51 protein-coding genes, 1 tRNA gene and 2 pseudogenes (1 of these 54 running past the window's edge) are annotated in these 56,942 nt (G+C 70.1%); 26 read left to right on the top strand and 28 right to left on the bottom strand.

Annotation, left to right across the window (positions count from 1 at the left end; translation table 11 throughout):
- The first annotated feature begins 712 nt into the window (after window positions 1-712).
- From FH610_RS02905 to FH610_RS02880, 5 genes are all read left to right on the top strand, one after another.
- On the top strand, window positions 713-1,312 hold the full coding sequence (locus tag FH610_RS02905) for a TetR/AcrR family transcriptional regulator (RefSeq protein WP_139572600.1): 600 nt from the start codon (window positions 713-715) through the stop codon (window positions 1,310-1,312).
- A complete protein-coding gene (locus tag FH610_RS02900) occupies window positions 1,312-1,884 on the top strand; it encodes a carboxymuconolactone decarboxylase family protein (protein WP_139572599.1) in 573 nt (190 codons plus the stop codon). The genes FH610_RS02905 and FH610_RS02900 overlap by 1 nt, the downstream gene beginning before the upstream one ends.
- 231 nt (window positions 1,885-2,115) lie before the next feature.
- The gene (locus tag FH610_RS02890) at window positions 2,116-2,736 is read left to right on the top strand and encodes a dihydrofolate reductase family protein (protein ID WP_139572598.1); all 621 of its coding nucleotides are present in this window, start codon (window positions 2,116-2,118) and stop codon (window positions 2,734-2,736) included.
- A gap of 54 nt (window positions 2,737-2,790) precedes the next feature.
- On the top strand, window positions 2,791-3,114 hold the full coding sequence (locus FH610_RS02885) for a YciI family protein (RefSeq protein ID WP_139572597.1): 324 nt from the start codon (window positions 2,791-2,793) through the stop codon (window positions 3,112-3,114).
- Window positions 3,111-4,352: an RNA polymerase sigma factor gene (locus FH610_RS02880; protein ID WP_139572596.1), complete on the top strand. Its 1,242-nt coding sequence runs from the start codon at window positions 3,111-3,113 to the stop codon at window positions 4,350-4,352. The genes FH610_RS02885 and FH610_RS02880 overlap by 4 nt, the downstream gene beginning before the upstream one ends.
- A gap of 497 nt (window positions 4,353-4,849) precedes the next feature.
- Here the strand turns inward: FH610_RS02880 and FH610_RS02870 are convergent, their stop codons facing one another.
- Entirely contained in the window at window positions 4,850-5,476 is a 627-nt protein-coding gene (locus FH610_RS02870) for a TetR/AcrR family transcriptional regulator (protein ID WP_139572595.1), read from the bottom strand.
- Between the two features lie 958 nt (window positions 5,477-6,434).
- Between FH610_RS02870 and FH610_RS02865 the strand changes: the two genes are divergently transcribed.
- Both FH610_RS02865 and FH610_RS02860 read left to right on the top strand, forming a co-directional pair.
- A tRNA-OTHER gene (locus tag FH610_RS02865) sits at window positions 6,435-6,499 on the top strand.
- A 388-nt stretch (window positions 6,500-6,887) separates the two neighbouring features.
- Window positions 6,888-8,471: a TROVE domain-containing protein gene (locus tag FH610_RS02860; RefSeq protein WP_139572594.1), complete on the top strand. Its 1,584-nt coding sequence runs from the start codon at window positions 6,888-6,890 to the stop codon at window positions 8,469-8,471.
- A gap of 70 nt (window positions 8,472-8,541) precedes the next feature.
- On the opposite strand, the gene FH610_RS02855 is transcribed toward FH610_RS02860, so the two are convergent.
- Complete coding sequence (locus tag FH610_RS02855) at window positions 8,542-8,787, bottom strand: hypothetical protein (protein WP_139572593.1); 246 nt, start codon at window positions 8,785-8,787, stop codon at window positions 8,542-8,544.
- Between the two features lie 92 nt (window positions 8,788-8,879).
- On the opposite strand from FH610_RS02855, the gene FH610_RS02850 reads away from it, so the two are divergent.
- Window positions 8,880-9,683 (top strand): hypothetical protein, encoded by an 804-nt coding sequence (locus tag FH610_RS02850; protein WP_205825490.1) that lies wholly within the window; start codon window positions 8,880-8,882, stop codon window positions 9,681-9,683.
- A 104-nt stretch (window positions 9,684-9,787) separates the two neighbouring features.
- Here the strand turns inward: FH610_RS02850 and FH610_RS02845 are convergent, their stop codons facing one another.
- Window positions 9,788-11,197 (bottom strand): S28 family serine protease, encoded by a 1,410-nt coding sequence (locus tag FH610_RS02845; RefSeq protein WP_139572592.1) that lies wholly within the window; start codon window positions 11,195-11,197, stop codon window positions 9,788-9,790.
- Window positions 11,198-11,387: 190 nt separating this feature from the next.
- Here FH610_RS02845 and FH610_RS02840 point away from each other — a divergent pair, with 190 nt between their 5' ends.
- Complete coding sequence (locus tag FH610_RS02840) at window positions 11,388-11,729, top strand: DUF5713 family protein (RefSeq protein ID WP_139572784.1); 342 nt, start codon at window positions 11,388-11,390, stop codon at window positions 11,727-11,729.
- Between the two features lie 166 nt (window positions 11,730-11,895).
- Window positions 11,896-12,153, top strand: coding sequence for a hypothetical protein (locus tag FH610_RS02835; RefSeq protein ID WP_139572591.1), 258 nt, complete (start codon window positions 11,896-11,898; stop codon window positions 12,151-12,153).
- Window positions 12,154-12,253: 100 nt separating this feature from the next.
- On the opposite strand, the gene FH610_RS02830 is transcribed toward FH610_RS02835, so the two are convergent.
- Both FH610_RS02830 and FH610_RS02825 read right to left on the bottom strand, forming a co-directional pair.
- Complete coding sequence (locus FH610_RS02830) at window positions 12,254-13,675, bottom strand: MFS transporter (RefSeq protein ID WP_205825489.1); 1,422 nt, start codon at window positions 13,673-13,675, stop codon at window positions 12,254-12,256.
- Window positions 13,676-13,828: 153 nt separating this feature from the next.
- Window positions 13,829-14,197, bottom strand: a complete 369-nt coding sequence (locus FH610_RS02825; protein ID WP_139572590.1) for a nuclear transport factor 2 family protein — start codon at window positions 14,195-14,197, stop codon at window positions 13,829-13,831.
- A gap of 131 nt (window positions 14,198-14,328) precedes the next feature.
- Here FH610_RS02825 and FH610_RS02820 point away from each other — a divergent pair, with 131 nt between their 5' ends.
- Window positions 14,329-17,019: an AAA family ATPase gene (locus tag FH610_RS02820; RefSeq protein WP_205825488.1), complete on the top strand. Its 2,691-nt coding sequence runs from the start codon at window positions 14,329-14,331 to the stop codon at window positions 17,017-17,019.
- 86 nt (window positions 17,020-17,105) lie between these two features.
- On the opposite strand, the gene FH610_RS02815 is transcribed toward FH610_RS02820, so the two are convergent.
- From FH610_RS02815 to FH610_RS43510, 4 genes are read right to left on the bottom strand one after another with little or no spacing between them, the layout of a single operon-like run.
- On the bottom strand, window positions 17,106-18,281 hold the full coding sequence (locus FH610_RS02815) for an ABC transporter permease (RefSeq protein ID WP_139572782.1): 1,176 nt from the start codon (window positions 18,279-18,281) through the stop codon (window positions 17,106-17,108).
- Window positions 18,282-18,319: 38 nt separating this feature from the next.
- Complete coding sequence (locus FH610_RS02810; protein WP_139572588.1) at window positions 18,320-19,015, bottom strand: ABC transporter ATP-binding protein; 696 nt, start codon at window positions 19,013-19,015, stop codon at window positions 18,320-18,322.
- Entirely contained in the window at window positions 19,012-20,124 is a 1,113-nt protein-coding gene (locus FH610_RS02805) for a peptidoglycan-binding protein (RefSeq protein ID WP_205825487.1), read from the bottom strand. Before FH610_RS02805 ends, FH610_RS02810 begins: the two co-directional genes overlap by 4 nt.
- Window positions 20,121-20,651 (bottom strand): hypothetical protein, encoded by a 531-nt coding sequence (locus FH610_RS43510; protein WP_205825486.1) that lies wholly within the window; start codon window positions 20,649-20,651, stop codon window positions 20,121-20,123. The genes FH610_RS02805 and FH610_RS43510 overlap by 4 nt, the downstream gene beginning before the upstream one ends.
- A gap of 121 nt (window positions 20,652-20,772) precedes the next feature.
- Here FH610_RS43510 and FH610_RS02800 point away from each other — a divergent pair, with 121 nt between their 5' ends.
- Both FH610_RS02800 and FH610_RS02795 read left to right on the top strand, forming a co-directional pair.
- Complete coding sequence (locus FH610_RS02800; RefSeq protein WP_139572587.1) at window positions 20,773-21,423, top strand: response regulator transcription factor; 651 nt, start codon at window positions 20,773-20,775, stop codon at window positions 21,421-21,423.
- Complete coding sequence (locus tag FH610_RS02795) at window positions 21,420-22,646, top strand: sensor histidine kinase (RefSeq protein WP_139572586.1); 1,227 nt, start codon at window positions 21,420-21,422, stop codon at window positions 22,644-22,646. Before FH610_RS02800 ends, FH610_RS02795 begins: the two co-directional genes overlap by 4 nt.
- A gap of 56 nt (window positions 22,647-22,702) precedes the next feature.
- Here FH610_RS02795 and FH610_RS02790 read toward each other — a convergent pair.
- From FH610_RS02790 to FH610_RS02765, 6 genes and pseudogenes are all read right to left on the bottom strand, one after another.
- A pseudogene (locus tag FH610_RS02790) lies at window positions 22,703-23,119 on the bottom strand (IS701 family transposase); the annotation flags it as partial.
- A gap of 840 nt (window positions 23,120-23,959) precedes the next feature.
- Window positions 23,960-25,540: an FAD-dependent monooxygenase gene (locus FH610_RS02785; protein ID WP_240808710.1), complete on the bottom strand. Its 1,581-nt coding sequence runs from the start codon at window positions 25,538-25,540 to the stop codon at window positions 23,960-23,962.
- A gap of 12 nt (window positions 25,541-25,552) precedes the next feature.
- The gene (locus FH610_RS02780) at window positions 25,553-26,446 is read right to left on the bottom strand and encodes an RNA polymerase sigma-70 factor (RefSeq protein ID WP_139572584.1); all 894 of its coding nucleotides are present in this window, start codon (window positions 26,444-26,446) and stop codon (window positions 25,553-25,555) included.
- Complete coding sequence (locus FH610_RS02775) at window positions 26,443-27,612, bottom strand: NAD(P)/FAD-dependent oxidoreductase (RefSeq protein WP_139572583.1); 1,170 nt, start codon at window positions 27,610-27,612, stop codon at window positions 26,443-26,445. Before FH610_RS02775 ends, FH610_RS02780 begins: the two co-directional genes overlap by 4 nt.
- A 76-nt stretch (window positions 27,613-27,688) precedes the next feature.
- Window positions 27,689-27,904 carry a helix-turn-helix domain-containing protein gene (locus FH610_RS02770; RefSeq protein ID WP_139572582.1) on the bottom strand — a complete coding sequence of 72 codons (216 nt, stop codon included), beginning with the start codon at window positions 27,902-27,904 and terminating at the stop codon, window positions 27,689-27,691.
- Window positions 27,905-27,906: 2 nt separating this feature from the next.
- Window positions 27,907-28,672, bottom strand: a pseudogene (locus FH610_RS02765) (IS701 family transposase); the annotation flags it as partial.
- Window positions 28,673-28,860: 188 nt separating this feature from the next.
- On the opposite strand from FH610_RS02765, the gene FH610_RS02760 reads away from it, so the two are divergent.
- Window positions 28,861-29,265 (top strand): type II toxin-antitoxin system PemK/MazF family toxin, encoded by a 405-nt coding sequence (locus FH610_RS02760; protein WP_139572581.1) that lies wholly within the window; start codon window positions 28,861-28,863, stop codon window positions 29,263-29,265.
- A 556-nt stretch (window positions 29,266-29,821) separates the two neighbouring features.
- Here the strand turns inward: FH610_RS02760 and FH610_RS02755 are convergent.
- Together FH610_RS02755 and FH610_RS02750 are read right to left on the bottom strand one after the other, a co-directional pair.
- Window positions 29,822-32,257 (bottom strand): ABC transporter permease, encoded by a 2,436-nt coding sequence (locus tag FH610_RS02755; RefSeq protein WP_139572580.1) that lies wholly within the window; start codon window positions 32,255-32,257, stop codon window positions 29,822-29,824.
- Window positions 32,254-33,021, bottom strand: coding sequence for an ABC transporter ATP-binding protein (locus FH610_RS02750; RefSeq protein ID WP_139572579.1), 768 nt, complete (start codon window positions 33,019-33,021; stop codon window positions 32,254-32,256). Before FH610_RS02750 ends, FH610_RS02755 begins: the two co-directional genes overlap by 4 nt.
- 153 nt (window positions 33,022-33,174) lie before the next feature.
- Between FH610_RS02750 and FH610_RS02745 the strand changes: the two genes are divergently transcribed.
- Together FH610_RS02745 and FH610_RS02740 are read left to right on the top strand one after the other, a co-directional pair.
- Window positions 33,175-33,759 (top strand): TetR/AcrR family transcriptional regulator, encoded by a 585-nt coding sequence (locus FH610_RS02745; protein ID WP_139572578.1) that lies wholly within the window; start codon window positions 33,175-33,177, stop codon window positions 33,757-33,759.
- Between the two features lie 249 nt (window positions 33,760-34,008).
- On the top strand, window positions 34,009-35,205 hold the full coding sequence (locus FH610_RS02740) for a coiled-coil domain-containing protein (RefSeq protein WP_139572577.1): 1,197 nt from the start codon (window positions 34,009-34,011) through the stop codon (window positions 35,203-35,205).
- Window positions 35,206-35,489: 284 nt separating this feature from the next.
- On the opposite strand, the gene FH610_RS02735 is transcribed toward FH610_RS02740, so the two are convergent.
- The 3 genes from FH610_RS02735 to FH610_RS02725 form a co-directional block, all read right to left on the bottom strand.
- Entirely contained in the window at window positions 35,490-36,311 is an 822-nt protein-coding gene (locus FH610_RS02735) for an alpha/beta fold hydrolase (RefSeq protein WP_139572576.1), read from the bottom strand.
- Between the two features lie 19 nt (window positions 36,312-36,330).
- On the bottom strand, window positions 36,331-36,900 hold the full coding sequence (locus tag FH610_RS02730) for a DJ-1/PfpI family protein (protein ID WP_139572575.1): 570 nt from the start codon (window positions 36,898-36,900) through the stop codon (window positions 36,331-36,333).
- 87 nt (window positions 36,901-36,987) lie between these two features.
- Window positions 36,988-37,731 carry a GntR family transcriptional regulator gene (locus FH610_RS02725; RefSeq protein ID WP_139572574.1) on the bottom strand — a complete coding sequence of 248 codons (744 nt, stop codon included), beginning with the start codon at window positions 37,729-37,731 and terminating at the stop codon, window positions 36,988-36,990.
- A gap of 269 nt (window positions 37,732-38,000) precedes the next feature.
- Here FH610_RS02725 and FH610_RS02720 point away from each other — a divergent pair, with 269 nt between their 5' ends.
- From FH610_RS02720 to FH610_RS02695, 7 genes are all read left to right on the top strand, one after another.
- On the top strand, window positions 38,001-39,551 hold the full coding sequence (locus FH610_RS02720) for an ABC transporter substrate-binding protein (protein WP_205825485.1): 1,551 nt from the start codon (window positions 38,001-38,003) through the stop codon (window positions 39,549-39,551).
- An 80-nt stretch (window positions 39,552-39,631) separates the two neighbouring features.
- Window positions 39,632-40,498, top strand: coding sequence for a carbohydrate ABC transporter permease (locus FH610_RS02715; protein ID WP_205825484.1), 867 nt, complete (start codon window positions 39,632-39,634; stop codon window positions 40,496-40,498).
- On the top strand, window positions 40,498-41,406 hold the full coding sequence (locus FH610_RS02710) for a carbohydrate ABC transporter permease (RefSeq protein ID WP_139572572.1): 909 nt from the start codon (window positions 40,498-40,500) through the stop codon (window positions 41,404-41,406). The genes FH610_RS02715 and FH610_RS02710 overlap by 1 nt, the downstream gene beginning before the upstream one ends.
- Window positions 41,406-42,473, top strand: a complete 1,068-nt coding sequence (locus FH610_RS02705; protein ID WP_139572571.1) for an ABC transporter ATP-binding protein — start codon at window positions 41,406-41,408, stop codon at window positions 42,471-42,473. The genes FH610_RS02710 and FH610_RS02705 overlap by 1 nt, the downstream gene beginning before the upstream one ends.
- Window positions 42,473-43,549 (top strand): ABC transporter ATP-binding protein, encoded by a 1,077-nt coding sequence (locus FH610_RS02700; protein ID WP_139572570.1) that lies wholly within the window; start codon window positions 42,473-42,475, stop codon window positions 43,547-43,549. The genes FH610_RS02705 and FH610_RS02700 overlap by 1 nt, the downstream gene beginning before the upstream one ends.
- 49 nt (window positions 43,550-43,598) lie before the next feature.
- Window positions 43,599-43,763 carry a hypothetical protein gene (locus FH610_RS42685; RefSeq protein WP_161627895.1) on the top strand — a complete coding sequence of 55 codons (165 nt, stop codon included), beginning with the start codon at window positions 43,599-43,601 and terminating at the stop codon, window positions 43,761-43,763.
- 76 nt (window positions 43,764-43,839) lie between these two features.
- The gene (locus tag FH610_RS02695) at window positions 43,840-45,300 is read left to right on the top strand and encodes an NAD-dependent succinate-semialdehyde dehydrogenase (protein ID WP_139572569.1); all 1,461 of its coding nucleotides are present in this window, start codon (window positions 43,840-43,842) and stop codon (window positions 45,298-45,300) included.
- On the opposite strand, the gene FH610_RS02690 is transcribed toward FH610_RS02695, so the two are convergent.
- Window positions 45,276-45,557, bottom strand: coding sequence for a hypothetical protein (locus FH610_RS02690; RefSeq protein WP_139572568.1), 282 nt, complete (start codon window positions 45,555-45,557; stop codon window positions 45,276-45,278). The two genes, FH610_RS02695 and FH610_RS02690, sit on opposite strands and share 25 nt — an antisense overlap.
- Between FH610_RS02690 and FH610_RS02685 the strand changes: the two genes are divergently transcribed.
- Entirely contained in the window at window positions 45,556-46,794 is a 1,239-nt protein-coding gene (locus FH610_RS02685) for an iron-containing alcohol dehydrogenase (RefSeq protein WP_139572567.1), read from the top strand. The genes FH610_RS02690 and FH610_RS02685 overlap by 2 nt on opposite strands.
- A gap of 478 nt (window positions 46,795-47,272) precedes the next feature.
- On the opposite strand, the gene FH610_RS02680 is transcribed toward FH610_RS02685, so the two are convergent.
- The 3 genes from FH610_RS02680 to FH610_RS02670 all read right to left on the bottom strand — a co-directional run bounded on the left by FH610_RS02680 (window position 47,273) and on the right by FH610_RS02670 (window position 50,205).
- Entirely contained in the window at window positions 47,273-48,493 is a 1,221-nt protein-coding gene (locus FH610_RS02680; protein WP_139572566.1) for an NAD(P)/FAD-dependent oxidoreductase, read from the bottom strand.
- Between the two features lie 92 nt (window positions 48,494-48,585).
- Window positions 48,586-49,530, bottom strand: coding sequence for an RNA polymerase sigma-70 factor (locus FH610_RS02675; protein WP_139572565.1), 945 nt, complete (start codon window positions 49,528-49,530; stop codon window positions 48,586-48,588).
- Window positions 49,531-49,617: 87 nt separating this feature from the next.
- Entirely contained in the window at window positions 49,618-50,205 is a 588-nt protein-coding gene (locus FH610_RS02670) for a TetR/AcrR family transcriptional regulator (RefSeq protein WP_139572564.1), read from the bottom strand.
- Between the two features lie 76 nt (window positions 50,206-50,281).
- Between FH610_RS02670 and FH610_RS02665 the strand changes: the two genes are divergently transcribed.
- A complete protein-coding gene (locus FH610_RS02665; RefSeq protein ID WP_139572563.1) occupies window positions 50,282-51,268 on the top strand; it encodes an alpha/beta hydrolase in 987 nt (328 codons plus the stop codon).
- Window positions 51,269-51,280: 12 nt separating this feature from the next.
- Here the strand turns inward: FH610_RS02665 and FH610_RS02660 are convergent, their stop codons facing one another.
- On the bottom strand, window positions 51,281-52,471 hold the full coding sequence (locus FH610_RS02660; RefSeq protein WP_139572562.1) for a PAS domain-containing sensor histidine kinase: 1,191 nt from the start codon (window positions 52,469-52,471) through the stop codon (window positions 51,281-51,283).
- Window positions 52,472-52,663: 192 nt separating this feature from the next.
- Window positions 52,664-54,046 carry an MFS transporter gene (locus FH610_RS02655; RefSeq protein ID WP_240808709.1) on the bottom strand — a complete coding sequence of 461 codons (1,383 nt, stop codon included), beginning with the start codon at window positions 54,044-54,046 and terminating at the stop codon, window positions 52,664-52,666.
- 123 nt (window positions 54,047-54,169) lie between these two features.
- Here FH610_RS02655 and FH610_RS02650 point away from each other — a divergent pair, with 123 nt between their 5' ends.
- Window positions 54,170-55,099 (top strand): LysR family transcriptional regulator, encoded by a 930-nt coding sequence (locus FH610_RS02650; RefSeq protein ID WP_139572560.1) that lies wholly within the window; start codon window positions 54,170-54,172, stop codon window positions 55,097-55,099.
- Between the two features lie 240 nt (window positions 55,100-55,339).
- Here the strand turns inward: FH610_RS02650 and FH610_RS42680 are convergent, their stop codons facing one another.
- Complete coding sequence (locus tag FH610_RS42680; RefSeq protein WP_161627894.1) at window positions 55,340-55,480, bottom strand: hypothetical protein; 141 nt, start codon at window positions 55,478-55,480, stop codon at window positions 55,340-55,342.
- Window positions 55,481-55,557: 77 nt separating this feature from the next.
- Window positions 55,558-56,942 carry the 3' portion of an immunoglobulin-like domain-containing protein gene (locus FH610_RS02645; protein ID WP_139572559.1) on the bottom strand. It continues 1,507 nt past the right edge of the window, so 1,385 of the gene's 2,892 nt are visible here — the last part of the coding sequence; its start codon lies beyond the right edge, outside the window; it ends in the stop codon at window positions 55,558-55,560.

Raw genomic sequence — 56,942 nt, 5'->3', positions numbered from 1 at the left:
CTCGGCGGGGAACTGCAGAGAGTCCATGGGTGTTGCCTTTCGGGAGTGCCTTGTTGTCGAGGCGCTCCCGGCGACACCTACGTCAATCGCCGGCCGTGACGGGAAGGGGGAGCACCCACATCGATACAGCGTTCATGGGGCTCACCTCCTCGGGCGGTGTCACGGTCAACCGCAAGCTACCAGCCCGATGCGATCCCGCCCACTCCTTTTCCCGCCCCTGATCACGACTCCAAACGGGCCCGTGCGGTTGCAGGGCGAATCAGGCGTAGCGGCCCGGCTGGTCACAGTCGACGGCCTGATCCTGGCTGCCCCGAGGCGGACCGGATCTGGCGTGTAGCTCTGCGTAACGTTCGATGCTGCGGTCCTGACGGCCCTTCAGCCCCGAGAGCGTTGACGCAGGTCTCGTATTCGCGGCGGGCCTTGCGCTGTGCCGAGATGGCGGGGGAGCCGTCGAGGGGCCGGCAACGGGCGAGAAAGGTGGTCAACGAGGCGCGGACCGCCATCGCGGCGGCACGAGGCACCCGCTGCTTCGTCGAGTTGCGCCGCCGCCCGGAACCCGAGGCCGCCGGCCGGCGAGTGGTGCCGACCCCCGCGCAGCGCGGTGGTGCCGGCGGCGCGGGCCCGTCGATGTCTGAAAGATCCTGCGTGAGGTTGTGCTGGAGTGTCACCGTCCCTATCTTGGAATAGTCGTTCCAAGATAGGAGGTGGCGAGATGCCCGACGTCAAGCACTTCGATCCCGAGGTGACGTTGGATCAGGTGGTGGCCCTGTTCTGGCAGCGCGGGGCCGAGGTCACCGGCATCGCCGACGTCGTCGCGGCGACGGGGCTAAGCCGCTCCAGCCTGTATGCGACCTTCGGCGGCAAGGCGCAACTGCAGGCCGCCGCGCTGGGCCGCTACCTGGAGCGGCAGTCGCGGCCGGTGTTCGAGGCTTTGGCCGCCGACGGTCGCGGCCTGCCGGCCATCGCCGCGTTCTTCGAGCGGCTGGTGGCGGCCCGATGTTCGGGCGTGCACGCTCGCTGGGGCTGCCTGGTCACCAACACCCACGCCACGGCGAACGGTGGCCTGTCGGAGATCCGGGAGGTTCTGGAGCGCCACCACGATGCGCTGCGGGCCGCGATGCGCGCCGCGCTGGAGGCCGCGCGTACGAAGGGCCAGCTCCGGGCCGGTCTGGATGTGGGGGCAGCAGCCGAAGCGCTGACCCTGCAGGCCTATGCGGTCAACCTGCGCTCGCGGGCCGGTGCCGAGGCGGGCGTCCTGCTGGCGGGCGTGCGCGCCGTTCTTGATGGTTTTGCCACTACCGGGGAGAGATGATGAGCGGTTTCCGCACCTACGACGAGAGCGACGCGCCCGAGGGGGCCCGGCCGATGCTGGAGGCGGCCAAGAAGCGGATGGGGTTCGTGACCACGCTGAACGGGGTGATGGCCGAGTCGCCGGAGCTGCTGGCCGGTTACAACGCGCTGGCCGAGCAGTTCGGCAAGTCGTCGCTGCCGGCGGCGGCCAAGCAGGTGGTGCTGATCACGGCCAGCGTGGCCAACGGCTGTGAATACTGCGTGGCCGCGCACTCCACCCTGGCGCTGCGCGCCCGGGTGCCGGCCGAGGTGGTCGAGGCCCTGCGTGCGGGCCGGCCGCTTGCCGACGAGGCGCTGGAGGCGGTGCGCCGCCTGACCCGTGCGATGGTGGTGCAGCGCGGCTGGGTGGACGAGGCCGAGATCGAGGCGTTCCTGGCCGCCGGGCACACCCGTCGCCAGGTGCTGGACATCGTGCTCGGAGTGGGGATGAAGACGCTGTCGAACTACACCAACCACATCGCCTGCACGCCGCTGGATCCGGCCTGGGCCGGCCAGGAGTGGAAGCGGGAGACGAACGCTACGCGGGCGGGGTGAGCCTCGGGCCGACGAACTTCCAGCCCCGCTTGCGCAGATCCTTTGACAGCGCGACCGAGGCCGGGGACGTCGAGCGGGTCCGCGGTTCGGGTAGCTCGCTGCCGTCGGGCGGCGTCCCGGAAAGTTTTTCAAAGAAGTCTCGGGAGGCGGTGTCGGATCGGGGCGGTGGTGTTCGTAGCAGGGGTGAGACCGCCCGCAAGGGGGCGGCGCCACGGCAGAGGAACCGCGATCATGAAGCTGACGACCATGACTCAGGTCACCATCGATGGAGTGATGCAGGGAAACGGCGGCGCGTCGGATGAGGACCGCAGGAACGGATTCGAGCGCGGCGGATGGGCTCTGGGCAAGGGCGACAACGAGACGCACGCGTTCATCAACCAGACCTACCAGCGCGCCGACGCGTTCCTGCTCGGCCGGCGGACCTACGAGCTGTTCGCCGGCTCGTGGGGGTCCTGGACGGTCCAGGATGTCCCGGGCTGGGAGCCTGTCGCGCGAGCGTTGAACACACGGCCCAAGTACGTGGCATCGAGCACACTCGCCGATCCGGCGTGGTCGGGCACCACCGTCCTGTCCGACGACCTTGTGACCGCCGTCGCGGACCTGAAGGCCAAGCCGGGCGGTGAGCTGCAGGTGCACGGCAGTGGCACCCTGACCCGGTGGCTGCTGGAGAACGGTCTGGTCGACGAGATGACTCTGATCGTGATCCCGGTGATCCTCGGCCAGGGCGCGAGACTGTTCCCGGAAACCGGCCCGGATCTCGCGCTCGACCTGGTCGAGTCGCGCGTCGACTCGAAGGGCGTGACGATCCAGGTCTACCGGCCGGCCGGGCGCCCGCAGTATGCAACAGCTTGAAGTGCCCGAACCGCCGAACCACGCTGTCTTGACACCACAGGAGAGGATCTCCAGATGCAGTACCTGGTTTCCGTGATCCACGATCAGGCCGGCCTCGCCACCCCGGACGAGGATGCTGCGATCGACGTGTTCAACGATCGGCTCCAGGCCGAGGGCCACTGGGTTTTCGCCGGCGGCCTCGCCTCGCCCGACACGGCCACCGTCATCGACAACCGGGGTGGGGAGGCGATGTTCGCCGACGGGCCCTTCCTGGAGTCGAAGGAGTACCTCGCCGGCTTCTGGATCATCGAGGCAGCCGACCTCGACGTGGCGCTCAAGCTGGCAGCCGAGGGGTCGAAGGCCTGCAATCGGAAAGTCGAGGTGCGGCCGTTCCTGTGAACAGGATCGACGTCCGTGAGGCGATCACCCAGGCTCACCATGAGGAGTGGGCACGGGTGGTCGCCTCCCTGACCAGGCGCTTCGGTGACCTCGACATCGCCGAGGAGGCGGCGGCCGAGGCGTTCGCAACCGCCGTCGAGCGGTGGCGGGCCGACGGCGTACCCCCCAACCCGGGCGCCTGGCTGACCACCACCGCGAACCGCAAAGCCATCGACCGGATCCGGCGCGAGAACAAACGCGACGACAAGCACAAGGAGGCTCAGATGCTGCACGACAACATCCCGCCCGAGCCTCTCGGCGCCATCGACGACGACCGGCTCCGGCTGATCTTCACCTGCTGTCACCCGGCGCTGGCGATGGAAGCGCGCGTGGCATTGACGCTGCGTATGGTCGCCGGCCTGACCATGCCCGAGATCGCCCGCGCCTTCCTGGTGGCCGAGAGCGCCATGGGGCAGCGCATCACCCGCGCGAAGGCAAAGATCAAAGCGGCTCGCATCCCCTATCGGATGCCGTCCGCCGACGATCTGCCGGCTCGTATCGCCGGCGTCCTGGCCGTCCTGTTCCTCGTCTTCAACGAGGGCTACCTGGCCAGCGGCCCCGACACCGATCCCGTACGACACGAGCTGACCATCGAGGCGATCCGGCTCACCCGCCTGATCCGTGCCCTCCTGCCGGACGACGGTGAGGTCGCCGGCCTGCTGGCGCTGATGCTGCTCATCGAGGCCCGCCGCCCCGCCCGGGTCTCGGCCAGCGGCGAACTGGTCCCCCTAGCGGAGCAGGACCGCGGCGCCTGGGACATGGAACTGATCGCCGAGGGTCATCGGCTGGTGCGCGAGCGCCTGGCCGCTGCCGCTGCCGGGGTGGCTCCGGGTCGCTACCAGATCCTCGCGGCGATCAACGCGGTGCACACCTCCGCCCGCGACATGCGCGACACCGACTGGTCGCAGGTCCTCGCCCTCTACGACCAGCTCGTCCGCCTCGACTCCTCGCCGATCATCGCCCTCAACCGGGCCATCGCGGTCGCCGAGCTCGACGGGCCGGAGGTGGCACTGGCGGCCCTCGACCGTCTTGAGCACAAGTTGGCCGGCTATCACGCCTACCACGCCACCCGCGCCGACCTGCTGCGCCGGCTGGGCCACAGCCGGCAGTCGCGCGCGGCCTACGACCGGGCCATCGACCTGGCAGGCAACACCGCCGAGACCGCCTACCTGACCCGCCGCCGCGACCAACTGCGGTAGCGCCCACGGACGCATCTCGCACGGGAGGCCCGGTGATGTTCTGTAAGGCGGTCCCCTTACGGAACATCTGCCGGCCACGCCAGCAAGCGGCCCTGCGACCAGCAGCGGCCAATGGCCTCGGCGGGCAGAGCCGACCGGTCGAACACCGCCAGGCCGATGGGAGGCACGCTGCAGACCGTCACAGTTCTGGCTCTGCAGGCGCCGCGTCAGCTCGGGCGGCGTGCCGCTGCCCGGCCCTTCGCAGCCGGCTGCGGCTGGCCTCCTCGGCGAGCGGAAAGCCCCGCCGGGCTCATCCGAACGATGTCGACGTCGATCCCCCCGTTCGCGGGCCACTGGTGGCATGCACGGACGGTCGCAACAAAGACTCAGCCTGCTTCGGGCGTGAGTGAGTAGTGGAGGTGCAGGAGATCCCGGCACCAGGACGCGTACACCCTCACCACGTGATCACCCCAGTCCCTGCGAAACAGCTGCACCCGCCGAAGAGAGTCGCACCCTTGTCATGGTTCGTAGGTATCGGGCTTAGCCGTCTGGGCCGGTTTGGATCGCAGACCGTCGACGATGATGGCAGCAACCTGCGCGCCTATCTCGTCAGCTGTCAAGCCTCTCGCAGACGGGTCGCGGGCGAGGCGCAGGCTTGCGGAAAGCGCTCCGAACAACGCGTGACGCAGGACGTCTGACGTGACGTCGGCGCGTATCACGCCCTGCGCCTGGCCGCGGGCGATCAACTCGTCGACGCGGTCGACCAGGGAAGCGGTGTCGTGGGCATGCGCGCTCTGCAGCACGGTCGGGTAATCCGCACCGATCCGCGCCAGCGCGCGGATGAGACGGCCGAGGGTCGACGCCGTGTCTTCGCCGGCCGCACCCGCCTCATCCAGCGCCGTGGCGAACTCGCCGATCGCCTCCTGAGCGATCGCATCGATCAGCGCCTCCCGAGTCGGATAGCGGCGATAGACCGTCGGCCGGGCGAGTTGCGCCTCGTCCGCGATGCGCTGGATGCTCGCCGCCGGGTCGTCGGCCAGCAGACGGGCTGCGGCCAGCAGGATCCGCTTCTGGTTGCGCCGGGCATCGACCCGCAACTCGGAGGACGGTTCGTCGAACTGCCCCGCCATCTTCAATTGATACATCTCCGTCTCAGTTGATACATTCTTGTATCACTTAATGCTGCGTCCTGGTCACGAACGGAGACCTGCCATGTCCACCCTCACCGTCAACCGATCCGATCTCACTGGACAGGAGCTCGCCGACCTCCTGCGCTCTCGTCTGGGCCCGGGATACAACGTACTCCCGGGCCTGCGCACAAGCCGCAAGCCGCTGGCCAAGCCACGACCCGCCACAGCCGACACGGTTCTGGTGGGCCGGGGTTCCAATAGGCTGTTCTGCGCCCACGTCACCATCGCCCACCGCGCAGGGCGGGTCGAGCTCGAGATCACCCCGGGTGGCCTCGGGTGGGAGACTGCGGTGAACAGCCTCCGACTCGTCCGAAAGATCCGTCGGCTCCTCTCTGAGATGTCTGAAACACCCGGGCGGTGACCTGCCAGACCCGAAGAGGCCCGGATCGGCGATGTCCGCGGGCCTCTTCACGCAGCCGCCGCGCACATCGCGCTGTACGAGGACGGCGGTCGGGGCAGCGGCCATCACGACCGCACTGGCCCAGCCGCGCCGAGACATCGCCGCCCGGGCGAACCGGCCCGCCACCAACTGCATCAACTCATCGAACTGCGCCCGCCACCAGCGCTGGTCGCCCCTACTGGCGCCGACACGGACGGGACCGGACCGATTCGACCTGAGTTCCACCTGCGTGACTCCTGTTGCTGGGGGCGTTGGATTGATGACGCGTCGCTCATATGGCCGGTTTCTCAGCGTTCCTGCATGTCCGGCTGGCTCCCATCCTGTGCGATACAAATCCGGACAATGCTTCCCGGGTGCACGGAGTTCGCATGGCAAAAATGGGAAGCGGCGAGGCGCAGGAGATGGCTAGGCTTCCTGGTGTTCCAGGTGCGAAGGCTCCGGCTACTTCTTTGGGTGAAACTACGCCGGTCGCCGTCCCCGACCTCTGGAGCGCACAACTTGATATGCACCTCCCGGTGCGAAGGCAACGGCTACTTCCTCTTCCAAAGGAGCAACGCGGGTTCGAATCCCGCCGCCGACTCGTTCGGCGTCGTCTAGTGGCCTAAGACGCTTACGTACCCCGTCGCCGAATTTGATCTCGGGGGGCACAACTTCATATGCACCTCCCGGTGCGCCGACAGCGGTTACTTCGAGGTTCGATTCCTTTCAGCCCCCGTCTGGGGCTGTCGCCCGATTGGCGGGCAAGCCGCAGTCACCTTGATCTCGGGGGGAACACAACTTCAGAGCGTGCTCGGTGCGCAGGCGAGGCCTACTTCCACTGTTAATGGGGTTGTCACTGGTTCGAGTCCAGTCGGGGGCTTCGGTCTCCGTAGCTCAGTTGGCAGAGCACCACGTGGCTTCACCGACTTGATCTCGGGCACGGTCTCTGGACGCGGGCTCCTCCCATCGCGGAAGGGGCCCGTTTTCATGTCCAAGTTCAACCGTGGCACGACCCAGGCCGCGACCGACAGCCCGGTCACCACCGAGGCGAAGCCGACCGGCCGCACGCACGAGGGCGCGCCCGGCTACATCCGCGACGCCAAGTCCGAGCTGTTCCTCCTCGCCGTCTCGAACATGGTGGGCGAGGACACCTTCTATGAGAAGGCCGGCGATCGCGACGGGCGCTTCCGCGCCCTCGTCCACCAGGTGGCCGTCGAGGACGGGGACTGGATGGCCCGGTTCCTGCCCTGGCTGCGCGGCGAGGCGAACATGCGGTCCGCGCCGGTCGTGGCCGCATTGGAGGCCGTACGGGCCCGCCTGGCGGCTGGACTGCAGGGCGGCAACCGCGAGCTGGTCGCCTCCGTGCTGCAGCGTGCCGACGAGCCGGGGGAGGCACTTGCGTACTGGACGTCGCGGTATGGCCGGGCCGTCCCGAAGCCGGTGAAGCGCGGCATCGCCGACGCCGTTCAGCGGCTCTACACGGAGCGGTCCCTGGCGAAGTACGACAGCGACGCCCGCGGCTTCCGCTTCGGCGACGTCATCGATCTCGTCCACCCCGCCCCGGCCGGCGACAAGCGGCTGTGGCAGGGCGACCTGTTCGCTCACGCGCTCGACCGGCGTCACGGCCGGGACAAGCCGGTCCCGCAGTCGCTGCGCATGCTGCGCGACCGGGCCGAGCTGCTCTCTATCCCGGTTGGGGAGCGACGCTCCGTGCTGGCCGACCCGCGCCGCCTGGCTGCCGCGGGCATCACCTGGGAGGCGCTCGCCGGCTGGCTGCAGAGCCCGATGGACGCCCAGGCCTGGGCGGCGGTCATTCCCTCCATGGGGTACATGGCGCTGCTTCGGAACCTGCGCAACTTCGATGAGGCCGGCATCACTGACGAGCTCGCGGGTCAGATCATCGACAAGCTGACCAACCCGGAGGAGGTCGCGCGGTCGCGGCAGCTGCCGTTCCGCTTCTACTCGGCGTACCGGACGGCGCCGTCGCTGCGGTGGGGCCACGCGCTGGACACGGCGCTGACCCTGGCCACCCGGAACGTGCCCTCATTCCCGGGGCGGACGCTCGTGCTCGTCGACACGTCGGCGTCGATGTCGTCCGGCGCGGTCTCCGCGCGGTCGACGGTCACGCCGGTCCAGGCCGCTGCGCTGTTCGGCGTCACCTTGGCGGCGCGCGGCGACCAGGTGGACCTCGTGGGCTTCGCAGACGGCACGTTCCGGCACGAGATCCGGCCGGGAGCGTCGGTGCTGCGCGAGGTCGAGCGCTTCTGCGGACGGATCGGCGAGGTCGGCCACGGCACGCAAGTCGCCGACGCGCTGTGCAGGTCCTGGAAGGGGCACGACCGGGCGGTGATCCTCTCAGACATGCAGACCATGACGGGCTACTACGCGAGCGGGGTCACGACCGCGGTCCCGGCGCATGTGCCGCTGTACGGGTTCAACCTCGTCGGATACAAGGCGGCGGCGATGCCGACCGGCTCGGGCAACCGCCATGAGTTCGGCGGGTTCTCCGACGCGTGCTTCCGGCTGATCCCGCTGCTGGAGGCGGGCCGTCACGCTGGCTGGCCGTTCTGACAATGAGGCCGCCTCGCCTGCCATGCGGTCAGGCGAGGCGGCCGTGAGGGGAGGACATGACGAACCCGATCTACGGCAACCCGTCGCAGCCGAGCGCGGCGAGCCTGTACGGTTCCTCGCCGACGCCGTCGAGGTCCTCCGCCCGAACGGCAGCGTCGTCCGCATGGACCGCGTGGCCCTGGCCGACGTCGCCATCCGCGCCGAGCGCGTGCTCGGCGAGCTCCGGCGCGAGAACCAGCGCCTCCGCGAGCGCGTCGATGCCCTGGAGACGAAAGCGACGAACTGCGTGACAAGGCCGACGAACGGCCTTGGACACTGGTGGACGACGGTGGGTGGTTACCGCATGCAGAGGGCGCGGGCCCACTTCGAACGCCTGCCGCCGATGCCGGATCGCGCTACCGTGCGCGTATGGAGGACGACGCCGCCCCGCCTCTAGCGAACCGATGGGCTGACGCCGTCGGCGAAGGTGGGCACTTGGCCGACAGGGAGATCTGCCGGTGTTTCGATCAGTACGAGGTACGTCCACCGCACGAGGTGCGCTTCCACGGACAGCGTCAGGACACTGCATCTTCTGGGTGGCAACACCTGCTTGAGCTCGTGGAAGAAGCGGCGGCTGACGGCCGAGAGGTATTCCGACCCCTGCTTGAGCTCAGCCCGGCCGAACGGCGTCAGATCATCACACTGCCACCGACCATTGCCAAGCTCGTTGAGGTTAAGCATCTGGTCCTCTATGGCAGCAACCTGCTGCGGATCCCGCCGGAGATCGGCGCGATGACCAACGTGCAGGAGTTCACCCCCTACACGTCGCATCGCCTGCACTGGTTCCCCTACGAGCTAGCCCGGTGCCGACAGCTGAAGGCCAGCACGGTCAGCACTCGTTCGCTGTACGGTAACGCCAAGATTCGACCGCCGTTTCCTTCGCTGCAGCCGGGCAGAGCATCAACCCGGGATCTCGATCTCATGGGCCTCGACCCCGCGGTGTGGGGGACCGACGTGATTCAGGCATGCAGTGTCTGCGACCGGTCGATCGCCGACGCCGGCCTCTACCAAGTATGGATCTCTCTGCGGGTCGGCACCGACACTCTTCCTCTCTTGGTCAACGCCTGTTCGCTGGACTGCATCGACGCGCTTCCTACTCCTTCAGAGGGCTATGTGCCAACGCCGCATACTGGTGGGGTGGGCATTGTTCAGCCCCCCGCCGACTACGCGTAGCAGGTCGGGGCACATTGGGGGCACATGGCTCCGAGAAGCGCCGGCAAGCGATGGCAGCAGATGGAAGCGGGCCAGGCCCCTGATCCATCCGTGCCCGGAGGCGCTCAGGTGAGCCGGGCCCACCCCCTGAGGGTGTCCGTGGCCTCGGCGAAGTCGCGAGAGGACAGGTGACTGATGCTCGCGCCGTGGTTGGCGCGCGGGGCGACGAACACATGGCAGTCCGTCCCCTTCGGCGTGAACCGCTCGGCACTCCAGGGATCCCGCCCGCCGTAGACGAACATCATCCGGCTCGCCTGCCGGGTCACCCACGCGTCCACGTCCCGCATGGCCCTGCCGTCGAAGCGGGAGCGGAGGGACGCGGGCAGCACCGAGTTCGGCTGGTAGAGCCCCGGATACCGGGTCAGGCCCTTGAGGTGGGCGAAGCTCAGGGACGCCCAGCCGAGCTGGGTGGCCGCCTGGTAGTAGTAGGGCAGGTACGGCTCGATGCCCTGATCGGTGTACTGCTTCCAGGTCTGGATCTTGTCCACCCATCGGAAGATGGCGGCGTCGGAAGCCTTCTCACCGGGGATGCCCTTGCAGTCCTGCTGCCGGAAGTACTGCCAGAACGTCCAGGCGGAGTCGAGCACGCTCATCTCGAAGGAGCGGTCGGCCGTGCCGATGGTGCGGCGGAAGGTGAGGCCCTCGCGCCTGGCCATGGCCGTAAGCCGGGGCACCAGGCTCTTGCGGCGCTTGAGCGCCTCCCGCTGCACCGTACGCAGGGCGGCCCGGCACGAGGGCGTGCCCACGGTCGTGAAGAACCGCTCGTAGACGCGGTCGTCGGCGTGGACCGCGTCGTTGGGCGCGACATAGGCCACGACCCCGTCGAGGTCGCCCGGATAGAACCGGTGGTGGTAGACGGCGGTCATGCCGCCCTTGCTGGCTCCGGTGCCGATCCAGGCGCCGCCATAGACCTGCTTGAGCGCCTCGACGATCGCGTGCTCGTCGCTCGCCTCCTGCCAGATGTCGAGCTTCGCCCAATCCTTCCGCTTAGGAAGCGAGGTGCCGAAGAAACGGTGCTCGACGGAGAGCTGGTTGGCGTCGAGCACATAGGTGGGCTCCTGGAGCCACACCTTCTCCGGCATCAAGTATCCGCTGGTGTAGAGGACCACGGGCCGGTCCACCGACCGGTGCGAGAGAGTGAGCCGCTGCTGGAACGTGCCGCCGCGCGGGTTCCGGTGGTCCACTGGCTGGGTGAAGGTGAGGGTGTAGTCCTTGTAGCCCTTCGCCCGCCCCTTCTTCACCGACACCACCCGGAGACCGGGGACGGCCCTGAGCCGCGCCAGGAGGTCGTCCTTCGCGATCCCGGCCGTGGAGGCCGCGGATTTCGCCAGGACCGTCCCGGCGCCGGTCGCCGGGGCGGCCGCCGCGGGGACCGCGACCAGGAGGGACGACGTCAGCGCCGCCGAGAACAACGCCAGGGGCCCCCGCGTCCGCCGGACCGGACTCTTCAGCCGCGCGTACCGGCGACCCGCCATGCCGTTTCCTCCCATGTCGACGTAGATCCACAACAGTGATCGGAAAGACTCTGTCGTATCGGTATATGTCGACACAACCGCAAAAGGGATCCGGCTCACGGCCGCCCGTGTCGCCCCAGACCGGGCAGAGGTTGTCGGTGGCGTAGTGCAGCATCGGATCACCGAGCTGTCCACGGAATGGGAGATCGCGGTGGCGCCGACGAACCGGCAGGTGGCCGAGCATGCCTTTCTCAAGGGCATGTACGAGGACGAGTACTTTCCCGATCACGTCGTCGACAAAGGGAAAGCCATCCTGTTGCGGCTCTGCGAGCGGATCGAGGCCGAGCGGCCGCCGCACCTGGCGGCGCTGTACGTGCTCACGGAGGCCGCGACGGAGGAGTTCAACGCGCTGGAGGCGGAGTTCGAGGCGGCCGGCAGTGAGATCGAGACTTTCGCACGAGAGGCGATCGCCGAAGACTTCTGGTTCGTGGCGTCGGCATACGGGTTCGCGGAGGCGGACGCGGAGGAGTTGATCGCCGGCCGGGAATGGTGAGCCGAGTCCCATAAGCCGCAGAGGCGGGGCCGGGGGTACGTCGTGACCGCTCCGCGATGGTCCCCGCCTACCAGACCACTTTCGCTCTGATGAGGGCCGGATGATGGAGTGGCATATGTGACGATATTTAGCTATTCGCGGGAATTCTCCTGAAAGGCTCCACCACTTGCGCGAATGCCTTGGTGAACTCGACGAACTGGAGCGCAGCATCAAGCAGGGCATCGACAGCATGTGCGGCAAGCTGTATCGGGCCATCGACTGGCAGCTGAAAGGCGGGCGAGGCGGGGTTCGCCCGCGAACAGGACGCGGTAGACCCGCGTGTCGTGGAACCCCCGGCATCGGGGCCGACGAGGCGTGCCTCGGCAAGTCGGTGTGCCCGGCCCGCTACGACTACTCGGGCTCCTTCGCCAAGGTCGAGGAATAACGGCGACGCGGCGTCGTCTACCTGCATGCCGTGATCCGCCCCTTCCCTGGGCGGATCACGGCTCGTCGACCTTCTCGGACTTCGCGGGCTCGGCCCCGGGTCAGCGGGCGGGGCGGGGCAGCGCCTGGACCAGCGCGGCGACGGCGGCGGCCAGACCGACCAGGAGCGCCAGGCCGAGAGCGAAGGCGTGCGGGTAGTGGGCGGGGGCGGGAGCGCCAAGGGCGCCGTAGAAGACAATCCCGACCAGCGCCACCCCGATCGCGCCGCCCGCCTGCTGGGCCGTGCTCAGGACGCCCGAGGCCGCGGCGGCGTGCCGGGGATCGGTTCCCGCCAGGACGATCGCGGGCAGCGGGGCCATGATCAAGCCCATTCCCGCACCGGCGACGAGCAGGCCCGGGATGATCCACGCGACGGGACGCCCGGTGCCCAGGGCCGAGGCCGTCTCGGCCAGGGCCGCGTACCCGAGGGCGACGACCAGGGCTCCCAGGGTGACGACCTGGCGGCCGAGCCGGGCCGCGACCCGGCCGGACATGGCCGAGGAGACGAAGTAGCCGAGGCCCAGAGGAAGGAAGATCAGGCCGGAGCCGAGAGCGTCAAGGCCGCGACCTTCCTGGAGGTAGAGCGCCAGGACCAGGAAGAACGAGCCCGTCGTCATCGAATAGATCAGGCTGACGACCACGCCCGCGGAGAACGAGCGGTGCCGGAACAACGCCGGGTCGATCAGGGGCGCGGCCGTCCTGCGCTGGTGCAGGGCGAAGGCGGCCAGGAGGGCGACGGCGGCGGCCAGGCAGAGCCACGTCCAGGCCGGCCAGCCCTGCTGCTGGCCCTGGACGAGCGGGTACACGATGGCCACCAGGCCCAGGCAGACCAGCGCGGCCCCGGTCAGGTCCAGACGGGCCCCGGTGGCCCGTGATTCGGGGATCAGCCGCCGGGTCAGCAGCAGTGTGACCGCGCCCACCGGGACGTTGATCAGGAAGATAGTGCGCCAGCCGAGGCCGGCGATGTCGGCCCTGATGAGCGCGCCGCCGATGAGCTGCCCGAACACGCCGCCGAAGCCGAGGGCCATGCCGTAGGCGTTGAACGCCTTGGTGCGGTGCTCTCCGGTGTAGAGGGTGTTGATGAGGGCGAGGACCTGCGGCATCAGCAGAGCCGCCCCGGCGCCCTGGGCGATCCGGGCGCCGATGAGGAACCCGGCGGTCGGGGCCTCGCCGCAGGCCGCCGAGGCCAGGGTGAAGACGGCCAGGCCGATCGAGAAGAGCCGCCGGCGCCCGTACAGGTCACCCAACCGTCCGCCGAGGACGAGCCCGGAGGCCAGGGCGACGCCGAATCCGGCGACGATGAACTGGATCGCCGACGGGCCGGCGTTCAGCTCGCGCTGTGTCGCGGGGATCGCGACGTTGACGATGAAGAAGTCGAGGGTGGTGATGAAGACACCGGTGAGGAGCACCAGCAGGCTTCCCCACCCGGCGCTGCCGCCGGTCGCCGCAACCCGCGTGGACCGCGGTGACGTGATGGTCGTCAATGTTCTCCTCCTGCTCGCGCCGTTCCACGCTCAGCTTCGCGGTGGGTACGGCATCACGGCGATTACGCCTGAGGTCATGAAGCCCGTGCGGATGCAGGCGGGGACTGCCCGAGGCGTGCGGCCCGCGCGGGTGGCGCGGGCCGCGCTCCGGGGTCAGATCCCGGCCGGCACCTTGTCGAGGAACCCGTACACCTTTCCGATGCGTCCGTCGGCGGTGAGGACCGCGACGTCGAAGCCCACGACGAGGGCCTCGTGGCCGGCCGGCCCGAGTTCCCACCCGAAGCGGGCGATGTCGTGGTGGGCGTCCACCGGGCCGACCAGGGTGAAGGTGAGGCCCGGGAACTGGCCCTGCACGGCGGCGATGGTGGCGTCGATCTCCGCGCGGCCCTCGGCGACCGCGATCGGGTCGGTGTAGGCGCCGTCTTCGGCCCAGATCTCGTCGATCGCCGCGCGGCGGGCGGCCGGGTCGGTCTCGTTCCATGTGGCGATGTAGCGGGCGACGAGGTCGTTGACGTCGGACATGAGTTCCTCCGTTGTTCGTGCTTCGTGTCGATGCAGGTCACGAAGGTACGGAGAATCACCGGACGAGGAATCCGTCGTGCTTAGGCAACCGTGATCGCTGTGACCGGATTCGTATAGGTAACTTGTCCTCCATGCTGCACGGACGGGAACCGGAGATATCGGCCATCGATCGGCTTCTCGCCGAGGTTCGCGCGGGAAGCAGCGGCGCACTGGTCGTGCGCGGTGAACCGGGCATCGGCAAGACGGCGCTGCTGGAGTACGCGGCGGCGCACGGCGGCGACCTCCAGATCATGCGGAGCGTCGGCGTGCGGTCCGAGAGCGATCTGGCGTTCGCCGGGCTCCACCTGCTGATCCGTCCCGTCCTCGACCGGATCGCGGCGCTGCCCGAACCGCAGCGGCAGGCCCTCGAGGGAGCCTTCGGCCTGGCCGACGCGCGGGGCGCCGACCGCCTGCTCGTCGGCCTCGGCGTGCTCTCCCTCCTGGCCGAGGCCGCCGAGGACGGGCCGGTCCTCTGCCTGGTGGACGACGCGCACTGGCTGGACCGCTCCTCGCTGGACGCGCTGACCTTCGCCGCGCGGCGGCTCGGCGCCGAGAGCGTCGCGCTGATCATGGCCACCCGCGGCGACCACATGCCCGGCCTGCCGGAGATCAGGTTGCGGGGGCTGAGCGCGGCCGCCGCGGCGGCCGTACTGGAGGACGCGGTGCTGACCCCGGCCCTGCGTTACCGCGTGCTCGCCGAGGCGCAGGGCAACCCGCTGGCGCTGATCGAGCTGCCCGCCGCGCTGAGCGGCGACGCCTCGCCGTCGCGGCCCGGCGGCCTTCCACTGACCAGCAGGCTGCGGGCGGCGTTCGCCGGACAGGTCGACCACCTGCCCGAGGCGACCCAGACCCTGCTGCTGGTCGCGGCCATGACCGACCGGCTCGGCGAGGTGCTGGCGGCGGGAGAGCGGTTCGGCTTCGGCGCCGACGCCCTGCTGCCGGCCGAGAAGGCCGGGCTCGTGGCGGTCGACGAGCGGGCGGTCACCTTCCGCCATCCGCTGATCCGGGAGGCGGTCTACCAGCGCGCGCCGGTGGGCCTCCGCCTCGCCGTCCACGCCGCGCTCGCCGACGTCCTGTCCGGTGACCACAACGCCGACCGCCGGGCATGGCACCGGGCTGCGGCGGCCGTCGGGCCGGATGAGGAGACCGCGGCGGAGCTGGAGCGCACCGCTCTGCGTGCCGCCGACCGCCGCGGCTACGCGGCCGCGGCGGCCGCGTACGAACGCGCCGCGGCGCTCACCGACGACGCCGGCGCCCGGGGAAGACGGCTCGCCTTGGCCGCCGAGGCCGCCACCGAGGCCGGCGAGCTCGACCGGGCGGGGGCGCTGGCCGGGGAGGCGGCCGAGCACCTCACCGACCCGCTGCTGAAGGCGAGGCTCCTCCACGTCCGGTCCACCGCCGACTTCTGGCGCGGGCGGTACGGCGAGGCCCACCGGCTGGTGCTGTCGGCCGCCGACCTCGTCCGCGAGATCGCCCCGGCTCAGGCCGTGCGCATGCTGACGCAGGCATTCCACACCGGGTGGTACGTCGGCGAACCCGAACTCAAGGACGTGGCGCGGCTGAGCCGCATCCCGATCCCGACCGGTGATCCGATGGGCGCCGTCGCCCGGGTGCAGGCCGGGGCGTTCGCCCGGCTGGTCGACGGGACCGCCGCGGGCCTGCCCCCGCTCGGCGATGCCGTCGCCGACGCGCGGGCCCTGCTGACGAGCAATCATCCTCGCGAGCAGGTGCTGCTGGCGGGGGCCCCGCTTGTCATCGGGGCGGACGTCCACACCCTGGAGATCACCACGCGCCTGGCGGAGGAGTGCCGGGCGCGGGGACGCATCGGCATCCTGCCGACGGTGCTGTTCTTCCTGGCGGAGGCGGAGCTCTTCCACGAGGGGCGCCACCACGACGCGCTGACCACGGTGTCCTCGGCGCTGCGCATCGCCGAGGACACCGGCCAGCACCAGTGGGTCATCCAGCTGAAGAGTGTCCTGGCCTATCTGGCCGCCCTCGCCGGTGACGAGGAGGGGTGCCGCCGGCTCTGCGACGAGGCGGTAGGCGGAGCGGTCGTCCCGATGCAGGGGGCGCTGTGGGTCGACTGGGCGCGTGGCGTGCTCGACCTCGGGTGCGGGCGGGTCGAGGCCGCCCTGACCCGGCTGGAGGCCCTCGCCCAGGGACCGGGCTGGTACCACATCTCCGCCATGCGTTGCGTGCCCGACCTGGTCGAGGCCGCCGTGCGTCACGGCAAGCCCGCGCGCGCCCGGCCCGCCTTCGCCCGCTACGAGCGCTGGGCGCTGCTCTCCGAGCAGCCCCTGCCCCAGGCGCTGGCGGACCGGTGCCGCGCACTCCTGGGCGCGGAGGACGAGGTCGAGGACCGTTACCTGGCCGCGCTGAGCCACCGCGGCCAGCCGTTCGAGCACGCCCGCACGTCTTTGCTGTACGGCGAGTGGCTGCGCCGGTCCCGTCGGAAGGCGGCGGCGGGCGGCCACCTGCGTGAGGCGCTGGAGACGTTCGAGAGGCTGGGCGCGCGCCCCTGGGCCGACCGTGCCACGGCGGAGCTGGAGGCGACCGGCACGAGGGCCCCGAAGCTCCGCGCCAGGGGGATCCTGGCCGACCTCACGCCGCAGGAACTGCAGATCGTACGCCTGGCGGCCCAAGGCCTGTCGAACAAGGACATCGCCGCCCAGCTGATCCTCAGCCCACGCACCGTCGGCTACCACCTGTACAAGGCCTACCCCAAGCTCGGTGTCGCCTCCCGCGCCGAGCTCGCCGCCCTCGACCTGAGCGATCCCGCCTGAGCCGACATGTCTCACCGGACGGGGCCGTCGCCTCATCGGCGGGGAGCCACCTGTGCGTGCGCCAGAGAGATCGTCGAATTCCCCGGTCAGGGGGTGGCCAGTGCTTCGGTCGGGGACAGCCGGGCCGCGCGGATCGCGGGGTACAGCCCGGCGACGCCGCCGATGAGCGTGGTGGCGGCGAGCGCCCCCGCTGTCGCCCAGACCGGCACGACTGTCGGCCAGCTCTGGTGGGCGGTGTACGCCGCGGTGACCGTGATGCCCAGCAGCACCCCGCCGACTCCGCCGAGCACCGACAGCAGCAGCGACTCAGCCAGGAACTGCACCCGGATCTGCCCCCGGGTCGCGCCGAGCGAGCGGCGCAGACCGATCTCGGCCCGGCGCTCCAGCACCGAGATCACCATCGTGTTGGCCACCCCGATACCGCCCACCAGCAGCGCCACCGCGCCCAGGCCCAGCAACAGCCCTTTCAGGGCGGTGTCGGCCGCCTGCCGCGCGGCCAGCGCGTCCGAGGGACGGGACACCGCGACGTCACCCGGTGACTCCGGGTCGGCGGTGGCGGCGAGCACGGCGTGAACCGCCTCGACCTGGCTGTCCCGCGATCTGGTGTAGACGGTCGTCGCACGCCCGTCGAAGCGGAACAGGTCCGCCGCGACGTTCCAGCCGATCAGGACGGCCGTGTCGAGCTCGGGCGCGAGCGCGACCTCGTCGAGCACGCCGATCACGGTGAACCGTTCGCCGCCGACCAGGATCGTCACATCAGGGCTGGGCCGGCCGATGCCGAGCCGCTCCGCCGCCGACACGCCGAGCACCGCGGCCGGATACCGGCCGGTGGCGCCGTTCAGCCAGGCGCCCGCGCGCAGGGCCGCGCCGACGGTCCGCGGAAGGCTCGTCCGGGCGGCCATCACGGCCAGCCCGTTGGTCTCCACCTTGGGGATCCTGTCCGAGCGATACACCCTGGCGTTGCGGATCGCCCCGGTCGCCGAGACGGCGGTGACGGGGCCGATTCGCGAGATCATCGCCTCGGCCTCGGCGGGCAGCTTCGCGTCCCCGCCTTCCACGGTCTGCCCGGGGGAGACCGTGAGCAGGTTCGTGCCGAGCGCGGCGAGCTGACGGTCGAGTTGTTCGCGGGAGGAGGACGAGATGCCCACCACCGCCACCATCGCGGCGATGCCGATCGCGACGCCCAGCGCGGACAGCAGCGCCCGAGCGGGCCGGGTGCGCAGCCCGGCCGCCCCCACCCGGGCCACGTCACGCGGAGCCATCCGGGCGGGCGTGAGCCGGCGCCGGGTCTCCTGCGCGGTCACCACCGGGCCACCTGCGCCTCCCCCTGCGTCGCCCTGCCGTGGGCGACCACCCGGCCGTCGCGCATGTGCACCTGGCGGTCGAGCCCGGCCGCGACCTCCCGGTCGTGCGTGATGACCACGAGCGTCGTGCCGGCGGTGTGCAACTCCCGCAGCAGGGCCATGACGCCCTCGCCCGAGGCGGAGTCGAGGTTGCCGGTCGGCTCGTCGGCGAGCAGCAGCGCCGGGCCGCCGACCACCGCCCGGGCGATCGCCACCCGCTGCCTCTCGCCGCCGGACAGCTCGTGCGGCTCGTGGTCGAGCCGGTGCCCGAGCCCGACCCGCTCCAGCGTCGCCTCGGCCCGCCGCCGCCGCTCGGCAAGACCGACCCCGGCATAGAGCAGACCGTCGGCCACGTTGTCCAGGGCCGGTACACCCGAGGCCAGGTGGAACTGCTGGAACACGAAGCCGATCCTGGTCGCGCGCAGGGCCGACAGCTGCCGGTCCGACAGCCGCGACACGTCGTGGCCGTCGACCACCACCCGGCCGGAGGTGGGCCGGTCCAGCGTGCCCAGCATCTGCAACATGGTGGATTTGCCCGAGCCGGACGGGCCGACCACCGCGACCAACTCGCCGGCGCCGATATCCAGGGTCACGCCGTCGAGCGCACGGACGCCCCCGGGGTACACCTTCGTCACGTCGGTCAGCTCGATCACCGCGGCATCCCCACAGTCGTACCCTCCTTCAGCCCGTCGCCGGTGATCTCGACCCGGCCGTTCGCGAACAGGCCTGTCGTCACCCTGACGTAGCGGGTGGTGGATCCCTCGACGACCTCGACGCCGTACCCGCCCTCGGCCAGCGCCACCAGCGCCGCGACGGGCACGGTGAGCACGTCCTTGCGCTCGGCCGCGCGGAAGATCACGGTGACCACGGCGGCCTCGATCCCCGCGGCCGCCCTGGAGCCGCCCAGCGGGATGACGGCCTCGATCAGGGTCTCCGCCTGGCCGCCCGGGTCGGCCGGCTGCTCGACCACCGTATGGATCCCTGCCACCCGACCGGTGACCTTCTTCCCGTTGGGCATCCGGACCTGCACCTTGACCCCCTTCCGGGCCAGCCGTTGCCTGGATACCTCGAGCCTGGCGGTCACCTGACGGCTGGTCCCGGTGTATCGCAGCACCTCCTGCCCGCCGCCGGTGGACCGGTTCGCCCCGGCCGTGACCGTGTCGATCCGGATCCTCCCCGGAGCGAAAACCACCCGTCCCTGCTCGACCTGGCCGGTCTGCGGCAGGCCCATGTGCCGCTGCCACTGCCTCACCGCGGTAGCGGTGAGCCACGTGTACGTGTCGTCCACCGGGAACCCGGCGTAGCCGAGCGCCTTCAGGTTGCGTTCGAGCTGCCGTACGTCCGCGCCCTTGTCGCCTGGGCCGAGCGTCCGATACGCGGCGACGGTGCCGTACATCAGCACGACTGGCTTGTCGTCCACCCGGTAGATCGTTCGGCCCCGGCGGACGACGGCGCCGGGCAGCGGCACCTTGGTGATGACACCCTGGATCCGGCCGGCCAGCGTGGTCGTGGCGCCGTAGCCCAGATCGCCGGACACCTCTTCCGTGTCCAGCATCGTCTGCCGGGTCACTTGAGCGGTGGCCGGCGGCAGGTTCGACACGGCAGGCGTATCCGTGCCGCCCCCGCCGAACCCGATCGCGGCCGCGGCCGCCGTTCCCGCCGCGAGCACGACCGCACCGGCTGCCGCGACGGCCCGCCCGCGCCGCCGCCGGCGAACGGGGGGCCGGTCCTCCGCCACCCTGTCGGCCAAGGGAGCGCTCACGACGGGCTCGGCCGCAACGACGCCGACGCCGCATCGATCTGCGCGTCGCAGGTCTTCCTCGCCTCGCGGTACTGCGGGTCCTGCCCGACCTCCGGGCCGGTCTGGGTAGGGCCATCCGGGTTCGGGTCGGGGAACTTCTCCACTCCCTGCTCCCGCATACACCGCGCGAACCGGCGCGCCAACTCGTCCTTCAGCGCCATCCCGGGGCCGGTCTCCCTGGGTGGGCGGTACTGCTTGCACGCCTCTTCCGCCGCGGCCACTTTGCGCATGTCGACGGAATCCTTGTCGTACGTTCCTGCTCTGACGTTGTCTCCTTCGACCTCCGGGTCGGTCATCGGCACGCCTTCTTTCCGCATGCACTGCGAGTACCTGAGGAACTGGTCCATCCGGCTGAGGCTCTGCGAAGCGCTCGGCCTGGTGGAGCCGTCCACCGAGGCCACGCCCTTGCCGTCGGCCGCATTGGTGCAGGCGGCCGCCGTGACCAGCAAGAGCGGTGGCAGGCAGACGACCAGGAATCCGGTTCTCATCGGCGATCTCCTCTGGTTCGGTCAGCCCAGTGGAGCAGGACGCCCGCATCGGCACTGTTACCGTCCGTGTAACACCGGTGTAATGCCCGATCACCGAGACTGCCGGCTAAGGAGGTTCGCGGTGCGGGTGCTGCTCATCGAGGACGAGGTGCTGCTCGCCGAACAGGTCGCCGACGGGCTACGGGACCAGGGCATGGCGGTGGACCTCGCGGCCGACGGGCTCGACGGCCTGCACAAGGCCGGGGCGAACCGCTACGACGTGGTCGTGCTCGACCGCGACCTGCCGCTCGTCCATGGCGACCAGGTGTGCACCGCGCTGGCCGCGGGCGGCGGCGATGCCCGGATTCTCATGCTCACCGCGGCGGGTGAGGCGGCGGACCGGGTCGCCGGCCTGACCCTCGGCGCCGACGACTACCTGCCCAAGCCATTCGTCTTCGACGAGCTGGTGTTGCGGATCCGCGCGCTGGCCCGGCGGGCCAACAACGCCCCTCGCGTTCTGCGGCGCGCCGGGCTGACGTTCGACACCGCGCGGCGGGTCGTCACCCGCGACGGCCGCGTCATCCCGCTGACCACGAAGGAAATGGCCGTGCTGGAGATCCTGATGGGCGCCGACGGCGCCGTCGTCAGCGCCGAGGACCTGCTGGAACGGGCATGGGACGAGCACGCGGACCCGTTCACCGCCACCGTCCGGGTCACCATCGCCAGAATGCGCCGCAAGCTGGGCGACCCGCCGCTGATCGAGACCGTCGTCGGCGCGGGGTACCGGCTGTGAGGCCACGTGGGAAGCACCCGTCCATCCGGCTGCGGCTGACCCTTGTGTACACGGTCGTGCTCGTGACCACCTGCGCGGCGCTCCTCGCACTCAACTACGCGCTGCTGTACCAGAGCCTCTACACCGACATGAGCGGCCAGATCCGGGCCAAGATGGAAGCGGCTGCCGGCGCTGAGCCGAGACGAGAGCCGCCGTTGTCGCCGGACATACAGAAGCAGCAGTACATCCGGATGGAGCAGGCCGTGATCCCCCAGTTGCGCGCCAACACGCTGCTGAGCACCGCCAGAACCTCGGCGATCGGGCTGGCGATCACCGGCATGCTCGGACTCGGTATCTGCTGGGTCGTCGCAGGCCGCATGCTGCGGCCGCTGCGAACACTCACCGCCGCCGCCCGGCGGATCTCCCAGGACCGGCTGCACGAGCGTGTCGCGCTCACCCGGCCACGGGACGAGCTCAAGGAGCTGGCCGACACCTTCGACGAGATGGTGGCCCGGCTGGAGACCTCCTTCAACAGCCAGCGAAGGTTCGTCGCCGACGCCTCGCACGAGCTGCGTACGCCCCTCGCGATCGTCCGTACCGGCGCCGAGGTGCTGCTGGCCAAGCGGGAGAGCGACATCGCCCAGTGGGAGGCCATGGGCCGGCGCGTGCTCACCGCGACCGGCCGCGCAGAACGCCTGGTGGACGGCCTGCTGGCACTGGCCCGCAGTGACAGCGGCGTCATCGCGCACGAGGCGCACGATCTGGCCGTCGCAACAGCCCGTGCGCTGAGCGAGGCGGACGAAGAAGCCACGACCGGCGGCCTGTCGATGACCACCGACCTTCGCTCCGCCCCGGTCGTCGGCGACCCGGTCCTGCTCGATCGCCTGGTACGCAACCTGGTGGACAATGCGATCCGGCACAATCGCCAGGGCGGCTGGGTCGACGTGACGACCGGCGGCGGCGACGGCTACGCCCGCGTCAGCGTCCGCAACAGCGGTGAGGCGATCCCCCCGACGGAAGTGGACCGGTTGTTCGAGCCGTTCCAACGGCTGTCGTCCGGCCGCGCCGCGGGCTCCAGATCGACGGGTCTGGGCCTCGCCATCGTCCGTTCCATCGTGCGCGCGCATGACGGCGCGGTCACGGCGGCTCCGAACGCCGAGGGCGGATTGACCGTCACCGTCACGCTGCCGACCGGAGTCGTCCTGCCGCCGGACACTCTCGCCGGCCCACGCCTACTGATGTGACAGAGCTCTACCTCAGCGATACCAGTGCCTAGTACTCCAGCCGTAGATCGTGATCTTCAGGTCTGATTCGCGGCTTGTCGGCGGTAATGGCTGGCCTGGGCTCGGGCCTGATGGCGGCGTCGCCAGTCGGACCAGCCGAGCCGGTGGGCTGCACCGTGCACGGGCCGAACGACGAGCGTGGTGAATAGTCGCTGGATCTCGTTGCAGGTGAGCGGGATCAGCCCGTCCGGGGCGGAATGGCGGGCGTGTTCGTCAGCGGGGACGACGGCGAGAAAGGCGTGGGCGAGCATGATCAGGGTGACCCAGCGAGACCACGAGGTGAAACGGCGGACCTGGTGCTCGTCCAGTCCGGCCAGGCCTTTCCGGACTGGAAGGTCTCCTCCACCCGCCATCTCGACCCGGCGACCCGGCGACCCGGCGACCCGCACCAGCGTGGCCAAAGGCACCGCAGCCGGCGACCAGCAACGGTAGTAGGGGTGCCGGTAAGAACCGTGTCATGAGCCCCAAACGGCGTTGATCTTGTCGTGACTTGCCTGGCCGATGCTGGGCGGGCATACGCACCCCCCATGCACATCGACGAGACGGGGTGGCTGGCCGAGAACGTCGCGCACGCCGAGCGACGTCCCGAGCGGGTGCGGGAAGAGCTACTGAAGCATCTACGGGAGGAGAGGATCGAGCCGCCCACGGCCGGGCGGACCTCCCGGATCGTCGCCTCGGCGCTGCACAACGCGGAAGTCACATGGTCCCTGCGGATCTCCTCCCGGTTGAACGGCGAAACCACTCAACGCATCTGCGGCCTGGTCGACTTTGACAAGGAGCGCAACGCTGTGAGGGAGGAGTCGGGTGACGACGACCAGTCGTCGGCCGACGATGACGACGACTTCGCCTTGCTGGCCTTCATCAAGTCGGCGCCGGGCAACGTGAGCCTGGAGTCGATGATGACCGAGATTCGCGAGCTCACCGCGGTCCGCTCGATCGAGCTCTCCCTTGGATTGTTCGCCGACGTGCCGCCCAAGGTGTTGGCGGCCTGGAGGACTCGCGCCGCAGTGGAGGCGCCCTCGCACATGCGCACGCACCCGCGTGAACTCACGGTTCTGCTGCTGGCCGCGCTCATCCACGAGCGGGAACGCGAGATCACTGACACGCTGGTCGAGTGCCTCCTTCGATGCACGTCAACAGGTCGGGTCCGTGCGGCCCGACGAATTCCGTTCATTGTGGTGATCACAAGGACCTCTCTCTTCTATCGCTCTCTAGGCGTGCTGCGTGATCACCGTCGGGACAACGCCAGGTCAAGCACCACGCCATTACTGGCGCTAATCACTCGAAAGGCGCATGTGCTGAGCTTGGGGATGCCCTTGGAGACATGCCATCCTTCTGTCGATCCTTCCTCCCTCGCCGAGGCGCGCATCGCCGCCGCGCTCGACCATGGCAGAAGGCACCCCGGCGAACGCCGGCGGGCCGAGCCACGTGGTGAGGGCAGCCTGGAGAGCGTCGTAGTCCGGCCGCTCGCCGGCGCGGGTGATCCAGGCGACGTGTCCATCGGGGCGGATGAGAACGGCGCCCAGGTCGGAGCCCTCGATGGAGCGGGCGCGGACGAGATCGACTCGGTCCGCCCACCCGGTCACGACGCTGTCGAGCGATGGCAGACCGCCAAGATCCAGCAGAACCGCATGGGCGTGGTGCAGGAGCTCGTAGACGCGGCCGCGGTCGAGGTCGAGATCCGGGATCCGGCGGCCGAGCAGGTCGTCGGTCCCCTCCATCGGGTACTGGAGGTCGGTTGCCGTGATCATGCCGGCCAGGCGCGACCGTACCTCGTCGATGCCGATGAGATCGTCCAGCACCTCGCGCAGCGCGGAGGTGTGCTCGTCCACCCGCCAAAGGGCGGTCTGGGCGCGAGTGTTGTGCAGGACGCGGGCGGCGACCGGGTGGCGTTCGGCGTGGTAGGTGTCGAGCAGCCGGTCCGGGGCCTGGCCGCGGACGACGGCGGCGAGCTTCCAGCCGAGGTTGACCGCGTCCTGCACGCCGGTGTTCAGGCCCTGACCGCCCGCCGGGAAGTGGATGTGCGCGGCGTCACCGGCCAGAAGAACCCGGCCCACGCGGTAACGGTCGGCCTGGCGTGCCGCGTCGCCGTGCCGGGACAGCCAGCGCGGTGAGTGCATACCGAAGTCCGTCCCGGCGATCTTGAGCATCGCCTTGCGCAGTGTCTCCAGGGTCACCGGTTCGTCCCGGCCGGCAACGTGATCGAACTCGTTGGTCAGCACCCGGTACCAGCCCGGACCGTACGACAGCACCGAGAATCTGCCGTGCTCGCGCCGCTCCTGGAAGATGTCGGCCGCGGGCGGCTCGGCGAGCTCGACGTCGCCGAGCATCGCGGTCATCGTGGCCGGGGTGCCGGGGAAGGCGATCCCGGCCAACCCGCGCACGGTGCTGCGGCCCCCGTCGCAGCCGACGAGGTAGTCCGCCCGGACGCGCGACCCGTCCGCGAACTCCACCGTGACACCCGTTTCGTCCTGGGTGAACCCCGTCACCTCGGCGCCACGGCGCAGCCGTACCCCCAGCTGCGCCGCGCGCTGCTCCAGTTGCCGTTGCACCTCGGCCTGCAAGATGAACAGGGCGTACGGATATCGCGTCGCCATATCGGACAGGTCGAGACTGAGTCCGGAGAAGTGCACGTGCTGCCGCGGCTGTCCGCGCTCGAGGAACCCGTCGAGCAGACCCCGCTGGTCGAGCGTCTCCATCGTGCGGATGTGCAGGGCTCCGGCCCGCGATTCCACCGTTCGAGGCTCCGGGAGCCGCTCGAGCACGAGCACATCGATCCCGGCGAGTCTCAGCTCGCACGCGAGCATCAGTCCGGTCGGCCCCGCCCCAGCGATCACTACCTGTGAATTGATCACGATCATCCTTCTCTACCGGCCGATCTGACGCGGTGTCGTCAGGGCGAGGAGTTTGTCCGGGTTGCGGACGACGTAGAAGTTGGTGATCTTCTCATCGTCGATCTCGAACAGGCAGACGGCCATCAGCTGATCGCCGTCGTAGGCGGCCAGCGCGGGCGCGTTGTTGCAGTTGACCATCTCGATCCGCAAGCCCGGCACCCGTCCCACCCGGAACAGTTCCATGGCCAGCGCGGCCACCTTCTGCGCGCCGACCACCGGCTGGCGTACCGCGGTGACCTTGCCGCCGCCGTCGGCGGTCCAGGTGGCGTCCGGCGCGAGCAGCGAGAGCAGCCCCTGCATGTCGCCGGTGGTCGCCGCGGACATGAACTGCTCGGTGATCCGCGTGGTCGTCCCGGCGTCGACGGGGTCGAATCGCTTACGCCGCGCCTGGACGTGCCCGCGGGCGCGGTGCGCCATCTGGCGCACCGTCACCGCGGACTTTCCCACCGCTGCGGCGATTTCGTCGTAGTCGAACCCGAACACCTCGCGCAGCACGAACACCGCACGCTCATCGGGGGTGAGCGTTTCGAGCAGCACCAGCATCGCCATCGACACCGACTCGGCGAGCACCACATCGGCGGACGCGTCGTCCTCGCTGAGCAGCAGCGGCTCGGGCAGCCAGGAGCCGATGTACTCCTCGCGGCGGCGCGTGCTGGCCCGCAGGGCGTTGAGCGCCTGGCGGGTCACCAGCCGCGCCAGGTACGACTTGGTGTCCCGCACCGTCGCGAGATCCACCTGGGCCCACCGCAGATAGCTGTCCTGCAGGACGTCGTCGGATTCGGTTGCCGAGCCGAGGATCTCGTAGACGATCGTGAACAGCAGTGGCCGCAGTACGGTGAACCGCTCGGCATGCTCGTCGGTGGTCATCGGGCCGCCGCCATCTGCTCGAGCCGCGGTCCCGGCTTGTACCACACGACGGTGCCCGGGTTGCGTGCCTCCATGCCGATGCCCATCACCGTCTTACGGCACTGCTCCTCCTTCATCTGCGCGCCCTCCTGCCCGTCGAAGTAGGTGTCCAAGGGAGTGTCATCCGCGCTGACGAGCTGCTTTATCCCGGCATGCCGGCCCAGGCTGATGAGCACCCCCTTGAAGCCCTGGTCGAGCACCGCCGGGGCGGTTCCCGCAATGCGGCTCAGCACAGTGTCGGCGGCCTGCACGCCAAGCGGTATCGCGGCCTGGCAGCTCATCCGCAGCGGCCGGCCCGACGGTGAACCGGCGTCACCCGCGGCGACGATGCGGTCGTCATCGACGCTGGCGAGCGTTTCGTCGGTGAGCAGCCGACCCAGCTCGTCCACGGGCAACCCGCTGGCCGCCGCCAGACCCGGCACGCCGAAACCGGCCGTCCAGATGGTGAGCGCGCTCTGCCGTACCGCTCCATCGGTGAGGACGACCGCGTTCTGACGGACCTCAGCCACCGCGGTCCCCTCCAGCACAGTGACATCGTTCTCCGACAGCCACGTCGCGACGGATCGGCGGCCAGGAGCGCTGAGGGTGGGTGCCAGGGTTCTCCCGGCGACCAGAGTGACCTTGCGCCCTTGCTCGGCCAGTTCCGCGGCGGTCTCGATACCGGTCAGCCCGCCGCCGACCACGGTGACCACGGCATTGGCCGGCAGCTCCGCCAGCCTGTCGCGCAGCCGCTGGGCGACCTCGAACTCGGCGATGGAGTAGGCGAATTCGGCCGCGCCCGGCACGGAGGAGGGGACCGCGCCGGTGCTGCCGACCGCGTAGATGACGTAGTCGTAATCCAGTGCGCGGCCCGACGCCAGCTTCACCGTCCGGGAAGCGGTGTCGATGCGAGTGGCGTTGTCGACCACCAACTCGATGCCGTCACCGAGCAGCGTGCCGTAGTCGACCGAAGCGTCGTAATTGCCTGCCACGAACTGGTGCAGCCGGATCCGCTCCACGAACGTCGGGCGGGAATTGACCAGGGTGATATCGATGTCGTCGCGCATACGCAGGTGGTTGGCCGCGACCGTGCCCGCGTAACCGCCACCGATGACCACGACCTTGTGGAATGCATTGTGTTCAGTCATGCCCTCAAGACACCGCGGACCGCAGTGACGTGACAGGACGCGACGTGACGTGCCTCACTCTGAGGGCGGAGTGGCGTCAGACGTTTTCGGGGTCTGAACCGCTCTCAAAGGCGCGGCGGAGGGTCCAGCGGGACACGCCGAGGCCTTTGGCAACAGATGTCTGGGTCTTGCCGGCGGCCAGGAGGATGCGGGCGTCGTCGAGTTGCTCGTCGTTGAGAGCACGGGGGCGGCCGCCGGTGCGGCCTCGGGCGCGTGCGGCGGCGAGGCCTTCATTGGTGCCTTGGACGATCATTCGTGCCCCTTGCCGCCGGCCCCTGCCGACAGCTTCAGCCAGGCCGACTTCGGCACCTTCACGGCCAGGGCATCCGCGCGGAACTTCCCCGCGCCCGTGGTGACTTCGGCCGAGCAAGCAACGGCGAGCACGTAGCCGACCTGGCGCTCTTCCAGCGCGGCCCGCAGCTTGGGGTTGCCGCCGTAGACCTCATCGCCCGCGACCCAGCCCACACGGTGCCCGGCGTCAAGGAACCGGCCGATCATGCGGGCGGCCAGCTCCGGCTCGGTCGCGAAGACGGTGTCCTCGCCCAGTCCCGCCGCCCGGCAGCGGTCCGGGTCGCACGTCCACGAGCGCGGGACGTACAGCTCGCGGTCAATCGCCGCGTGTCCGCGGCGGCCTGCACAGACGAGGTAGACAGCGACCTGAGCGTTTTCGATCCTCCCGGCCGTGCCGGTCTACTGGCGCTGGACACCCACGGTGTGCGTGCCCTTCTTCACGTCCCCGGTCTCATCGACGACCAGCACCGCATCGTCGTCGTGCAGATGTTCCAGCACGTACTCGCGCACGTCATCGCGCACGGTGTCGGCATCCCACTTAGCCCGGCCGAGCAGGTGCTGCATTCCATGTGGACCGGCCTGCCCGGCCCACTCGGCGAGGCTCCAGCAGTTCTTGCGCGGCAGGTCCGACAGCAGCCTCAACCCGCGCGAACCGGCCCGCTATCCGGGACATCAGGACCTCGAACGCCTCCTGCCAGCGGGCAGGGTCTACGCTGTGACTCGCGACCACCGCATGATCTTCAGTCTTCACACACCGATGATCAACGGTGGCCGCGCCCGTCTTCACCGCCCCTCGGTCACGACGTGCGAAGACGGGGCCGCATCCCTTCCGTGTCCCGCACGGGGCACGCACGGGGCACGCACGGGGCACGCACGGGGCACGCAGCGTTCGCCCGCCGTCTCGTGCCAGGAGGACACATGCAACGCGGTGAAGTCTGGTGGGTCGACTTCGATGAGCGACGCCCGGTCGTGCTGCTCTCGGACGAGGAGCCATCCGGGTTTCAGGCGATGCAGGTCGTCGCGCCAGCGGGCGTCGACATCAGCGGCCTGGGCGTTGAAGTGGCCGTAGGAGCCCCGGAAGGACTGCCCTTCGAAGGCGTGCTGCGGTTCGCGTTCCCGCGTCCAGGCTTTACTCCGTGCACATGGCTGACCACGGTGGCCCGGGACGACCTGATCGAGCGGGCGGGCGTGTTGTCCTCCGTGAAGCTCAGCGAGGTTGGAGAAGCCCTCCGTGCCGCTGGAGAGAGGAGGGAGTGGACCCCGATGACGGCTGCCAGGATCAGCGAGATCAAAGATGCCCGCCGTCTCGAAGGACTCGAGTAGCGGACGCCTGTGCTGCCCAGCTCGATCTCGTCGACGACTGACCGCTGCCCCCTCTCCACCGCACTCCAGCAACAAGATCACGATCTATGGCTGGAGTACTAGGTCCGCATCTACCGCGGTCAGGCGGGTGCGGAATGGGATCACATGGTTTCCGCCGGGCTTCGCGCGCGAGGTCGTAGCCGTTGTCGGCGATGTACACGCCGGTTCCCAGGATGCGGTGCGCACCGTCGGCGCGGACCTCGTCGCCTTCGGCACGCCCTTCCTCGTACGACGCGGCGATCCTCGACCGGTATGCCGCCGCGCTGGAGCGCTCGCCGCTGGCCGGCTCCAGCAGGACCAAGTACCACTCCCGTCGCCACCGGCGATAAGAGTGCCCTGGCCTGCGTGGATCGCCTTCATCGAAGCGGGAGCGCTCCAAGGGGGCGTCAGCCGTGCGGGTTGAGCGACCGCAACGAGCCGATGCCGTTGACAGTGAAGTGGATCGCCGCCATGAGCACGGCCACGCCGATCACAATCAGGATGATTTTCGTACGCAGTTTCACTTCTCTCTCTTCTCTCAAAGGGTGACGAGGGCGTTTCGGACGGTGAGACGTGAGGCGCGGCGGGCCGCGGCGGTCGCCGCCAGGGCGGCCCCGGCGAGCGCGAGCAGGCTCCACACAAGCAGGGCGGGGGCGTTGAACCGGAACGGCAGAGGCTGCCGGAACGCGTTGGCGCCGACGAAGTCGCCGAGCAGGCGGGTCAGCGGCAGCGCCGCGAGGGCCGCCACGGGGAGGCTGATGGCGGCGGTGAAACCGCCTTCGGCGACGACGATGCCGCGGACCACCGTCGAGGTTGCGCCGATTGCGTGCAGCACGCCGAATTCGCGGGTGCGTTCGGTGACCGCCGTGACCAGGCCGGCGGCCAGGCCCAGCAAGCCGACCAGGCCCATGACGACGCCCAGGCCGATCAGGGCGTCGGCGAGGACCAGGACGTGCCCGTCCAGGGCCGCACGCAGTTCGTCGGCCCGGAAGGACCGCTCGACGGCGACGCCGTCACCCTCCAGCGCGGCTTCGATCCGGTCGAGCACGGCCTGCCGGGCACCGGTGTCGTGACGTGCGGTGACGACTCGGAGCAGGCCGGCCTGGCCGGTCTCGCCCGTGACGGACGCGTACTGGCGGTCGGTGGTGTACGCCGTGGCCTGGGAGCCGAAGTCGGAGACGATCCCGGCGACCCGCCAGGTGGTGGGGCGCCCGTCGACGGTGAGGGACACGCGGTCGCCGATCCGGATCCCGGGGAGTTGCGCGGAGGCGAGATTGTTCAAGACCACCGTGCCGACATCGGCGGGGCGGAGCCAGCGGCCCTGCTCCACGGGCAGACGCAGCAGCGGTGTGGCGGCCGGCGGCGCGAGCATCGTGAAGCTGCCGTGGGCGTCGTCGGGGTAGACACGGGCGACGTCGACCCGCCCCGGTACGTGAACGGTGGTGCCGGCCCGGGCCCACGCCTCGGCGGCGACGACCCCGGGGACGCCGCGGGCGAGCTCGACGAGCCTGGCGGCGGGGGCCGGCCGGGCGAGCCGGATCTCCAGGTCGTCCGCGCGGTGGGCCGTCCCCTCCTGGACCAGCGCGTTCCAGCCCGTCGCCGTGTTGAGGCCGGTGAGGAACATCGCACCGGCCACGGCCAGCAGACCGACGTTGAGCACCAGGCGCCCCCGGCGGCGCAGCACGTTGCGCGTGGCCAGGGTGTGCAGCCGGCTCGGGCCGCCCAGTCGTGTCGTCAAACGGCCGTTCCAGGAGCGTGCCGGGGCATCGGCGTCGAGTCCATGATCGTCTATCGCCGCCCGTACGGTGATCCGGCTCCCGCGGACCAGCGGCATGAGCGCGACCAGCACGGGCACGAAGATCCCCGCGGTGATCTGTAGCGCGTACGCCCAGGGCGGGATGGCGAGCGAGAACAGATCCAGGTTCAGCAGCCGCGCGCCCTGTGCCGCGAGCGCCCGCCCCAGCGCGGCGCCGGTGGGAAGGGCGAGCGCGGTCGCGAGGACGGACAGTATCGCGGTGAGCGTCAGGTACAGAGCGAGGATCTGCCCGGTCCGGGCGCCGACCGCCTTCATGGCACCGATCTGGCGGATCTGGCCGGTCACCAGGCCGCCGAGCAGCGCCGCGACCAGAACCGAACTCAAGAGCAGGGCCGCCGCGCCGAAGGCGAGCAGCGTGAAGCCGACCATCTCCATCTGACCCTGGTGCGGGTGCTCCAGGGGGCGGGGGACCTCGATGCGGCTCACCGGGAAGCCCCGGGCCCGCAGGAGCGCGGCGACGCGCTGGACGTCCGTCTCGATGACGTCCCTGCTCCCGCTGGGCCCTGTCCGGTCGCCGATGACGACCTTCAGCTCGTCGGGGGCGGAGCGGACGCCGAGCCGGGCCAGCGTGGCGTCGGTCGTGTAGGCGTACGCGGTCTGCTCCTGATCGGCCGGGGCCACCCCGCCGTCGTGGGCGCTGCCGGTCACCGTGACGGACGCCGGGACGGTGCCGGGCACCTGGACGGTTATCGCCTGACCCACCTCGGCGTCCAGGAACGCCAGCGCGGTCCGCTCCAGCACCAGGCCGCCTGGTGGTGGAGGCCAGGCGCCCCGCTGCATCGTCACGCGGCTGATCCGCTGCGGATCGGCGGCGTGGCTGACGAACAGCAGCGACATCCGCCAGGGGCCGTTCCCGATCTTCAGCCGGGCCGGGAAGGAGGCGCGTGTCGTGGCGTCCAGCACGCCGGGCTGGGCTTTCACCGCCGCCAGCGTGGCCGCGTCGACTCCGCCGGGCACCCGCACGGTCGCCGAGGCGGGGCGGGTCTCAAGGTAGTTGCGCGAGATCTCCCGTCCGAGAATCGCCCGGGCGGACAAGAAGGCCCCCACGGCGGTGACGCTCAGCGCGATCGCCAGGGTCATCATGACCATCCGGGTTCTCGCCAGCCACATGTCCCGGAGGATCTTGCGTAGCAGCAGACGGCTCAGCGGCCACCTCATGAGACCCGGCCCTGCTCGGCCGGCTCGGGCGCGGTGGTCCCGCCGAACACCGTGACCCCGCTGGAGATGCCGGATGCGGCGGGCGCGCATGTCGGCCGGTCGTCGACGATACGGCCGTCGGCGAGCGTGACCTGCCGGGTGGCGAACCGGGACACGTCCCGTTCGTGTGTCACCATGACCACCGTCGTGCCGTCCCGGGTCAGGCCTCGGAACAGCTCCAGCACGGCGTCGCCGGTGGCCGAGTCCAGATTCCCCGTGGGCTCGTCCGCGAGCACCACGGGCGGCTCGTTGGCCAGTGCACGCGCGATCGCGGCCCGCTGCTGCTGCCCACCGGACAGCGCGGACGGCAGTTTGCCGCCCTGGTCCGCGATGCCCATGCGATCCAGGAGTTCCAGCGCCCGGGTCCGGCGGCCTCGGGACGGGCGGGTGCCGCACAGGTCCATCGGCAGCATCACGTTCTCCGCCACCGTCAGCGTCGGCAGCAGCTGGAAGAACTGGAAGACCAGCCCGATCGTCCGCCCGCGCCAGCTCGCGAGCGCCGATCCGCCCAGCCCGTGCACGGGCGTCCCGGCCACGGTGATCTCACCGGCGCTGAGGGTGTCGATACCGGCCAGCAGGTTCAGCAGGGTCGTCTTGCCGCTGCCTGAACGGCCGACCACGGTGACGAACTCTCCTGTGCCGATGTCCAGGTCGATTCCGGCCACCGCGGTGCACCGCCCCGACGGCAAGGGGTAACTCTTGACCACCCCACGTATTGAGATCACGGCCTCTCCTTGCTGAACTCGCTGTCCATTGATGGATATCTGTCCAGAAAGAGAGCTACAGTTCACGAGTGAGCCGGGGCAAGAATCAGTTCGCCCGCGAACATCCGCTACCGGACGCCCGGCGACCCGGCTGTCCAGAAACGGAGCGTGACGGTGGTCACATCACCGGAATCGGCGACAGATCGGCGGGTGCGCAGGACCCGGCGGGCGCTGCAGGAGGCGCTGCTCGCCCTCATGGCGGAGAAGGGTTACGACGCGGTCACGGTGGCCGATCTCATCGAGCGCGCTGACGTCGGCCGCTCCACGTTCTACAACCACTACGCGGACAAGGCCGATCTGCTCGACGACTGTCTGGACGGCCTGCGCGCCATGATCGGGCCCGGTCCGGCGCCCGACGCGGGGCGCGGCGTGCCCGACCGGCTGCTTGGATTCAGTCTGCCGTTCCTGCGCCACGCGGGGGAGCAGCGGCCTCTGGCGCGCGCCATGACCGACCGGGCCAAGGCGACGCCGCTGCTGGGCCACGTCGAACGGGTTCTCGTCGAGGCCATCCGCGCCGAGCTTCCCTCCGGAACGGCCGGGCCCGTCCCCGTCGAGGCCGTCCTGCACTACGTGGCCGGAACCTTTCTGGCGCTCCTCACGTGGTGGCTCAACGACGAGAAGACTCACCACACGCCCGAGCAGATCGACCAGATCTTCCGCGCCCTCGTCACCCCTGGCCTCCGGGCCGTCATCGGGTAGGACCTCCGCGTTCGCGATCGGGAAGCGCGAACCACACGGCGCCGGGCCGACGCCCTCATGGCGAAAGCCCAGGACAACGTGGTGGCAATTCGCATCAGGGAACCGGCCGGAGACGGGGGAGACCCGTCCGTTCGATAACTTGCGAGAATTACCCATCTCCCAAGTGATCCGAGCGATGTCGGCGCGCAACAGATGTCCTTTTCTGTTTTCTATTTCCAGAAATTCAGAAATTCGCTACGCTGGGCCGCCGTGACGACCTCCGTGACCATCACCGCGTGCAAGCACTGCGGCGCGCCCATCGAGCAGCCGGTGCGGCGGGGCAGGCCGCGGGAGTACTGCCCGGACGGCGACTGCCAGGCGGCGGCCAAGAGGGAGCGGGAGCTCCGCCGCGCCACACCGGGCCTGGAGGGCGCGCTGGCGCGCGTGGAAGACCTGTACGAGCGCATGGAGAAAGGCCTGGCGGCGGCGATCGAGCCGCTGGCGCAGGTGCTCGCCCAGGAGCTGAGCCCGGCGGGAGTCGAGGCGAAGCTGAGCGCGATCCAGGCCGAGGCGCACACGAGCGTCGCCATCGCCCGCGCCGAGCGCGAGCAGGCGCTGGAGCAGGTGCGGCTGGCCCGCGAGGCCGCCGAGGAGGCCCGGCGCGAGGCGGAGGAGGCCCGTCGCCGGATGGAGGAGGCCTACACCGAGCGGGACACCGCCTTCGCCGACGCGGAAACCGCCCGCGAGCAGGCCCTGGCCGCGCTGCGGGAGGCGGCGAGCACGGAACGCCGGGCCAGGCAGGAGGCCGACCAGGCCGCCCGCCGGGCCGAGATCGCCGAGGCCGCCCGCGAGCAGGCCGTACGCGAACTGGCCGACCGGGTGGACCAGGCCGCGGCCGAGGTCCGCCTCACCCGGGAGCAGGCGGAGCAGGCCGTTCAGGAACGCGACGAGGCGCGGGCCGACGCCCGGGCGGCGCGGGCGGAGGCGGAGCTGGCCCGCCGCGCGCATCGCGAGGCCGAGCAGTCCAGCGCCGCCGCGCTGGCCCGCGCCCAGGCGGCCGAGGCCGAACGCGACCGCGCGGTCGCGCGGGCGGAGGCCGAACGCGACCGGGCCGTGGCGCAGGCCCATGACGAGCGTGACCGGGTGCTGGCCAGGGCCGAGGCGGCGGAGGCGGCCCGCGAGCGGGCCGTCGCGGAGGCCGCCCGGCTGCGCGCGGAGGCGGCGCAGGCCGAGGCCCGCGCCGGCGCGGCTGACGCGGAGGCCGCCAGGGCGGAGCAGGACGCCCGGGCCGCCACGGCGGAGCGGGAGCGGATCCAGGCGGAGCTGTCGTTGGAACGAGCCCGGCTGGCCGACCTGCGCGCGCAGCTCGACGTGGCCCGGGCCGAGGCGGCCCAGCTGCGCGAACGCGCGGTCGCCGCCGAGCTGCGGCTGCGCCAGGAGGGTCCCGAGCCCCCGCCCGGGCCGTGACCGGGGTCGAGGAACCCAGGAACAGCCAGGCCGGGCGTGGCCCAGTTCAAGGACAGCGAGCTGCCCGCCGGCGCCGCGCGCGACCCTCGGTCTCATTCGATCTCTCGCCGGACGCGGCGAGCGGTCCGGTGCGGCACGAGGATGTCGATGCGACCATGTCGAGCGATGACCTCGGCCACTGCCTCGTCATGGCTCGGGTCTCGAGGAGGGCGCCGGCTTCTGCGCGGATCACGCCTGCTTCGTGCTGACCTGCTTCAGCACGGGCTGCGGACCTGTCGCGGCAATTACTGACCGCGTTCCCGGCCGAGGAAGCACGACAGGAGTCGCCTGAAGTCGTGCGGGTGCTCGAGCGCCGGCACGTGCCCGCATCGGCCGAGCACGTGCAGACGGACATCGGCCAGGTGTTCGAGCAGGGGCAGGGCTGCCGTCCCGAGCGGGGTGACTCGGTCCTCGGCGCCGTGGACGAGCAGCACGGGCGCGCGGATCCCTGCCAGCGTTTGCGCCGAGAGGGTGAGATCGTCGGCCCAACGTGCCCTAGGTGGAGGGAACAACGACGCGTACGCGGCCGCCCCCGCTTCCATCGCGGCTGCACGGGCGGCGACGGCCGACTCGGTCACGAGCGCTTGGTCGAGGACGAGGCGACTCAACATGTCTCGTGCCCCGACCGGGCCGGCGGGGGCGGCCCAGACCGCGTCGAGCTCGGCGGACAGCGGCGCCCCGGGGGCGCCCATCGTCGAGACCGCCACGACACGGGTGACCTGCTGGGGACGCGCGGCCGCCAACGCCAGCGCCACGGCACCGCCCATGGAGTGGCCCACCACGGCGTAGTGCTCGACACCGAGAGCATCCATCAGGCCCGCGGCCTGCTCCGTCCACAGCCGGAGCCCACCTCTGGAGCCCGCCGGGATCGGCGTACGGCCGAACCCCGCCTGGTCAGGAGCGACCAGGTGCCAGGACGTGCCCAGCGCCTGTGCGGTCGTCGCCCAGGCTCCGGATCCGGTCGTACCGGGTCCGGAGCCGTGCAGCATCAGCACCGCGGGCCCCGTGCCGCTCTCCATGACATGGACGGGAGAGCCGTCGACTGTGACGGTCCGAAGTGCCGTCACCGGGACAGGCCAGGTGTGCTCATGCCGATGCGGAGTTGACGGACTTCGAGAAGACCTCCATCATCACCCGGCCGAACTGCGGCATGTCGGGCCAGCCGCGGCAGGAGACGAGGTTTCCGTCCACGACGTCGGGAGCGTCGATGACCGTCGCGCCCGCGTTCTCCATGTCACCGGTGATGGGGGGGAAGCACGCCGTCTTCCGGCCCTTCAGCAGCCCGTAGACCGCCGGCACCTGCGCGCCGTGGCACACCAGCGCGATCGGGAGGTTGCGCGCGAAGAAGTGCTCGGTGATGCGCCTGACGTCGGCGTCGACCCGGATCCACTCGGGGGCACGTCCCCCAGGGATGATGAGGGCGTCATAGCGCTCGACGTCGACCTCGGCCCAGGGCACGTCGACCGGCAGCTTTCGGCCGTTCTTCTCCACGTAGGCGTCGGAGTTGGGGTCGAATTCGTGGATGACCAGCTGAACGTCACGCATCGTCCGTGACGAGACGTCGACGTCCCAGCCGCCCTCCTGCACGCGATAGTAGGGATACATGGTGTCGAGCTCCTCGGCGGCATCGCCGGTAAGGAGCAGTGCTCTAGGCACCTGCTTCTCCTCGCATCTGGGGCGGGTGAGGTGGATCCGATCCAATCCGATCCGATTGCGTCAGCATTCCTCGGCCCGGCCCGCCCGTCAAGCCTTTACCGCCATTCCGTCCGCTTCCTTGACATCGTCGAACAATCGGCGGAACCGCTCGCCGGACAGCAGGATGTGCCGGCGCATGGCGTAAGCGGCGGCGTCGGGGTCACGCGCGGCGATCGCGGCCACGACTTCTTCGTGCTCGGCCATGGCCAGGTGAGTGACCTGGGTGTCGTGGAGAAGCCGGAACAGGTGCACGTGCGTGTGCAGGCGAGCGAGCGCTTCGCGGATGACCTGGTTCTCCGCGCTCAGGGCGACGAGATCGTGAAAAGCGGCGTCGCGTAGCCCGAAGGCGCCATAGGCCATGAGCCCGTTGCCCCCCTCCAGCTCCGCCATCTCCTCCAGCATTCGTCGCAGACCGGCCACCTGCTTCGAGGATGCGCGTTCGGCGGATCTGCGCGCCGCTGCCGGCTCGAGGAGCAGGCGGAGCTCAAGCATGTCCTCGAATCGGTGACGGGTGATCTGAGGGGGAATGCGATAGCCGGCATGGGGCACACGCACGACCAGGCCCTCGGCCTCCATGCGGTTGAGAGCGTCTCGGATGGGCGTCTGCGAGACCCCCAGCTCTCGCGCCAGGACGTCGATCGTGACGCGGGAGCCAGGCTCGATCCGTAGCGACATCAGCTGTCCGAGCAGCGTGTCGTACACCTCGTCGGCAAGCCGGCCGCGAGATCTTCGCGGCGGCGTTCCGCCCGTCATCGCCCCACGGCGCCGCGCGCTCATCGCTTCGTCGTCCATCTTGACGTGAGGTCCTTTCTTACGTTTTCGGGAGCCTGTTGCCATCGGTCGCAACGCTGCGGGATATTGACGCCCCCACTCGGATCGTATAGGAAAGGTGGCGGATGCCAGCCATCCTTCACCCAACGCGGAATCACCCGCCATCGCTCCGCTTCGATCAGTTGGAGCTCCTATGAGCTTGCTCGACGTCCTACTCAATTCGCCACCAGGCCGATAAGGACCGAAGGACTTCTCGACTGTTTGAAGCCCCATCACGTCGCGGCGTACTCGTGACGCCGGTCTGCGGGTCAGCCCCTGCGACAGCCGGCAACACGCCTGAACAACCCCCCCAGCAACTGCTCGGCGAAGCACGCAGCAGGGCTCCAGAGGTCCCCACCCAGAAAGCAGGCAAGAGGATGCGGTATCCACAGCGAATAGGACGACTGTCGGTTTCCGGTCGAAAGGGGCGGCTGGCGGCGGCCATTTTGGTGGCCGCGACCGTGGCGGCTTGCGGCGGCAGCGGCGGCGGCACGCAGGAGAGCGCCCCCAAGGCGCCGGCGACCATCCCGGAGCTCACCAAGGACCCGCTGACCCTCAAGTTCATCTGGTTCGACTGGCCCCCCGCCCACGCGCTGGAAGCCTTCGCGAACGCGGAGTACGCCAAGGAGCGGCCGAACGTGACCGTCAAGGTCAACACCGTGCCGAACGCGAACTGGCACGACGCGATGTTCACCCAGTTCGCAGCGCACAAGACCGACTTCGACATCCCGATCCTGGACTCGCAGCACATCGGCGAGGCCGTGACGAACGGCAACATCCTCGACATCACCGACTTCGTCAAGAAGAACATCGATGTCAATGCCTACAACCCGTACCTCCTGGCGGCCTACGGCCAGTACCCCCAGGCGGAGACCGGCAAGCGCGACGAAAACGCCAGCATGTACGGCCTGCCGCTGCTCGGCGACACCTGGACGATGATCTACCGCAAGGATCTTATCGGCGACAAGCCACCGCAGACGTGGGACGAGATGATCTCAGTCGCCGAGAAGTGCCAGGCGGACCACCCTGGCGTCAGCGGGCTGGCTTTCCACCAGGCCAACGGCTCCGACGCCGCGGCCGTGACCTACAACACGGTCAACGGCGTCTACGGCGGCAACCTCTGGGACGCCAAGACGCGCAAGATCGACGGCGTCCTCAACGACGCTGCGGGCCAGGAGGCGATGGACGTCCTGGTCAACAAGATGAAGCCGCTGACCGCCAAGGGCTCCGGCAACTGGTTCATCGACGAGGTGAACGCGGCGGTCGCCCAGGGCAAGGCATGCATCGCGTTCAACTGGATCGCCGCGAGCGGCGGCCTGCTCGACCCGAAGCAGTCGACGCTCGGCACCACCCGGGAGCAGATTCTCGACAAGCTCGGTTTTGCCCCCCTGCCGAGCCAGAAGACGAACCTGGTGCCTCTCGGCGGCATGGGGATGCACGTGTCGGCCTACTCGCCCCAGGCGAACCAGGCGGAGGCCCTGAACTTCATGAAGTGGTTCGAGCAGGCTGACATCCAGAAGAAGTGGGCCGCGGCTGGTGGCGTGCCATCGCGTACGGACGCCCTGGCATCGCCCGAGTTCCTCAATGCCGGGCCGTTCAACAAGGTGTACGCCGACTCGGTTCCGCGGATGCGGGACATGTGGAACGTGCCCGAGTACGCGCGCCTCGTCGACATCGAGAACACCAACGTGAACGCGGCTCTCAACGGCGCGAAGAAGCCGAAGGACGCGCTCGACGACATCGCCAAGCAGCAGCAGGGCGTGCTCGACTCCGGCAACCGCAAGGGCGGCGGCGGACTGTGAGTGACCCCGTCCCTCTGACGACCGACCACCCCGGGCAGGTGGCGTCCGCGACGCCGCCTGCACCGGGTCGGTCCCGCCGCTTGAGCGACCGCACGCTCGCCGTGGCCTTCATCTCCCCGGCGCTGCTGCTGTTGCTCGCAATGTCGGTTTTCCCGTTGCTGTGGGCGTTGTACCTGTCTTTCACCGACTACTCGGCCACCCGCGGGGGGCCGGCCCACTTCGTCTGGTTTGAGAACTACACCGCCATCCTGGCTTCGGCGCAGGTCCACCTGAGGGCCTTGACGACGTTGATCTACGTGGTCGGCGCGGTCGTCCTGCAGACCGTGCTCGGTTTCGCCATCGCCTACCTGATCTCACGGCGCACGCGCGGGCGAGGAGTGCTGACCACTCTGTTCCTGGTTCCGATGATGCTGTCGCCGGTCGTGGTCGGGCTGTTCTGGCGATTCATGCTCGACGCGCAGTTCGGCGTGATCAACAGCATGCTCGGCTCGCTCGGCCTGGGGCAGGTGGAGTGGCTCACCCGGCAGCGAACGGCCCTGATTTCCCTGATCGTGGTCGACACCTGGCAATGGACGCCGTTCATCATGCTCATCGCCCTCGCGGGCCTTACCGCGGTTCCCAAGTACTTGTACGAGGCCGCCTCGATCGATCGGGCGTCCGAGTGGTTCAAGTTCCGCACCATCACTCTTCCGCTGGTGTGGCCGCTGCTCCTCATCGCCGTGTTGTTCAGGGCCATCGAGGCCTTCCGGCTGTTCGACCTCGTCTACATCCTCACCAACGGAGGTCCGGGGGTCTCCACCGAGACGTTGTCGTTCCACGTCTACAAGGTCGGGTTCCTGGGCTTCAACACTGGTACCGCCTCGGCGTACGGGATCCTCATGGTCCTCGTCGTCATCGTCCTGACGCAGCTCTACCTGCGCTACTTGAACAAGCTCAAGGAGGACTGATGGCCGTCTCCGTCGACGAGGCCGTGTCCACAGGTCCTGGCCGGGATCACACGCCCCCCGCGCGTCGCTCCGGCGGCCGGGGCCGCTCCGTGCTGGAGGTCGCGCTGCTGGCCGTGCTGGCCGTCGTGATGCTCTTTCCGGCGCTGTGGATGATCGAGACGTCCATCAAGGAGAACCGGGACGTCTACGCCATCCCGGCCAAGTTCTTCGACTTCACGGTCACTTTGGAGCATTTCAAGGACGTGTTCGTCGCCTCCGGCGGCCGCTCGGCCTTGTCCGTCTCGTTCCTCAACTCCGTCGTGGTCGCCGGGGTCTCCACGGCGCTGGCCACCGTGCTGGGGGTCCCGGCGGCCTGGGCCTACTCGCGCTTCTCCGTGAAGGCCAAGAAGGACCAACTGTTCTTCATCCTGTCCACCCGCTTCATGCCGCCCGTGGTGGTCGTGATCCCGATCTTCCTCATGTACCGCCAGGTCGGACTCATCGACAGCAAGCTCGGCCTGATCCTCATCTACGCCGCGTTCAATGTCCCGTTCACGATCTGGATGATGAAGGGGTTCGTCGACGAGGTGCCCGCAGAATACGAGGATGCCGCCATGCTCGACGGCTACACCCGCTTGCAGGCGTTCTGGCGATACACCCTTCCCCTGCTCCTGCCCGGCATCGCCGCGACCGCGGTCTTCGCACTCATCTTCTCGTGGAACGAGTTCGTGTTCGCCATCTTCCTTACCTCCAGCGACACCGTGCGGACGGCCCCGCCCGCCATCGCCGGCCTCATCGGTGGAACCACTGTGGACTGGGGTCTCGTGGCCGCCGCCTCCGTAGTGTTCGCCCTACCGGTGCTCGTCTTCGCCTACCTGGTGCGCAAGCACCTCGTCGCCGGTGTGACGCTCGGGGCGGTGCGACGCTGATGGCGGGCATCGAGGTGACCGCCCTGCACAAGCGCTACCCGGACGGGACGGTCGCAGTCGAACACGTGGACCTGTCCATCGGCGACGGCGAGCTGTTCGTGATGCTCGGCCCTTCGGGTTGCGGCAAGACGACCACGCTGCGGGCCATAGCCGGCCTGGAGAGGCAGACGACGGGCGACATCCGCATCGGCGACACGCTGGTCAACGACCTGCCGCCCGCCGAGCGCGACATCGCCATGGTGTTCCAGTTCTACGCTCTCTACCCGCATCTGAGAACCCGCGACAACCTGGCGTTCCCACTGCGGGCCGAGGGACTGCCCAAGGCGGAGGTGCGCGAGCGGGTCGACGAGGCCGCCCGGCTGATGCGGCTCACCCCGCTCCTGGACCGGCGACCGCACCGGCTGTCCGGCGGGGAGCAGCAGCGCGTCGCGCTTGCCCGCGCCCTGGTGCGACGACCGCGCGCATTCCTCATGGACGAACCGCTTACCAATCTGGACGCGGAGCTGAGGGAGGACATGCGCACGGAGATCAAGCACCTGCAGGGGGAGCTGGGGGCGACGATGGTCTACGTCACCCACGACCAAGTCGAGGCGATGTCGCTCGGTCACAGAATCGCGATCCTCAACAAGGGCCGCGTCGAGCAGATCGGCACGCCGCTGGAAGTCTACGACCGCCCGGCGAGTCTTTTCTGCGCCGCGTTCATCGGCTCACCGCCGATGAACCTGATCGAGGTGGAGGTGGCCGACGGGAAGCTGCGCGGTCAGGGCGGACTGGTCCTCACGCCACCGCCAGGCCTGCCGCGCGACCGTCGCCTGGTCGCAGGCGTCCGGCCGGAGGCGCTGGAAGTCACAGAACCAGGGGCGGAACATTCGGTCCCGGCCCGCGTGGTCTCGGCGGAGTGGCTGGGCGACGAGATCATCTACGTGGTTGACCACGGCGGCCAGCGCGACGTACGGGTTCGGATGCCACCGACTGTCCGTTTCGCCGCTGACGCACCGGTCGGGCTGCGGCACACCGGCGGGCCCCCGCCGGTCTACGACGTGAGCACGGAAGAGCTGGTGGCCTGATGGGAACCGTGGCAGTGCAGGGGCTGCGCAAGTCCTTCGGTAAGGTCCAGGCCCTGGACGGGGTGACGCTGGACGTGCCGGACGGCTCGTTCTTCGTCGTGCTCGGACCCTCCGGGGCAGGCAAGACGACGACCCTGCGAGCGATCGCCGGCCTTGAGAAGCTTGACGCCGGGTCGGTGCATCTGGACGGGAGGGACGCGACCGGTGACGCCCCGGCCGAACGCGACCTGGCCATGGTCTTCCAGAGCTACGCCCTCTACCCGCGACTCACGGCGTACGAGAACATCGCTTCGCCGCTGCGGGCACGCCGCTGTTCTTCGAGCGAGATCGCCGCTGCCGTCGAACGGATGTCGAGCCTGCTGCACATCGAACGTCTGCTGCAGCGTCGTCCGGCGCAGATGTCGGGCGGTGAGATGCAGCGTGTCGCCCTGGCCCGGGCGCTGGTCCGTCGCCCGCGCGCGTTTCTCATGGACGAGCCGCTGACGAACCTCGACCTCAAGCTCCGCGTCGAGATGCGCACCGAGCTCACCCGCATCCACCGGAGCCTCGGAGCGACCTTCATCTACGTGACCAACGACCAGGTCGAGGCCCTGTCCATGGCCGACCGGGTCGCGGTCCTCAAGGACGGGAAGGTGCAACAGGTCGGAACGCCGGCCGAGGTGTACGAGCGTCCGGCCAACCAGTGGGTCGCGGGATTCGTCGGGAGCCCGCAGATCAGCCTGCTCCCCTGCCACGCCGAGGGAGATCGTCTGGTCGGGGCGGAAGGCTGGACGCTGCCGCGGCCCCGCTGGAGCACGGCTGAGGACGGTCGTCCGCTGGTGCTGGGCCTGCGCGCGGAGGACCTGTCCGTCGAGCAGCGTGGGGACGCGTCGTTGCCGGGTGAGCTCTACGGCCTTGAGCCGCTCGGTGACCGGACGGTGGTCGACGTCCAAGTGGGGACGGAGATCCTCAAGGTCAAGGCACGACCCACCTTCACCGGTACGCCGGGCGAGCGGCTGCATGTGACGGTCGACCTGGACCGTGCGCACCTGTTCGATGCGGGCACCGGGCTGGCGCTGTCCGAGGCCGGGAGGTAACCGCCCGGAGGTAACCGCACAGGGCGGCGACGTCACCATGCGCCCGCACGTGGCAATCGAGCCTCGGCGGACCGTCACCGGTGAGCACGGCCTGACGACGCCGAAGCAGCCACGGCCCGAGAAGGCGATCGGTGGCGCGGGGCGTCGCCCTGCAGCCAGGGCCAAGGCCACGTTCGACCCGCTCGGCAACCTCGACCCCGACGAGGTCGTGTGACCCGTTCGTCAACGCGCGTGGCGCGATCGCTGAGGTCACGCTGCACATCACCAGGAACATCACAGGAGGCGACGCAATGAGTGACCCGATGAACGTCCTGGCCCCCGAGCACCGGCGGCTCCGGATCGGCGACGCCTGGCGCGACGCCGCCAGCGGAGCCACCTTTGCCGTCGAGGACCCGGCGACCGGCAAGACCATCGCCGAGGTGGCGGACGCCGGCGTCGTTGACGGGCTCGCCGCTCTGGACGCGGCGAGCAAGGCGATGGCGGAGTGGGCGGCGACCCCGCCGCGAAAACGGTCAGAGTTGTTGCTTGCGACGTACCGGGCACTGACCGAGCGATCCGAGGAGGTCGCCCGGCTGATAACGCTCGAGATGGGCAAGCCGCTCGCCGAGGCTCGGGGAGAGGTGGCCTACGGCGCCGAGTTCTTCCGTTGGTTCGCCGAGGAGGCGGTGCGCGTCGAGGGGCGCTACAACACCGCTCCCGCTGGTGGATATCGCGTCCTCACCGTGCCGAAGCCGGTCGGCCCGTGCGTCTTCGTGACGCCCTGGAACTTCCCGTTGGCCATGGGCGCCCGCAAGATCGCGCCTGCGCTGGCGGCGGGCTGCACGACGATCACCAAGCCGGCCGCCCAGACGCCACTCACCATGCTGTTCCTGGCTCGCATCATGGAGGAGGTCGGCGTACCCCCGGGCGTCGTCAACGTCGTGACGACCAAGCGTTCCGGCGAGGTGGTCTCAGCACTGCTGGCCGACCGTCGGACCCGCAAGCTTTCGTTCACCGGGTCGACCGAGGTCGGGCGCGTGCTGCTACGGCAGGCGGCGGACAACGTGCTGCGCACCTCGATGGAACTGGGCGGCAACGCGGCTCTGATCGTGTGTGCCGACGCGGACCTGGACGTCGCGCTCGACGGCGCCATGGTGGCCAAGATGCGCAACATCGGGGAGTCCTGCATCGCGGCCAACCGGATCTACGTCGAGGAGCCGGTGCGCGAGGAGTTCACGGCGCGCTTCGTCGAGCGGATGGGCGCGCTCTCGGTGGGCCATGGTCTCGACGACGGCGTCAACGTCGGGGCGTTGATCGACGAGCCCTCGGTCGCCAAGATCGACGAGCTCGTCACCGACGCGGTCGATCGCGGTGCCCGTGCCTTGGTGGGCGGCGAGCGGCCGGATGGGCCGGGCCACTTCTACCCGCCCACGGTCCTCGTCGACGTGCCCGAAGACGCGCAGATCCTGCAGGAGGAAATCTTCGGCCCGGTGGCGCCGATCATCTCGTTCACGTCCGACGACGAGGTGATCGCGAAGGCCAACGACACCGAGCACGGCCTGGCCGGATACGTCTTCACCCGTGACCTCCAGCGTGCGCTCCGGTTCGCCGAAAGGCTGGAGACGGGGATGATCGGCATCAACCGTGGTCTGATCTCGGACCCGTCAGCTCCGTTCGGGGGCGTGAAGCAGTCCGGGATCGGCAAGGAGGGGTCGCACGAGGGCATTCTCGAGTACCTCGACGTCACCTACGCGGCGATCGACCTGCCGTGACCGGCCTGCTGCTCCGGGTGCCCGCCGAGGATCACCGCGCCCTGTGCACACATGACCTGACCGGCCTCCACCCGTGGGGCGGGACCCGGGCCATGGTCGGCACGAACCCGAGGGCGCCCGGGCACGACCGAGTCGGGGAGCCCGGCGCGCGCCTGCGCCACCCGGCAGCCGACCTTGCCGACGCCGTCCCGGTCTCGCAGGTGACCTGGACGTCCGCCCAGCACATCACCGCCGACGTTCCAGAGAGGCACTGACATGCTTGAGACCGTCCGCGGACCACGCCAGCTGATAGTGGGCGAAGGGGTCGCGCAGAACATCCCACGAGTGGTGGCCGAGTGTGGCTCGCGAGTCCTCATCGTGACCGACCGGGTTCTTCTGGGGCAGCCGGGCGTGGCCGAGATCGTGGCCGGCGTGCGGGAGAAGGTCGCGGTCGTCGGGGTGTTCGCCGACGCGACTCCGGACGTGCCACTCGCCGATGTCGCCCTGGCCGTCTCGGTCGCCGCGGAGGTGGACGCCGACGTGATCCTCGCCATCGGGGGTGGCACGGTGATCGACCTCGCCAAAATCGTCGGCGTCATCCGGCGCCACGGTGGGACGCCGCGCGACTACTACGGCGAGTCGAAGGTGCCGGGGCCGACGATTCCTCTCGTCGCGGTCCCGACGACGTCAGGCACCGGCTCCGAGCTCACGCCCGTCTCGGTGTTGACCGACCCGGACCGCGAGTTGAAGGTGGGGGTCTCCAGCGTCCACATCGTGCCCGACTTCGCCATCGTCGACCCCGAGCTCACCTACTCCTGCCCTGCGACCGTCACCGCCCACTCCGGCATCGACGCGTTCTGTCACGCGGTGGAGAGCTACACCGCGCGACCCCGGGCCCACGGACCGAGCGACCCGGTGGAGCAGGTCTTCCTCGGCCGCAACTCGATCACCGATCACTACGCGCTCCTGGCCGCGGAGCGGATCGCCCGCAGCTTGCCCCGTGCCGTCAGGGACGGAGGCGACAAGGACGCGCGCGCGGACATGTCCTATGGGTCCATGCTGGCCGGGCTTGCATTTTCCCACGCAGGCACCGCGGCTCCGCACGCCCTCCAGTACCCCATCGGCGCAGCCACCCACACGCCGCACGGCCTGGGCGTCGGGCTGCTGCTGCCCTACGCGCTGGACGCGGCCAAGGATGCCATCGGCGACCGGTTGGCCACCCTCGCCCGGGTGTGCGGGCTCGACGTGACCGACGCCTCGGATGCCGAGGCCGCAGATGCGTTCCTCACCTGGCTCGACGGGCTCCTTGCCGACATCGGTATCCCTGCCACCTTGGCGGACATCGGCGTGGCACGCGCCGACCTCCCGCGCTTCGCGGAGATGGCCAGTGGCGTCACCCGCTTGATCCAGAACCATCCAGGCCCGAGCGACACCGCCAGCCTGACCGCGATCCTCGAAGCGGCCTGGATCGGGGACCGGACCCGACACGTCCTGACTACGGAGCAGAGATGGTGACGGGCCTTTCACACGACGACGAGTTCCCTGCCCCACCCTGGGTATCGGAATTGTCGGCTACGCCTTGATGGGAGCCGCCCATTCCCAGGCCTGGCGCACGGCTGCACGCCCACCAGGCCGGCCACGGCCACAACAGCCGCAACCCCCACCGGCCCACCTCGCTTCACGCGGTGACATGACGTAATCATTTCGCTGCGGACAGATCAACGCGAGTGAACAACCGAATCGTGATCGCATCTGCTCCCGGCCCCGACCAGGCCGGCCACCACCCCAAGATCATTTCACTACCCGCCCAACAGGTGGCCGGCGCTTCGGGCCTCGTCGCCCGTCTGCCCGGATGGGCCCCTGCGCGTCAAAACAGGATGTCGCGCACGCGTAACGGCCGATACCCCGTGGGTCCGAGCTGGGCCGGCTCGCCTTCCGTCCACGGGCCAGAGACCTCGACGCTCCGTCGTCTTCTCCGGCCGCCTGCTTCGTTCTACGCCGGCGCCTTGACGGCCGAGCCCGCCGCGGCCGGCTTCCGCGTGACGCGGCGGCGCCGGGTCGGCAGCCCGAGCGTCGGGTTGGCGACGCCCCAGGCGGCGCTCTTGCAGACCAGCTCCTTGTAGACGGCGGCCAGCCGTCCGGTCAGGACCGCCCGAACGGCGCGGTCGTCGGCGGTGACGTACTGGATCAAGCCCTCCTTGCGGCCCAGCGAGATGCACTGGTTGAAGTAGCGGATCGGCGCGTTGGGGAGCTTCCCGCCGGTCAGGCGCGCGGCGATCGCGTCGGCTGCCTGCCAGGCAGCCGGAGTTCCCGAGGCGCACGACATGCGCAGCGGCTTGTTCCCTGGGCCCATCGCCATGGCCGCGTCACCGATGGCGTACACGTCCGGGTGGGAGACCGAGCGCATGGTCCCGTCGACCACGATCTGGCCGGTGCCGGTGACCTCCATGGCGGTCGCCTTGGCGATCGGGTGGACCGCGAAGCCGGTGGTCCACACTGTGACCGCGGCGGGAATGGCCGTGCCGTCGGCGGTGAGCACGCGGTCGGCTTCGACACCGGTGACGGTGGCGTGCTCGTGCACGGTGATCCCCAGCCTGCCGAAGACCTTTCGCAGGTGCTCACGGCCCTTGGGCGACAGCCAGTCGCCGAGGTCGCCGCCGGCGGCGAGTGCGACATCGAGGTCCGGGCGGGCCTCGGCGATCTCGGCGGCGGCCTCCACGCCGGTGAGGCCGCCGCCGACGACGACCACGGTCTGCCCGGCGTCGAGGCGGGCCAGGCGCTCGCGCAGCCGCAGCGCTCCAGGCCGGCCGGCGATCTCGTAGGCGTGCTCGGCTGCCCCGGGGACGTCCTGGGCGTTCCAGCCGCTGCCGAGGGCGTAGACGAGCGTGTCATAGGCGATTTCTTCGGCGGACCCGGGTGCGGTCACGCCGGCGCCGTTCGCGTCGGTGATGGTGACGGTCTTGCGGTCGACGTCGACGCCGGTGACCTTCGCGAGCCTCAGCTCGACGCCGGTGCCCGCGAACATCTCGCTGAACGGCCGGGGCTTGAGGTCCTGGCCGGTCGCCAGCTGGTGCATGCGGACGCGTTCGACGAAGTCGGGCTCGGCGTTGACGAGGGTGATGGCGACGTCATCGCGGCGGAGCCGCTTGGCCAGGCGCCCGGCGGCGATCGCTCCGGTGTATCCGCCTCCGAGGACGATGATGCGGTGCTGCATTCCCTTGCTCCTGTCTTGCGCGATTTGCCACCTGAACCGGGCGGCGTGCCGTTTCCTGACAGGAATGCGGTGTGAAGCACCTCACACAGCGATCAGAAAGCCGTGAACAGGGGCTCCCCGTGGTCGGTGACCGCCCACTGCTCGGTCGCGCGTTCGAGCTTGTCGGGGTTGACCTGGTTGCGGAACGCGGCGATGCCCCCGGCGGTGACCTCCAGGCACATGACACCGACGACCCGGCCGTCCACGACGGCCACGACAGCGGGGTCGCCGTTGGCGGTCCAGATGTAGACCTCGGGCGTGCCGCCGACCATGGCGCGCTTGACCTCGGCCGGTTTGAACAGGCCCCGCAGGAACTTCGCGACCGCGACGGCGCCCTCGAACGCCTTGGCGCGGGCCGGGACCTTCCCGCCGCCGTCGCCTATCGCGATGGCGTCTTCGGTGAGCAGGCGCACGAGCGGCTCGATCCGGCCGCTGGTGGCGGCCGCCAGGAACTCCTCGACGATGCGCCGGGTGACGGCCTCGTCGATCTCGGTGCGGGCCTTGCCGTCCGCGACGTGCTTCTTGGCGCGGTGGAAGATCTGCTGGCTGGCGGCCTCGGTGATGTCGAGGATCTCGGCGATCTCCCGGTGCGGGTAGTCGAAGGCCTCCCGCAGCACGTACACCGCCCGCTCGTTGGGGGACAGTCGCTCCATGAGGGCGAGGACCGCGTACGAGACCGATTCGCGCTGCTCGGCGGTGTCGGCCGGGCCGAGCATCGGGTCCCCGGCGAGCAGCGGCTCGGGAAGCCACTGGCCCACATAGGTCTCGCGGCGCGCCCGCGCGGAGGTGAGCTGGTTGAGGCACAGGTTGGTGAGGACCTTCGTCAGCCAGGCCTCGGGGACCTCGATACGGCCGACATCGACGGCCTGCCAGCGCAGGAACGTCTCCTGCACGGCGTCCTCGGCCTCACCGGCGGAGCCGAGGAGGCGGTAGGCGATGGCCTCCAGGCGCGGCCGGGATGCCTCGAACCGGTCGACGTCGTTCACGGTCAAGGGCATGACCCGATCCTAGATCGGGCGGCATGCACCGCCGCCGTCGCATCCGCGTCCCGCAGTTGTTCACCGTACGCGTCGTGAGCGGGCCGGTCATCGGGTCTCGGCTTTGTCGGCGCCGTCGGCGAAATGCCGCAGAACCATGTCGACCAGTGCGGTGACATCGGCGTCGGCCATCGGCGAGCCGGTCATGCCCATCCGGTGAAGCAGGGTTCCGACGACGACGTCGATGAAGAACAGGACCCGGGTCTCCGGCTCGCCGAGCGCGTCCTGCAACTGGAGCCGGTAGGGGTCCTGGAACCGCGCGGACAAGATCTCGCGCAGGGGCGGATCGCTGACGGCGTCGCTGAACACGCCGGCGAACGCGTCGCCGATGCCGGGCTCGCCGATCTTCGCCGCGATCCAACGGATGGTCGAGGACATCAGCTCTGCCTGGCTGGTGCCCTCCAGTGGCACCGGGCCGAGCGCGTCAAGCAGGCAGTCCACGATCAGCTCGCCCTTCGACGGCCAGCGACGGTAGATCGTCGTCTTCGCGACGCCGGCCCTGGCGGCGATGCGGTCGACGGTGGCACGCGCGTAGCCGAGCTCGTGGACCGTGCTCAGAGTCGCGGCGTAGACCACGGCGTTGACGCCGGACCGCGGGCGACCCGGTGGTCTGGCTGATGCGGTCCCTCGAGTCATGACCACACGATAACCTCTTTCGCTACGATAGGTATCGATACTCGCGGTAGCGAAACTATCGGGCTGAGGAGGAGACATGAACGAGGTCACCGGTGCGGAACGGCCGCCGATGGGCATCCGGCTGCTGCATGCCCTGCAGAAGGAACCGGACTGGCCGGCGATGACGGCCGAGGAGCTGGCCGCCTTGCGCGAGGCGGTGAACCGCAAGCGGGCGTCCCCTCTGGCACGGCTGATCAGCGGGTTCCCGGACCGGGACGCCACGATCCAGTGGCAGGAGGTGGCGCTGCCCGGCCGCGGGCTCCAGGTCCGGGTCTACCGGCCCTCACCCGGCCGGGCCGGCGTACGCGGCGACCTGCCGCTCGTGCTCCACGTGCACGGAGGCGGATTCGTGGGCACGGCGGTGCAGAGCGACTGGGTGAACAGCCACCTCGCCGCGCGACTGCCCGCGGTCGTCGTCTCGGTCGAGCACCGCCTCCTCGATCATGACACTCCGCTGTCGGCGGTCGTCGACGACGCCCGGGACGTGCTCCGGCACGTCGTGCAGAACGCCCCGCAGTGGGGGATCGACCCGGCGCGGACCGCCGTCTTCGGTGAGAGCACCGGCGCGATGGTCACCGCCCTGGCCGCGATCCGGGCCAGAGACTGCGGCCTGCTCCTACGGGCGCAGGTGCTGGTCAACGCCGCTGTCGACCTGACCTCGACGGGGTTCGAGCACGCCTCGATGAGCCGCCACGCCAACAGCCCGACCCTCAGCATGCCGCAGATTCGGCTGTTCCAGCGGCTCGCCGTTCCACCGGGAACCGATCCTCGTGCGCTGTCGCCGGTGTACGCCGACGATCTGAGCGGGCTGGCCCCGGCGCTCGTGGTGGTGCCGACCCTCGACCCGGTGGCCGATCACGGCCGCTGTTACGCCGAACGACTACGAGCGGCGGGGACACCCGCGCGGTTCACCGAGTATCCCGGAGCGACGCACGCGTTCCTCAGCATGCCGAGGCTGGTGCCGCAGGCGAGGGCCGCGCGAGCGGAGATCGCCGAGTTCCTCCGGGAGGCCCTCGCCGGATGACGGCCAGGGGCATCACTCGGTGGCGAGGGGGAGACGCAGGACGAAGCGGGCTCCACAGTGGTGTTCCGCGGCGTACAGCCGGCCGCCGTGCTCCTGGGCGATCTCCCGGGCGATGGACAGGCCGAGCCCGGACCCGCCGGGATCCAGTGCGCGGGCCTCCTCCCGGCGGTAGCGGCGCTCGAAGACCCGTTCGCGGTCCTCCGGTGGGATGCCGGGGCCGTCGTCGACGACCTCGAGGACGGCGTCGGGAGGGTCGGCGGCGACCACGACCTCGATCGTGGTGCGGGTGTGCCGCTCGGCGTTGGTCAGCAGATTGCCCAGCAGGCGGGCCAGGCGGATCGCAGAGGCGCGTACGCGCACGTTCGGGTCGAGGCGGGTGAGGACGGTGGCGCACGGGGTGCGGCGGTCCAGTTCCTCGCTGACGAACTCGGCGAGGTCGATCAGGTGCTCGCCCTCGTGCGTCTCGCTGTCGAGGCGGGCGAGGTCGAGCAGGTCGGCCACGATGTCGTTGAGCCGTTCGGCGTCGCGCAGCAGCTTGCGCAAGATCCGCTGCAGGTCGATGCCGGGTTCGGACAGCGCGACCTCCAGCTCGGTGAGCAGGCCCGTGATGGGGTTGCGCAGGTCGTGGGATGCGTCGTAGACCAGCCGCCGCTGCCGTTCGATGGCCTCGCGCAGGGCGGAGGTCGTCTCGCGCTGCTCCCGGTGCGCCCGCTGGAGCTGGTCGTTGAGGGTCTGCAATTGCAGGGCCAGGGAGGCCTGCTCGCCGCCCGCGCCGGCGCGCTGCAGCGCGCGGACGAAGTCGGTGACCTCCTCGATGCTGAGGACGATCCATCGGACCTCGCCGTGCGGGCCGGGCACGGGCGTGTTGACCGTGCTCCAATACCGTTCTTCGAACACCCCGGGCCGGCCCGGTGCCTCGATGTCGTACCTCTGCAGGGGCATGAAGTCGCGGTGGCGGGTGGTCACCACCTGCTCCAGGGAGGTCCGCAGTATCCGCGCCCCCTGCTGCTCGGAGTCCGCCGGCGCGGCGGGGTTGGGCGGGAAGGCATCGAACAGGTTGCGGCCCAGCAGGTCCTCCCGGCGGTGCCCGCTCACTTTGAGAAAGGCGTCGTTCACGGCGATTATGACGAAGTCGGGCGTCAGCACCACGGACGGGGCCTGGCCGGCCCTGAACACCGCCTCATAGTCGATCTCTGACCTCATGACCACGGTGCCCTTCTCGCACCCCGTCTTTCAGCCCCCGCAGTCGGCATGACTCCCAGCCGTCCGTCCCTCGGCCGTGCTGTCTCCCATTCCCGCGAGGCCGCGGGTCAACGGGGTACGCCCCCGAACGGGCCACGGAAAAAGAGATGAACGCGCCCGAAACCATCACCACGAGCGCCTATCGGCGGCGCCTCACCCGGCCGGGCGCCGGGTCGGCCGGGCGATGGCGACGGCCGCCGCGGCGCAGACCACGGCCGGCACGACCAGCGCGTACGCCGCGCCGCGGTATCCCTGATCGGGAACGCCGACGGTCACGAACGCGCCCGTCACGGCGACGCCGATCGTGGCGCCGCACTGCCGGGCCGCGTTGAGCAGCCCACCCGCCACCCCTGCGGCGCCTTCGGGAGCCGCGGTCACGACCAGGGTGGCCAGGGCGGGCAGCGCGAACGACACACCGAAGCCGGTGGCCACCAGCCCGGCCAGCAGGAACGGGTAGGAGGCGCCCGCCCAGACGGCCGCGCCGAACGCGACGCCGCCGGCCGCGAGCAGGCCAAGCCCCGTCAGCACCGGCGGCCGCGGCCCGGACCTGGCGACGATCCTGCCGGTCAGCAGCGGATTGACCGCGAAGGGCAGCGTCATGGGCAGGAGCGCCGCCCCGATCTGCCCCGGCGTCAGGCCCAGCGCCTGCTGGAAGAGCAGCGGCAGCACGAACAGCACCCCGCTCATCGCGAAGTTGACCGCCGCCCCCGCCAGCAGCGCACCGGGGACGCCGGGTGTCCGCAGCACGGCGGGCGCCAGGACCGGCGCGTGGCCCCGCCGCTCGCGTACGGCGAAGGCGTACACCGCCACAGCCGTGGCGCCCGCCGACCAGGCGGCGTGGACCAAGGAGTGGGCGCCGAGTGCGATCAGCGTGTCGGTCAGCAGCGCCACCGCCGCGCAGGCCAGGATCTGGGCGGCCCAGTCGATACGCCGGTCGCCGCGCGGGCAGCGTACGGCCGCTCCGGCCGTGAGCGCGAGGGTGACGGCGGCGAGCGGGGCGTTGATCAGGAAGATCGCCCGCCAGCCCGCCAGGTCGGTCAGCGCCCCGCCGGCCACCGGACCGGCCACGAGCGCGGCGCCGCTGGTCGCCGCCCAGACGGCGACCGCCCTGGCCCGCTCGGCGGGCACCGGATACAGCCGGGCGATCATCGCCATCGACGCGGGGACGCAGCCCGCCGCGGCCAAGCCGAGCAGCGCCCGCAGACCGACGAGCGCCCACAGCGACGGCGCGAACGCGCTCAGCAGGCTGACGAGGCCGAAGGCGGCGACGGCCACCCGGAACACGCGGTGCGCGCCGTACCGGTCGGCCACCGACCCGGCCGTCAGCAGCGCGGCGCCGAAGACGAGGGTGTAGCCGGTCACGGTCCACTGCAGCCCCGCGACGCCCGCGCCGCCGAAGGACCGGGCGAGGTCGGGCTCGGCGACCGACAGGACGGTGGTGTCGAGCAGCACCATGAAATAACCGAGCGCGATCCCGGCCAGCGCGCGGGCCCGGGCGGGTGCCGCCGGGGGAGCGGCGGAAACAGTCGACGTCACGAGGATCTCCAGGAGGTAGACAACCTGGGGGTCACTGTGGCGTCGGGCCGGCGTAGGGCTCCACCGCCCAAGCCGCAGGCGGCGTTCGGAATAACCGAACGCTCCCGGCCCGTTCGGTGCGGCATGGAACTGCGGCAGTTGCGCACCTTCGAGGCGGTTGTGGCACATCGGACGGTCACCGACGCCGCCGTCGCCCTGGATCTCGCGCCGTCGTCGGTGTCGGAGCAGATCAGGACGCTGGAACGGGACCTCGGAGTCGCCCTGTTCGAGCGGGGTCCCCGGGGGATGCGCCTGACCGCGGCGGGCGAGCGCCTACGCGGCTGGGCGCGCCGTCTGCTGGACCAGGCCGACCAGGCCCGGCGTGACGTCGCGGAGGCCCGCCCGGTGCTGCGGCTCGGCGCCCTGGAGACGATCGCCGCCGTGCACGTGCCCGCGGTCCTGGCCCGGCTGGCCGAGCGCCGTCCCGACCTCGTGGTGGAGGTGCGGTCGGACGGCGCCCGCGACCGTCTCCTGGACGCGGTCGCCGCCGCCGACCTCGACGCGGCGCTGCTGCTCGACACCGGGAACGATCTGGGCGGGCTCGGCTTCGGCGCGCCGGCCGCGCCGCTGGCCTTCCTCGACCTCGATCCCGTGCCGCTCGCGCTTGTCGCCGCGCCGGACCATCCGCTGGCCGCCGCGTCCCGGCTGCGCAAGGAGGACCTGTACGGCCAGCGACTGCTGGTCAACGTGCCCGCCTGCTCGTTCTGGCTGGCGGGGGAGCGCCTGCTGGGCGACCGGGTGGAGCGGGTGCGGGCGGGCGGCGTGCCCGTCATGCGGGCGTGGGCCGAGCGCGGCCTCGGGATCACGCTGCTGCCGTGGTTCGCGGTCGCCGATCAGGTCGCCGCCGGGGCCCTCGCCCGGCTCGCGTTCGACATCCCCGGCCTGAGCCTGCGCCTGGTGTGGAGGGCCGACCGCGAGGCCCTCCCCGGCATGCGCGAGATCCTGTACGCGAGCGCCGCCTCCGACGCGGTCGGCCTCCCTTCGCCCGCCGATCACGGCGCCGCGCGGCGGTGAGTCATCAGGCCGCCCCGGTGAGATCCGCGCGCGGATTCAGGAGCGAGACGGGCTCGTATCCGGGGTTGAGGAAGTTGCACGAGCCACAGATGACGTGGGCAGGTGAAGACGGGAGGGCAGTTCGTTCTCACTGAGCCTTCTTCATCACGCCGGGGAAGGCCGGCTCGCGCACGGTCACCGCGGACGTCGCCAGGGCGGGCATCATCCAGGCCCTCTACAGCAGGCTCACCTGGCCGCTGCTCACCGAGGCGCGCTCGACGAGGGCAGATGATCGTCGGCCTGCTCGCGCTGGCCGACCAGTACGCCGGACGGCAGTTGCTTCGACAGCACCGGCAACGGAGCCGGGGCCGATGCCTTCGTCGACTTCATGCTGTCGGTCACGAGCTTGTCTCCAGGATCTGCCCCACAACAACTGGGCGGGCCGACGAGGATGAGCTCGCCGGCCCGCCATCTGCCGGCTACCGCACCGTCAACTTCTGGTAGTCGGCGGCGTGGGGCTGGTAGGTCGGGTTGCCGGAGTAGGCAACGTGGACCGTGTACGCCCCGGGCTGCAGATCGGCAGTCTGCAGTGTGACGACGGCCTCGCCGTCCGCCAGTGGCACGACCTGCACGGAGCCGCCGAAGGTGACGGTGACCTCGCCGGTCGGGGTCGGAGCGCTCTGCTTCTGCCCGCCCGCTGGCCCAACAGTCACGTTCAGCTTGAACGTGTCCCCGCGGACAACCGACGCCGGCGCGGTTTTCGCATGGACCTTGACGGCGTCCGGGCCGGAGGGCACCTCGAACGACGCCGTACCTTCCGACGCCTTCAGGTAGTCGAAGCCGAGGTACTCGGCCTTGACCGTGCGGGTACCCGCAGGCAGACCCGTCGGCAGCGTGACCGTGGCCGCGCCGTCCTTCAGGTAGGCGAGCTTCGACCACGAGCCGATGCTGAACCGCACCTGACCGCCGGTCTCGAACCCGTCAGCTGCCTTGACTGTGGCGGTGGCCGTGGTCGTCTGGGCCTCGCTCGCGTACGGCTCGACAGCCACCTCCGTGGTGGTCGTGACGTCGCTGTTCGGGATCCTGCGGATGTCGTTCCACTCCCGGAGGGTGATCGGGATCACGGTGCCGTGACGCGGACGGGCGACGCCCGCGTTGGTCATCGTGATCGCCTTGGCGTTCCAGGTCGGAGCCTCGATGTTGTCGTGGCACGCGGCCTGGTATCCACCACCGTTCGTGTACCGGTCACCCCAGAGGTAGAACTGGCCGGGGCAGGAGGTGTCACCAGGGTTGGCCTTGAAGATGATCGGCCCCTCGTATCCCTGATTGGCGACCCACGTCGTGCGCCCCAGAGCCGGAGCGACCAACGTCCAGTTGTTGATGTTGCTGTCCAGGAAGTCGGTGTGCTTCTCCGAGAAGATGTCCGAGCCCTGGTTGCCGGCCTCGTTCTTGGTCACGCGGTAGTAGTAGTCACCGACCCGGATCGCGGTCGTGTCGATCCGCGACAGAGGGGCCGGGTTCTGCCAGACCTTGGGACCGGAGAACGTCTGGAAGTCGCGCGTCGTGGTGTACCACATCTGCGCGTTCCCCTGACCGGTGCGGTTCACGGGGTCGTTCCACAGCGACTGTGCCCAGAAGACGGCGTAGGCGCCGATCTCCTCGACCCACAGCGACTCGGGTGCGAAGGCGTTGCCCGCGTTGTCGGGCGCGACTTTCACATGTCGCTGAGGAGTCCAATGCACGAGGTCGTGCGACTCGAACACCTCGATGTACTGGGTGTCGTTGATGGCGTATCCGCCCTGGTCGTACCAGTTCAGGTCGGTGGCGATCATGTAGAACGTGTCGCCGTCGGGTGAGCGGACGA

The organism is Microbispora catharanthi (genome assembly GCF_006334915.2).
GTDB classification, from domain to species: domain Bacteria; phylum Actinomycetota; class Actinomycetes; order Streptosporangiales; family Streptosporangiaceae; genus Microbispora; species Microbispora catharanthi.
The sequence above is the reverse complement of the archived record's forward strand: the minus strand, read 5'-3'. Positions and strand labels throughout refer to the sequence as shown.

Bases quoted from the DNA above. Each gene is read 5' to 3' on its own strand.
- FH610_RS02905 (WP_139572600.1), top strand. From the start codon at position 713: ATGCCCGACGTCAAGCACTTCGATCCCGAGGTGACGTTGGATCAGGTG.
- FH610_RS02900 (WP_139572599.1), top strand. From the start codon at position 1,312: ATGAGCGGTTTCCGCACCTACGACGAGAGCGACGCGCCCGAGGGGGCC.
- FH610_RS02890 (WP_139572598.1), top strand. From the start codon at position 2,116: ATGAAGCTGACGACCATGACTCAGGTCACCATCGATGGAGTGATGCAG.
- FH610_RS02885 (WP_139572597.1), top strand. From the start codon at position 2,791: ATGCAGTACCTGGTTTCCGTGATCCACGATCAGGCCGGCCTCGCCACC.
- FH610_RS02870 (WP_139572595.1), bottom strand. From the start codon at position 5,476: ATGTATCAATTGAAGATGGCGGGGCAGTTCGACGAACCGTCCTCCGAG.
- FH610_RS02860 (WP_139572594.1), top strand. From the start codon at position 6,888: ATGTCCAAGTTCAACCGTGGCACGACCCAGGCCGCGACCGACAGCCCG.
- FH610_RS02850 (WP_205825490.1), top strand. From the start codon at position 8,880: ATGGAGGACGACGCCGCCCCGCCTCTAGCGAACCGATGGGCTGACGCC.
- FH610_RS02845 (WP_139572592.1), bottom strand. From the start codon at position 11,197: ATGGCGGGTCGCCGGTACGCGCGGCTGAAGAGTCCGGTCCGGCGGACG.
- FH610_RS02825 (WP_139572590.1), bottom strand. From the start codon at position 14,197: ATGTCCGACGTCAACGACCTCGTCGCCCGCTACATCGCCACATGGAAC.
- FH610_RS02820 (WP_205825488.1), top strand. From the start codon at position 14,329: ATGCTGCACGGACGGGAACCGGAGATATCGGCCATCGATCGGCTTCTC.
- FH610_RS02815 (WP_139572782.1), bottom strand. From the start codon at position 18,281: ATGGCTCCGCGTGACGTGGCCCGGGTGGGGGCGGCCGGGCTGCGCACC.
- FH610_RS43510 (WP_205825486.1), bottom strand. From the start codon at position 20,651: ATGAGAACCGGATTCCTGGTCGTCTGCCTGCCACCGCTCTTGCTGGTC.
- FH610_RS02780 (WP_139572584.1), bottom strand. From the start codon at position 26,446: ATGACCACCGACGAGCATGCCGAGCGGTTCACCGTACTGCGGCCACTG.
- FH610_RS02775 (WP_139572583.1), bottom strand. From the start codon at position 27,612: ATGACTGAACACAATGCATTCCACAAGGTCGTGGTCATCGGTGGCGGT.
- FH610_RS02770 (WP_139572582.1), bottom strand. From the start codon at position 27,904: ATGATCGTCCAAGGCACCAATGAAGGCCTCGCCGCCGCACGCGCCCGA.
- FH610_RS02760 (WP_139572581.1), top strand. From the start codon at position 28,861: ATGCAACGCGGTGAAGTCTGGTGGGTCGACTTCGATGAGCGACGCCCG.
- FH610_RS02755 (WP_139572580.1), bottom strand. From the start codon at position 32,257: ATGAGGTGGCCGCTGAGCCGTCTGCTGCTACGCAAGATCCTCCGGGAC.
- FH610_RS02725 (WP_139572574.1), bottom strand. From the start codon at position 37,731: ATGGACGACGAAGCGATGAGCGCGCGGCGCCGTGGGGCGATGACGGGC.
- FH610_RS02710 (WP_139572572.1), top strand. From the start codon at position 40,498: ATGGCCGTCTCCGTCGACGAGGCCGTGTCCACAGGTCCTGGCCGGGAT.
- FH610_RS02705 (WP_139572571.1), top strand. From the start codon at position 41,406: ATGGCGGGCATCGAGGTGACCGCCCTGCACAAGCGCTACCCGGACGGG.
- FH610_RS02700 (WP_139572570.1), top strand. From the start codon at position 42,473: ATGGGAACCGTGGCAGTGCAGGGGCTGCGCAAGTCCTTCGGTAAGGTC.
- FH610_RS02695 (WP_139572569.1), top strand. From the start codon at position 43,840: ATGAGTGACCCGATGAACGTCCTGGCCCCCGAGCACCGGCGGCTCCGG.
- FH610_RS02685 (WP_139572567.1), top strand. From the start codon at position 45,556: ATGCTTGAGACCGTCCGCGGACCACGCCAGCTGATAGTGGGCGAAGGG.
- FH610_RS02690 (WP_139572568.1), bottom strand. From the start codon at position 45,557: ATGTCAGTGCCTCTCTGGAACGTCGGCGGTGATGTGCTGGGCGGACGT.
- FH610_RS02680 (WP_139572566.1), bottom strand. From the start codon at position 48,493: ATGCAGCACCGCATCATCGTCCTCGGAGGCGGATACACCGGAGCGATC.
- FH610_RS02675 (WP_139572565.1), bottom strand. From the start codon at position 49,530: ATGCCCTTGACCGTGAACGACGTCGACCGGTTCGAGGCATCCCGGCCG.
- FH610_RS02670 (WP_139572564.1), bottom strand. From the start codon at position 50,205: ATGACTCGAGGGACCGCATCAGCCAGACCACCGGGTCGCCCGCGGTCC.
- FH610_RS02665 (WP_139572563.1), top strand. From the start codon at position 50,282: ATGAACGAGGTCACCGGTGCGGAACGGCCGCCGATGGGCATCCGGCTG.
- FH610_RS02660 (WP_139572562.1), bottom strand. From the start codon at position 52,471: ATGAGGTCAGAGATCGACTATGAGGCGGTGTTCAGGGCCGGCCAGGCC.
- FH610_RS02650 (WP_139572560.1), top strand. From the start codon at position 54,170: ATGGAACTGCGGCAGTTGCGCACCTTCGAGGCGGTTGTGGCACATCGG.